Origin of the sequence: Rhizobium beringeri (assembly GCF_004306515.1) — a bacterium.
In the GTDB taxonomy this organism is placed as follows: domain Bacteria; phylum Pseudomonadota; class Alphaproteobacteria; order Rhizobiales; family Rhizobiaceae; genus Rhizobium; species Rhizobium beringeri.
Genome location: NZ_SILG01000002.1, coordinates 573291 through 630128, shown reverse-complemented (window position 1 = coordinate 630128; position 56838 = coordinate 573291). Strand labels below are relative to the sequence as shown.

The following is a 56838-nucleotide window of genomic DNA, read 5'->3' as shown; positions in this document are numbered from 1 at the left end:
GTCGCGCTCACCGGACCCCGTTTCCTGCTGGGCAAGACCTTCTCGGACAGCCGCGATAGCCTGAAGCTGGAAGTCAACGCAGGCGACACAGCGTTCGCCGAACTCGCCGCACGTGGCCACGTGCTATCGCCCATCGACCGGCTAAGTCCGCTTTCCGGACAAGCCGGCATCATCGTGCGGCAGGTGGATGGTTCGCTTGTGGGCGCCCATGATCCGCGTGGTGACGGGGTCGCACTACTCGTTGCGGGTAGTTGATGGCCCAAGTGGCGGGATTGGCGTAGCGTGGAACTTAAATCCGCACGATTTGGTGACGGCGAAGGCAGACTTATGAGCCCCGACGCCCAAAGTGCGTCGGAGGGCATCCGATCTCTCGCGCAAACGCCGACTAAAGGCGCTCGAAGACTGAAATCCGACAGCAAAAGCGATCTCACCGACACTCTTGTCTCCATTTTGGAGTTCGTCCTTTGCTAGGGCCATGCGCCAATGTAGCAGGTATTCAATCGGCCCCGTCCCAACAACCTTGCGAAACCTCGTTGCAAAACTGGATCGCGAAACCCTGCGCCTGTTCCTCGAGAGTTCACCGGGAGGGGTGGGCTGGTTCACCGCGCTGGCGGACCCCAGACTTGCGCAATCCATAAAGGCTATGCATTCAGATCCTTCGCACGCCTGGACACTGGAAGAGCTCGCGCGTATGGCAGGGATGTTCCGCACGACCTTCGCCCAGTACTTCCGAAGGCGCGTCAGTGAAACGCCGATCTCCTACCTTGCCAGCTGGAGAATGATATCGGCAGGAGCGAAATTGATACAGGGCAAGGAAACAATGGCCGAAATTTCGATGTCGCTGGGAGATTCGTCTGAGCACGCCTTTAGCACGGCGTTCAAGCGGATCATGGGACAGTCACCCCGCCGATATGGCCGAAGTCAAAAACAGAATGTGAACAGTGATCAGTGACCTGCGACGTCTGCTTTTGGCGCATAGTTGCCAAGCCTAGCAAGGCTGCCGGTCCACCACACCGAATTGAGAACTCTTTGTCCAGGCGCAAGTGGCACACCCCTTACCGTTGTCCATACCGAAGACATAGGTAACAGATCGTACCTAATACACGGGTGACAGTCTCGCGCCGGCCCTCACGCCGGCTTCCAAATTCATCGGCTTCGGCATCAGGTGGAAGTATTGAACGAAAGAATCTCCCACTTTCAGACTGCTGACGGCCGGAGGGCATCGCCCGCAGCCCGTCCGCTGATGTCGCTGGTCTCCTGAGAGAATGCCTTCGGAAATCATCCCCTATGTGCACGGGAATCTGGGTGCTCAATGAAAGCAGGCAGAGGGTGATTGCTCAGGCGTAAGGCGTGCCCGCCAGTGCCGCGTTCAGACCGGTGGTTCCCTTATCGACAGCGGCGAGAAAGACGGCTTTTGCTTCCGCCGTATCTTGCCCCTGTCGAAAGGTCCGGTGAGCCTGGATGAAGCCCACGGTCCACGTCGCCAGCAGCAGACCGGCTGCCAGGTGGGCGTCGGGATCATCAGGTTTTCGCCCGACGCATTCGGCTAGCGCCGCCGTGACGACGTGGGCGATCTCGTCGCGTATCGCCCTCGCCCGAGCCTTGAGGGTGTCGCTGGCCTCGATCGTCTCGAAGAAGCCTTGGCTCCCAGCAGAAAATCTGACGTAGGGGCTCTCCTCCGCAACCAGCCGATGGGCGAGCAGGCGTAACGTCTCGATCGGAGAGACGCTGGGATCGCGCTGCCGCAAAGCTTCGCGCAGCATCTCTCGACCCTCCTCGTCTCGATCGAAGAACATGTCCTCCTTGCGGGGAAAGTGATTGAACACCGTCATCCGACCGACATCGGCGGCTGCCGCGATTTCATCGACCGTCACCTGATCGAAGCCCCGCTCCAGGAAGAGGCGCGTGGCGGCAGTGGAGATGCCTTGTCGGGTGGCGAGGCGCTTACGGGATCGCCGGTCCAGTGGCATTGAGTCCGATGGCATTGGCATGTTGCTCTCGATTGCGCATCTATTTATGTACTGAGTACATATTGATATCCAGTATATGGAATGTGAGATGGAAAAACAAGTTGATGTTGTTGTTGTGGGCGCAGGACCGGTCGGACTCCTGACCGCCATCGAGCTGACTTTATCAGGCGTGCGCGTCCTCGTGCTGGAGCGACTAGTTGCCGCGAGTATGGCCATCAAGGCAATGTCGCTCGGGCCGCTTGGAAGCGAGGCATTGCAGCGTCGCGGGATGGCTGCGGCCATCGCCGCCGCGGAGGCGCGGAGCCTTGCGGCGATGAAGCAGTTCGCCGAGCAGACTGGAGCGGACCTGCGTGGCCGGTCGTCCAAATTCAGCGGTCATTTCGCTGGCCTGCCTCTTATCCGAAAGGACGCGCAGAAAGAGCCGGAACGGCGTGCTCACGCAGTGGATCAACCTAGCCTCGAAGCCATGCTGGCCGATCGCGCACGCGCGCTTGGGATCGAGGTGCGCCGCGCCTGTGACGTCACCAGCTTCGTCCAGCAGGTGGACGGCGTCGAGGTGGAGTGGGCGTCTCCGACGGGTGCGGGCCATCTCCGCTGCTCCTACCTCGTCGGTTGCGACGGCGGGCGCAGCCTGATCCGCAAGATGGCCGGCTTTGAGTTCCCCGGCACGGCTCCAAGCTTGACGTTCTACCAGGTCGTCGCCGAGATCGATCATCCCGAACGCCTGCTGCCGATTGGCTGGAATCGCACGTCGGGTGGCGTATTCTCCTACGGACCCTTCCCCGGTCGACTGTTCATGCTCGACTTCAGCGGTCCGCCTGAAGATCGGCAGTCTCCGGTCACAGCTGAGGAGATCGAAGCCGTACTGTGCCGCATCAGCGGCAAGGACGTCCATGTGAAGGCGCTCGAAAGCGGGAGCCGATGGACCGACAACACCCGGCTTGCCGATAGCTACTGCCGCGGCAGGGTGCTGCTTGCCGGCGATGCGGCGCATGTGCATTCGCCGTTTGGTGGCCAGGGCATGAGCCTCGGGCTGGTGGATGCTGCAAATCTCGGCTGGAAGCTCGCGGCGGTCATTCGCGGCGACATGCCGGAAAGCCTGCTCGACACCTACACGGCCGAGCGGCGACCCATCGCCGAAGCCGTTCTGGCCAACACCCGTGCGCAGGTCGCCATCCTCCGGCCCGATCCACAGGCGGGTGCGATGCGGGACATCGTGGCGAACCTCATGCAATTCGACAACGTCAACCGGTTCATCGGCGAGATGATGAGCGGCCTTTCCACCCGTTACGATCTCGGCTCGGAGCGGGACGAGGTCGGGCGGCTGATCGGCGACGGGCCCATCGGCGACGGCGATACCGCCGTCTCGCTCTATGATCTGATGCAGGATGGCATGGGCGTTCTTCTCGACGCCTCACCTGAGGGGGCGGCATCCAGGCTCGTTGCAGCCAGCACGCAGAAGATACGTTGCGTCGCCGTCGATCGAGGCCCCTCGATGCTGATCCGCCCCGATGCCTGCATTGCCTGGGAGGGTGAGGAGAACAGCACGGACGGATTGGAGGAAGCGCTCGGTGGCTGGTTCACGCCAAAACGGGATGGCAGATCTATGGTGCGATCCGGACAGTGATCATTTCTGCCGCAGTTCATCGACGAGGGGGGACTGGTCGTCGCGCCGTTTCCGCGGGCGGCGCTGTTTCTTGCCGGAAAGGCCTTCACGCGGTATCGCCGGGCCGGTGGCTCTCGGACGGGTGTGTTGCCGGATTTCTTCATCGGCGCGCATGCTGCGGTTCAGCAGGTTCCGCTATTGACGAGAGACGTTGGTCGGTACCGGCCATACTTCCCAACTGTCGTGTTGATCTCACCGGCTCAGTGATTTCACCGCAGGGGAGGGGCAAGATACAGCCCTTGCATCTTGGCCGGCCCTGAACTTTCAAGAAAAGGGTCGATGGTTCAAATATCATCAAGGCGACCATTTAGACGCCATTCGATCATGGTCAGAAGTGCGAGGTGCTCATTGGACGATCCGGGGACACTCATGCCGATGACCTCGGCACAAGCCGCCCCGGCATGACAACCATTTCGGCATCGCGCTTTCCGGTGATCATTGCGACAATGGCGTCGACCATCTCGCCGGCGGGCTGTTCGTAGCTCGTCAGTCCATAGGCGGGGGCGCCGCCGAGCTCGATATTGTCGAAGCCGACGACTGCCAGGTCTTGCGGGACTTCGAGACCGAATTCGCTCCGGGCGACATCCATCGCTCCCAGTGCCAAAATGTCATTTTCACACATCAGCACGTCGACGCGCGATCCGGGCGCGGTAGTGCTCAAATAGGTACGCGCCGCCTCGGCGCCGGCCTGCGCGCTGTATCTCTCCGCAGCCAATTCTGTCACGCCTTCGATACCTTTCGCTCGCCAGAAGCTTGCATAATGATGGCGCCTGCCAAGCGCCGTCGACAGAGTCCTAGCTCCCGCCATAAAACCGGGACGGCGATATCCTTTGTCGAACAGGTAATCTACGATTTCGCTGAGAGCGAGTTCGGCATTGCAGGCGATGGCGGGAACGCCGGGAATTTGGCTGTCTCTCGCAAGGACGAACATCGGCGGGAAACCTGGACCAAGGCGTCGATCACCCAGTGTTTCCTCGCGAAAGGCGGTACCGAACAGGATCACCGCATCGAACTGCCGCTGGTCTGCATTGATCAAGGCGTGAACGTGATCGAAATGGCGGTTGATGTTGATCAATACGGTCAGCAGACCCTCCGCCTGCAGGCGCTCGGTCAACATCTCCAGAACCGGAAGCTTATGCGGATTGGCGAAGTCATCGACGAAGACGGCCACCTGATGCGTGGTGTTCGTCGCAAGACTGCGGGCAAGCAGGTTAGGCGAATAGTTCAGGGTCTCGGCCGCCTGAAGCACCTTTTGTCGGCTTGCTTCCGTAATCGACGCACCTGGTGTGAACGCACGAATGACGGTCCATTTCGACACGCCGGCGGCTTCCGCCACCTCTTTCGCCGTCGCCCGTTTGCGCATGACTGCCTCCTCTTGAATGGAATGAATATTCCACAAAAAAATAAAAATGGAATGGATGCTTGATTTTTGTCGACAATAAAGTAGGTTTATCGCGTTTGCTACCGGGTGCAAACGGAGTTGCAACCGGTAGCATTGGGAGGGTTCGCGTAGTGCGGACCATTTTTTGGGAGGGTAAAATGAAATTCGGTTTGAAATCGCTTCTCGCGGGCGCGGCCGTTGCTGCTGGGCTCATGTGCTCTTCGGCAATCGCCAATGCCGCTGACATTCGCATCGTCGCCGTCACCCACGGCCAGGCCAATGATCCTTTCTGGTCCGTCGTCAAGAACGGCGTCAACGCAGCGGCGAAGGACATGGGTATTAGCGTCGATTATCGCGCTCCGGAAACTTTCGACATGGTGTCGATGGGGCAGCTCATCGATGCTGCCGTCAATCAGAAGCCCGATGGACTCATCGTCTCCATTCCAGACGCCTCTGCACTCGGTCCATCCATCAAGAAGGCTGTCGCCGCCGGGATCCCGGTTATCTCAATCAATTCCGGCTCCGACGTTTCAAAGGAACTGGGAGCGCTGCTGCATGTCGGCCAGGACGAATATACCGCCGGCAAAGCGGCCGGTGGGAAACTGCATGAGCTGGGCGGCAAGGAAGGCCTGTGCGTGAACCAGGAGGTCGGCAATGTTTCGCTCGATCTGCGCTGCAAGGGCTTTGCCGACGGTTTCGGCGGCAAGGTCACGGTTCTACCCGTCAGCAACGATCCGGCTGATGTCCGCGCGAAGGTCAAGGCAGCGCTGAGTTCCAATACGGGTGTCGATACTGTGATGGCGCTTGGAGCCGGCACTGCCGGCGAGCCTTCGCTCGCGGCCGTCGAGGATGTCGGAATGACCGGCAAGATCAAGGTGGCGACATTCGACCTTTCAGCTGATTTCCTGAAGGCCGTGGCCGACGGTAAGGCTGCCTTCGCGATCGATCAGCAGCAGTTCCTGCAGGGCTATCTGCCGATCGTATTCTTGGCCAACTATGCCAAATACGGGCTTATCCCGGGGGGTAATGTTCCATCCGGCCCGAACCTTATCACCAAGGAAAAGGCCGCTCAAGTCGTGGATCTTTCCGCCAAGGGCATTCGCTAACCGGAATTGCCGAAAGGCATTCTCCCAGAATCTCCTCCCCCTTGATGGGGGAGGGGGTTTGGCTGACTGACCGCGCTGCCCAGCAGCGCCAACGCTACCCTAAATTATGATCCGTGGGAGGAGTTATGGCTTCGCTTGAGCAGAGAACGGCGGCTGCGCCGAAGGCCGATGAGCGCGTCAAACAAGTAAGTTTTCTGACGCATATGATGCGGCGGCCTGAGCTTGGTGCCGTGGCTGGCCTTGTTCTCGTCATCGTCTTTTTCTTTCTCACCGCCGACCGTACCATGTTCTCGCTTTCCGGTCTGATGACCATCATGGCGCCGGCGTCGCAATTGGGGATTCTGGCTATTGCGGCGGCCCTTCTGATGATCGGCGGCGAGTTTGATCTTTCGATCGGCTCGATGGTGGCCTTTGCGGGACTGATTTTCGGCGTCATCCTGACGAATTTCGGCCAGCCGCTTTCGGTTGCCATCGTCATGACGATGCTCTTCGCCGCGTTCATGGGGGCGATCAATGGGCAGATCGTCATTCACACGCGCCTTCCGTCCTTCATCGTGACCCTGGCATTCCTCTTCATTTTGCGTGGCCTGACGCTCGTCGGCCTGAAATGGGCGACAGGCGGCTCAACGCAGCTTCGCGGTATCGGCGACCGTGTCAAGGACAGTCCGCTGCTTGGCTTTTTTTCCGGCGATGCGCTGAAGGGCGCATTTGTCTGGCTCGCGGATCACGATCTGATCGACAAGTTCCCCAACGGCATGCCGAAGGTCACGGGCGTCCCGGTCTCCGTATTGTGGTTTGTGGCGCTTGCGCTGGCTGCGACCTGGGTCCTCCTGCGCACCCGCATGGGCAACTGGATCTTTGCCGCCGGTGGCGATCCCAATGCGGCGAGAAACTCCGGCGTGCCCGTTCACAGAGTCAAGACCGGCCTGTTTGCGCTGACGGCATGCGCGGCAGCTCTGGTCGCCATCATCACTGTGCTCGATGCCGGGTCCACGGATGCGAGGCGCGGTTTTCAAAAGGAATTCGAGGCGATCATCGCCGCCGTCATCGGCGGGTGTCTGCTGACCGGCGGCTATGGTTCGGCGATTGGCGCCTTCTTCGGCGCGATCATCTTCGGCTCGGTCTCGATCGGCCTGACCTACACCAAATTCGATTCCGACTGGTTTCAGGTCTTCCTGGGTTCGATGCTGCTGCTGGCCGTTCTTTTCAACAATTTCATCCGCCGCAAGGTTACCGGGGAGCGCTGATCATGTCTGATGTCAACAATCGAAGGCCGATCATCGAAGTGACCGATATCATCAAGCACTACGGCTCCGTGATCGCTCTCAATGGCGTGTCGATGCAAGTGTCGGCCGGAGAAGTGCTTTGTCTCCTTGGAGACAATGGCGCGGGCAAATCCACCTTGATCAAGATGCTCTCCGGCGTTGTCCGCCCAAGTGGCGGTGCCTTCCTGGTCGAAGGCAAGCCGGTCAATTTCCGCAGTCCGCGCGATGCGCTCGATGCTGGCATCGCGACCGTCTATCAGGATCTCGCCATGATCCCGCTGATGTCGATCACCCGCAATTTCTTCATGGGACGAGAGCCCCGCAAGGGCTTCTTCCCCTTCCGTCACATCGACCTTACACACTGCAACAATGTCACGCGTGAGGAGATGCACAAGATCGGCATCGATATCCGCGATCCCAATCAGGCAGTGGGCACTCTGTCTGGGGGCGAACGCCAATGCGTTGCGATTGCGCGTGCGGTCTACTTCGGCGCCAAGATCCTCATTCTCGATGAGCCGACTTCGGCGCTCGGCGTGGCGCAAACCTCGATGGTGCTGAAATACATCCACCAAGTTCGACAGAGCGGTCTGGGCGTCATTTTCATCACCCACAATGTCCGCCATGCCTATGCCGTCGCGGACCGTTTCACCATCCTCAATCGCGGCCAGACGCTTGGCACCTTTGGTAAGGCGGACATCGCGATGGATGAGCTTCAGAACCTCATGGCTGGCGGCAAGGAGCTGCAGCAACTGTCCGAAGAGCTCGGCGGTACGATCTAGTCGGCTTGCTTCCGAGGCGGCGATCGGTTGCTTTTCAAAAGCAGTCGCCGCCTTCCACTCAATTATCAAACATGGAATCCGGTCATGAACGACGGCTCGTCGAATGCCTCATCCCCCTTCACGCTCGCGGTCTGCGCTGAAATGGTCTTCAAGTCGCTTCCTGTCCTCGACAGGCTCAAGCGCATCACCGAACTTGGCTTTCACGCCGAGATCTGGGACTGGACGAAACATGACATCGCCGCCCTGGCGAAATCTGGAGCAGTCTTCTCGTCGATGACGGGCTATGTGGCCGGCACACTTGCCGATGACGAGGGCGCAGATGAATTGCTAAGAACTGCGAAGCAATCAATCCCGATTGCTAGGGAGCTCAATTGCCCGCGTCTCAACCTGCATGGGACCGGTCTCGACGGCCAGGGCCTGCCGGTGGTTAAGGCCGAGAAGGTGACAGGCGCCATGTGGCTCAAGGCGCACGACACGCTTAGCCGCATCGCCGACCTCGGCGAGAAAGAGGGCGTCACTTTCGTGCTCGAAAATCTCAATGAAGCAGTCGATCACCCCAAGACACCGTTTGCCAAGGCCGAAGATACGCTTGCGCTTGTTTCGTCGGTAAACCGACCGGCGCTGAAGCTCAATCTCGACCTCTATCACGCTCAGATCGGCGAAGGAAACCTGATCGAGCTATGCCGGCGCGCTCTGCCCCATATCGGCGAAATCCAGGTGGCGGATGTTCCGGGCCGCATGGAGCCCGGTACCGGAGAGATCAACTACAAGGCAATTGCTTGTGCACTCAAGGATATGGGCTATCGCGGCACGATAGGCATGGAGGCCTGGGCTTCCGGCGACGATGAGACGGCGCTTGCCCGTTTCCGCGACGCCTTCACGGTTTGAAGATTTCGATAGTCAACACTTACACGTCATGGAGAGACATCAATGATCAGGTTTGGAGTGATCGGCGCCGGCCGGATAGGCAAGGTGCATGCCGCGACCATTGCGGCAAACCCGAAGGCGAAGCTCGTCTATGTGGCGGATGCCTTCAAGGCATCGGCAGAGGCGCTTGCCGCGCAGACGGGCGCCGAGGTTGCCGATGCGGAGGATGCCATCACGTCCTCAAACGTCGATGCGATCCTGATTGCGACACCGACCCCCAGCCACGCCGATCTCATCGAGGCGGCCGCAAAGGCCGGCAAGGCTATTCTCTGCGAAAAGCCGGTGTCCCTGTCGGTCGAGCGCATCAATGCCTGCCTCGACATCGTCGAGAAGAACAAGTCGACTTTGATGATCGGCTTCAATCGCCGGTTTGACCCGAACTTCGCCAGCGTGGAAGCGCGCCTGCGCCGCGGGGATATCGGCGAAATCGAGATCGTGACGATCACCAGCCGAGATCCCGCGCCGCCGCCGGCTGATTACGTCAAATCCTCCGGCGGCCTGTTCCGCGACATGATGATTCATGACTTTGATATGGCCCGCTTCCTCATGGGGGAAGAATTCGTCGTCGTGAATGCACTTGGATCTTCGCTCGTCGACAAGGCGATCGGGGCCGAGGGCGATGTGGATACTGCAGCCGTGCAGATGCAGACGGCTTCCGGGCGTATTGCCGTTATCACCAATTCGCGCCGGGCGACTTATGGCTACGACCAGCGCATCGAAGTCCACGGAGCTGCCGGCATGCTTGCGGCGAGGAATATCCATGCAACCAGCGTCGAGCTTTCCAATGCGAATGGCGTTAGCGGCGATCCCGTCCAATATTTCTTCCTCGAACGCTACGCGCAGGCCTACGCCAACGAGATCAATGCCTTCGTTGATGCGATCGACAGCGGCAACCGTTCGCCGAAGCCCGGCGGAGTTGATGGACTCCAGGCTCAGAAACTGGCGGAGGCGGCCACCGTAAGCTGGCAGACAGGCAGGCCGGTGCAGGTCGATTAGCAAGCTTCGACGCGATGCGGCCATGTCCTCACACCGTCGCATCGCCACCGGGGATAACGCGCCGCCTTCCAATATGCATCCGGGTCGCACCGAGATTGCCGGAAGACGGATCTTTGGAAGGTGAAGCGCAATGCTACAGGATAGAGACCATCGTCCTCCCGCGACACTGCAGGAACTGAAGTACCTGATCGCCAAACGGCAGATCGTCTTTCCAAACAGTCTCGAACAGGTCGCGAGGCAGATTATAGAACGGCCGGAAATGATTGTATTCGAAAGTGCCGCTGTGATAGCGCGCAATTGCAAGGTTTCTCAAACGACGGTTCACCGACTTGCACAGCACATCGGGTTTCGAACATTGCGCGAGTTTCGCGCGATGATAAGAGATCATCTTCGCAAGACTTCCGCCAATCATCGCTAAGGGGCTGTCTGGCTATCCCTGTTCGACGAATGGCCGTTCCGCGTGCTGAAAAATCAGCGCTCGCGTTTACGTGGCACTTTGACATCTTCCCGCGCCTGATTGGGATTCTGTTCTTGGAACCGTAGAATTCGGTTCGCCTTTCCCAAGCTTTCACAATGGCCGATGTGGATCCCTCGATCTGCAATGAACGCACTGCCCTCTCGTCGATTGAAGAAGGCTGGCAGCGTCGCCTTGCGGCCGAATGCAGCTCTGAGCGCTCGAAGCGCGAAAAGCAGGACGTGGTCGAGGTTCTGGGGCCGAGCCGCCAGAGTGAGGCGCTGCTGTGCCAGCTCGATGATCTGCCTTATACGGACAAGGGAAAGTTCGTCGAGCAACTGGCGGGAACACCCGAGGGGCGTCGAGCGCTTGCCGAGGCTATTCAAAAATCGGCCACTTTGCCCCAGGCGGATCCCCCGAAGCGGTCGGGGTGGTAAGGCCTGGGATCGACGATCGGCTCATCGCCCGTGACGATATCGGCGATCAGATGACCGGCGCCCGGCCCGATGCCGAAGCCGTGGCCGCTGAAGCCGGCAGCGAGGATGAAACCCGGCAGGGTGGCGATCTCGCCGATCCCCGGCACGCCGTCGGGCGTGCTGTCGATATAGCCTGCCCAGGTCGCGCTGATGGCGGTTTTCTTCAAGGCGGGCAGAAGCTCGAGTGCCCGCGCATGGGTGAGCGCAATGGTGGCCTCATCGACCGTCGGGTCGAGGACGCGCATGCGCTCCATCGGCGTCGGCCTGTCAAGCCGCCAGCGGGCCAGAGATTCGTGACCCGAGCGAAAGCCCTCCAACCCGCCTGGTGCGAGACTGCGCCAGCGCCGGGCGAACATCGGCAGGAACTGCCGCGCGAAGCGGAACTGCTGTAGGGTCGGATCGACGCGGGCGCGGCCGCTGATCGCCAGCGTGTGGCCGCCATCGCGGCGTCGCGTCACCGAAACGGCTGATGTATGCAGCGCATCCGGCAGGCTGCCTGCGCCTGGAGATACGGAGAGGATCGAGGAGCGTATCGAGGCTTGCGGAAACCGAATGCCGAGCTGGCGGCAGAAGGAGGAGGCCCAGGCGCCGCCGGCAAGGATCGCGATTTTCGTGCGGATCGTGCCATGCTCAGTGACGACGCCCGAGAGCCTGCCGCCTTCGATCTCGATGCCGCGGGCAGCACAGGACTGATGCACCGTGCCCCCGAGTTTAAGGATCGCACGTGCAACGGCCGGCGCAGCGCTCGCCGGATCGGCGGTGCCGTCGGTCGGTGAAAACACCCCGCCCTTCCATGAGGCGCCGGTGGCGCGCCCGCGTTCGGTTGCCTCGGCGCTGCTTAGCATGTGCGTTGTGACGCCGACCGAGCGGGCGAAATCGCGCCAACGGGCCCAACCGGACAGTTCCTCGTCGCTATTGCTGAGGTAGAAGAGACCGCAACGACGGAACCCTGTGTCCTCACCGGTCTCAATGGCGAAGCGCTCCCACAAATCGAGGCTCTTCGTCGACATCGGCAATTCGCGCGCGTCGCGGTTCTGCTGGCGACACCAGCCCCAGTTGCGGCTCGATTGCTCGGCGCCGATCAGGCCCTTCTCGACGAGGGCGACCTTCAATCCGCGCCGGGTGAGATAATAGGCCGCGAAAACGCCGACGATGCCGCCGCCGATGACCACGACATCAGCAGTGGAAGGCAGTTCCGGCGTGGTGTCGACGCGATTGAGCGGTGCGGGCATGGGAGAATCTCCGTTTTAACCGTAGTGTAGCGGATCCGACGCCACGGCTTTGCCGGAGATCGGTTGGTGGCAGCAGAAGATTCCGTGTTGGGAGGACGCCAGCAGTCGTTTGTGCTTCGGCCTGTCTCGCAACGTGATCGACAGGCCAACGTCATGTGTTAAGGTTGGTGCCGGGAAACAAGCAGCATAATCTGCTGCGTCATTGAGGGCGTGTGCGATGAAACTCGACCGGATCGACGTAAAAATTCTCTATGAACTGCAGAAGAATGGCCGCGTCACCAATGTGGAACTCGCCGAACTGGTCAATCTGTCGCCGAGCCCCTGCCTGATGCGGGTGAAGAAGCTGCAGTCGGAGGGCTACATCGAAGGCTATTCGGCTCAGATCAACGTCAGCAAACTCGGGCAGACGCTGACCGTGTTCACCGAGATCACCCTGAAGAACCATCGGCAGATCGATTTCGCCCGCTTCCTGGCGGCGATCGAGAAGGTCGACCAGGTGATCGAATGCCATCTGGTTTCGGGCGGCTACGATTATCTGCTGAAATTCGTCACCGCCGGGATCGACGAATACCAGACGATCATGGAGCGGCTGACCGACCTGGACGTCGGCATCGACAAGTATTTCAGCTTCGTCGTCCTGAAATCACCGATCGTCAAAGCCCACATGCCGCTGACCACCTTGTTTCCGCACTAGCCGGCGAGAGGACCGCAGCCGGAGCCCCCGCTCAAACCCAAGATTTCGGGGTTTCAGGCTGACCGCACCCAACTGCATCTCCCCGATCCAATCTGTCCTAAGCAGATGCCGATTCTCCCTGTCGCAGGTTGTTCCCCCTATAATTATAAGCTTCATACTGGTTGGAAGGACTTGCGACAGAATTTCGGGCTTTCTTTCCGAAGCCATGTTCGCTGCCACTTGCAGATCTCTTGCCGTGGAACCCAGGCTTTTCAACGTGACCTGCCCGGGTGCACGCCGGGTCTGGCAAGCGCCTTGCTTTTGGTTTCCAGGAGGGCAGCGCGATAACACCTTGAATCGGCGCTCAGTGCCGGCAATAGGCCCGCACCAGCTCCGGATCCTGCTGGAGCCCGTCGAGCCAGGCCGGATCGAGCGTCGGCACCGATGAGAAGAGCAGTTGCGAATAGGGGTGTTGCGGCGCCTTCACTGTCGAGGACGTGATTTCCTCGACCTTCCGGCCTCCATACATCACGACGATCTCGTCGCAGATCGCCTCAACCACCGAGAGGTCGTGGCTGATGAAGATGTAGGAGAGGCCGAGTTCGCGCTGCAATTCCTTGAGCAGGTCGATGACAGCGGCGGCGACCACCGTGTCGAGTGCCGAGGTAATCTCGTCGCAGAGGATCAGCTTCGGATCGGCGGCGAGCGCCCGGGCGAAGTTGACGCGCTGCTTCTGCCCACCCGAGAGTTCGCCCGGCCGGCGATGGCGCAGGTTGCGGGGCAGGCGCACCATGTCGAGCAGTTGATCGATCCGGGCGTTTCGCGCCTTTCGATCCATGGCGTGGTAAAAGACCAAAGGTCTGTCGAGGATGTCCTCGACCGATTTTGCCGGGTTGAGTGCGGTATCGGCATATTGGAAGACGATCTGCATCTCGCGCAACTCATCGCGCGAACGCTCGCGCGCGTTGCGATGCAGTTCCGTGCCGTCGAAGACGATCTTGCCGACCGAGGCCGGCAGGATGCCGGCGATGGTGCGGGCGAGCGTCGACTTGCCGCAACCGGATTCGCCGATAATGCCGAGATTGCGGCCTTTCTCCACCTTCAGGCTCACATGCTCGACCGCGCGAACGAGTGGCAGGCCATCGGCCTGGCGCTGTCCATAGCCCGCGACCAGATCCTCGATGCTCAGCAGGGGAGCTGTCGCGGGTTCGGCGGGGCCAGTTGCGCCACGCGGTTTCGGTTCGAAGGCTGCGAGCAGCTCCCTGGTATAGGGGTGCTTGGCATTGTTGAGGATCTCGTCCGTGGTGCCGGTTTCCTGGGTCTCTCCGCCTTTCAACACCACGATGCGGTCGGCGATCTGGGCGACGACGGCAAGGTCGTGCGAAACATAAACGCCAGCGATACCACCCTTCTTCATGACCGACTTGAAAGCCCGCAACACCTCGATCTGGGTTGTGACGTCGAGCGCCGTCGTCGGCTCGTCGAAGATGACGAGGGTCGGGTCGCCGATCAGCGCCATGGCGGCAGCCAGACGCTGTAATTGGCCGCCGGAAACCTGGTGCGGATAACGGCTGCCGATCGTCTCGGGTTCCGGCAGCGACAGCGCCCGGAAGAGTTCGACTGCCCGGGCACGCGCCTGGTCCGGCGACATCAGGTGGTGAATACGCGTGACTTCGATCACCTGGTCCATGATCGATGTGGCCGGGTTGAAGGCGGCAGCTGCCGATTGCGGGACATAGGCGACTTCCGTGCCGCGCACCTTGGCGCGCTGCTTCTCGCTGAGCGTGACCATGTCCTTGCCGCCGACCGAAACGCTGCCGCCGGAAATGCGACAGCCCGCACGGGTATGGCCCATCAGGGTCAGGGCGATCGTTGTCTTGCCCGAGCCGCTCTCACCGATCAGCGCGACGATCTCGCCCTCGGCAACATCGAGGCTGACACCCTTGATGATCTCGACGCGCCGGCCGGAATCGGTGGTGGCCTCGACCTTCAGGTCACGGATTTCGATGAAATTGCTCATGACACACTCCGGTCGCGAATTTTCTGCGGCAGGTTGTCGATCAGCAGGTTGACGCTGATCGTCAGGCTGGCGATGGCAAGCGAGGGGAACATCACCGCCGGAGCACCAAACGGCAGGCCGCCGATATTCTCGCGCACCAGCGCACCCCAATCGGCATAGGGCGGCTGGACGCCAAGGCCGAGGAAGGAAAGCCCGGATAGGAGGAGAACGATGAAGACGAAGCGGATGCCGAGATCGGCAAGCACAGGCCCGACGATGTTCGGCAGGATTTCCGAGCGAATGAGATAGAGGGTACTTTCGCCGCGGATGCGCGCGACTGTGATGAAATCCATCGCATTGATGTTGACGGCGAGCGCCCGGGCGAAGCGGTAGGCGCCCGGGATGTAGATCACCGACAGCGTCAGGATCAGAACCGGGACCGAGGAGCCGACGGCAGCGACGACCACCAGGCCGAACAGCTTGCTCGGGATGGAGTTGAGGGCGTCGAGGAAGCGGCTGAGGATCGTGTCCAGCCAGCCGCCGGCCACCGCTGCGATCATGCCAAGCACGACGCCGCTGAAGCATGCGATCGTGACCGCCGCCAGCGAGATACCGACCGTGTAGCGTGCGCCCATCAGAATCCGCGAGAGCATGTCGCGGCCGAGATAATCGGAGCCGAACCAGAGTTCCCGGCTCATCGGGCCGAAATAGTCGAGATCGATGATCTCGCCGACTGGGTAGGGGATGACCCATGGCGCGAAGATCGCGACGAGCGCCCACAAGAGGATCACAGTGAAGCCGATCGCGCCGACGATGTTGAAGCGATAGCCAAACCGGGTTCCGGACAGCCGGCCGGAGGTGGTTTCGGAACTGGTCATGGTCATCGGAGCCTCGGATTGGAAAGGATGGCGATGATATCGGCGATGGTGATCAGCAGCAGATAGCCTAGGCAGAAAATCATCGCGCAGCTCTGGATCAGCGGCAGGTCGCGGGTGGCGACGGCATCCAGCATCAGCTTGGCGATGCCGGGATAGTTGAAAATGGTCTCGACGATGATGACGCCTCCGAGCAGATAGGACAGCGAAAGCGCAACGGCATTGACGATCGGGCCCAGCGCATTGGGTAGAGCATGGCGAAAGACCATGCGGGGCCGGGAGGCGCCCTTGAGCAGCGCCATCTCGACATAGGGTGTGTTGAGCGTCTCGATGACAGCCGCGCGCGTCATGCGGATCATCTGGGCAGAGACGACGAAGGTGAGGGTGATCACCGGCATGGCATAGACGCGCAATATGTCGGTCAGACTGTGGACTTCATTGGCGAAAGACAGCGCCGGCAGCCATTTCAGATAGACGGCGAAGATGAGCGCTGCGGAGGTCGCGACCATGAACTCCGGCACGGAGATGACGCCGATGGTGATCACGGTGACGATCCGGTCGTAGAGCGTGCCACGCAGCATCGCCGCGGTGATCCCGAGCGTCAGCGCGATCGGTACGGAGAAAAGCGCGGTGACGCCGGCAAGTTTCAGCGTGTTGACGAAGCGGCCGGCGATGAGAGCGGCGATCGGCATTTCGTTGGCATAGGACGTGCCGAGGTCGCCTTGCATCAGCCCGACTAACCAGCGCAGGAAACGAAAGAGCGCCGGTTCGTCGAGATGCATGGCCTTGCGCAGGCCTTCGACGGCTTCTGGCGTGGCGGCTTGGCCGAGCAGGATCGTCGCCGTATCTCCAGGCAACAGCGTTGTCGCGAAGAAGACGGCGAAGGAGACGATCACCAGGGTGATCACGGCAACCAACAATCTGCTCAGTACAAGGGATAAGACCTGGCGGTTCACGGGCGTCTTCCCTTTGCGTTCGAGTTGAGTTCCACCAATGCAGATGGAGGAACTGGGGCGCGGCTGCAGCCCCAGTCTGCTTTGCTGTATCAGGCTTCAAGCCAGACATATTCCGCGAAAGCGTATCCCATCTGGCCGCCTAGCGGGTTGGCTTCCAGCCCCTTGAGCTTGGCGGTCGTGGCATCGACGTTCGAGATATAGGCCGGAATGATTGTACCAGCTTCCTGGGCGACCATGCCCTGCATCTCGTTATAGATCGTCTTGCGCTTGTCTTGATCGAGAGAGCCGCGCGCCTCGATCAGCATCTTGTCGAACTTCTCCGACTTGTAGTGGCTTTCGTTCCACGGAGCGTCCGAGGTGTAGAGCAGGGAGAAGAGGATATCGGGGGTCGGCCGGGGGTTGATATTGCCGAAGTGGATCGGCGCCTTGAGCCAGTAATTGTCCCAATAACCGTCGGATGGCACTCGCTGCACGTCGAGCTTCATGCCGATTTCGGCGCCGGCCGCCTGAATGATCATGGCCATGTCGATCGACGAGCTCGCCGCATCGGAAGCGATGACCGGGATGGATTGGCCAAGCACGCCGGCCTTATCGAAGTGGAACTTCGCCTTCTCAGGATCAAAGGCTCGCGCTTTCAGCTCTGCGTCATGATAGAAGTTCGCCGGTGAAACGGGTTGATCGTTGCCGACTTCACCGAGACCGCGTAGCGCCGATTTGACGATCTGTTCGCGGTTGACGAGATACTTCATGCCCTCGATGAAGTCCCGCTTATTGCCGGGCTCCATATCCAGTCGCATGTTGAGATTGGTATAGTTGCCGGACGTCGTCTTAGACAAGGTGAAGCCGTCGCCCTGGGCCTCGACGAGGCGCATAGAGCGCGGATTGATCGTGGCTGCGAGATGGATGTCGCCCGCAAGCAGCGCGTTTACACGGGCATTGTCGTCGCTGATCGCGAAATATTCGAAGGAATCGACGTTCGGGCCGGATTTCCAGTAGTTCTTGTTCTTGATCCCGACCGAGCGAACGCCCGGCTCGAAGACTTCCTTGACAAACGCGCCGGTGCCGTTGGCCTTGGTGAAATCGGTCGTGCCGTCGGAAACGATCATGAAGTGATGCATCGACAGGATGGTCGGCAGGTCGGCATTCGGGCTGGCGAGCGTGATCTCGACGGTCTGTTTGTCGGCCGCCTTGAAGCCGGTCATCTGGGCGGCGATCTTGGCGACCTTCGAGCCGACGGATGGGTCGAGATGGCGCTTCAGCGAGAAAACCACGTCATCGGCGGTCAGCGGCTTGCCGTCATGGAAGGTAACGCCATTCTTCAGCTTGACCGTCCAGGTCTTCGCATCCTTGGACTCGATCGCTTCAGCAAGCTCCATCTGCGGCGTGCCGCTCTTGTCGAGGAAGGTGAGGCGGTTATAGAAGGAGCAGCAACGGACATAGTCGGTGGAGAGCGACGCCTTGGCGGGGTCGAGCGTATCGGCCGTGGAGGATGACCAGCCGGCCGCCTTGAGCGAGCCGCCGGAAACGGGCGTGGCGGCGAGCGCCTTGCCGGCGCGGCCAAGCACGAGCCCGCCGGCTGATATGGCCACGCCGCCCGCAAGCATCATATGCAGCAACTCGCGACGGGTGGCGCCACGACGGATGGCGCTTTCGACCATGGCGTCGTCGGATCTGGTCCAATTGGTGATCTTGTCGTTCATCTCATTCCCCTTTTCTTGTGTGGCGGGCTGCCCGTTGCGGGCAGGCCCGATCTGCTTTCAAAGTCAGGCGCGCGCGGCGGCCACGGCATCGGCAAGGCCGGCCATGGAGGTGAAATGGTAATCGGGTTTGGTGAACTCGGCCGGCTCGATCGTACCGCCGTAACCCTTCTCGGCATGTCGCCGCTCGATCCAGCAATTGGTCAGCCCGAGTTTCCTGGAAATCCCGATATCGTGGTACTGGCTCTGGGCGACATGCAGGATGTCGTCCTTTGAATGTCCTTCCGAAGCGACGTAGTCGAATACCGTCTCGAAGAATGCGGGATCGGGTTTCTCGGTCCCGGTATCATCCGCGGTGAAGGCGGCATAAAACGGATTGCCGAGTTCCTTCTCGAAGAAATCGAATGCCCAGCGGCGGGCGTTGGTCATCGCAACGAGACGGTAATCCTTCGCAAGACTTGCCAGCGCTGCGGCGCTGTCTGCAAAACCCTTCCAGCCCTTGGCCGAATCCCGCAGCCGTTCGCCATATTTTTGATCGGCGGGCAGGCCGAGCTTCGGCGCGATCGAGAGGTAGACGCGCACGAGGTCGTCGGGGAAGAGGTCGGCATCCTCGGAGTAGCGGGCTGCACGGTAAAGGCTAAGCGCCTGCTCGCCGTCGATTTCAGTCCCCGCCTCGGTCGCGATCTCGGCGAGGCAGGTCTTGAGGCCGCCTTCGAAGTCGATGAGCGTGCCGACGACGTCGAAGGTCAGGTATTTGAATTCCGGAAGGCTTTTGCTCACGCGAATTCCCCAGTGTTCCGCTCCGATGGGAGCTCGGCTTCTCGAAGAAGAAAATTCTGTTCCGCTGGCGGGGTCTTTGTCCCGCTCTTGTATGGAAGGCCGGCTTCTGCCGCGGCCTTTCGTTGATTTCAGTGTGTCACCTGCACCGCACCGGATTCGCCGAATAGGCATCATGAGGCGGCACAAAATACCGAATCTGACCGTTTCGCGATATTCTCAGGCCTGCAGCGCCCGACGCACGTCCGGGTCCTCCAGCGTCTCGTCCAGCGTGATGCGGGTGCGCTCGACGATCGCGTCTATCTCCGTTTCGGTGCAGCAGAGCGGCGGAGCATAGCCAAGCACACCATTGCCGAAGGCGCGGATGACGAGGCCGTTCTCCCAGGCGCGATCGAAGATGCGGCGGGAGGGTTCGGCGGATGCCGGCAACGGCGTCTTGTTCACCTTGTCGACCACGAGTTCGACGGCAGCCAGCATGCCGCGGCCGCGTACATCGCCGACGAGCGGATGATCTCTCAGCGACTCCAGGCCCTGCATCAGCCGCGCACCGGCCCTGACGCCGTTTTCGAGAAGGCCGTTTTCATAAAGCTTCAGGACTTCCAGGCCGACCGCTGCGCTGACGGGATGGGCCGAATAGGTGTAGCCATGGCCGACGGCGGCAGCACCCGCGCCCTCGGCGATCGTTTCATAGACATGATCGGCCATGAAGACGGCGCCCATGGGGACGTAGCCGGAGGTCAGGCCCTTGGCGGTCGTCATGAAATCGGGCACGATCTCATCCTCGCTGCAGGCAAAAAGCGGGCCGGTGCGGCCAAAGCCGGTGATCACTTCGTCCGCCACGAAAAGGATGTCGTGTGCGCGGCAGAATTCGCGCATGGCTTTCATCCAGCCTTTCGGCGGCACCAGAACGCCGCCCGAGCCCTGGATCGGCTCGACGTAGAAAGCGGCAACACGTTCCGGCCCGATCGCCTCGACCTTGCTTTTCAGCGCCGCAAGCGAGGCGTCGATGATCGCCTGCGGATTGTCGCCCGCCGGGTTGCGATAGGCGTAATGAGACGGAATTTTATGCTGCCAGTCGAAGGGAAGACCGAAGCCGGCATGGAAGGCAGGCAGCGCGGTCAAACCCGCGCCGACTGTCGAGGAGCCGTGATAGCCCTGTTCGACCGAGATGAACTGATCGCGCTCAGGCTGTCCTCGGGCATTCCAGTAGTAGCGGATGAAGCGGACCGTGCTGTCCACCGCATCGGAGCCACCGAGGGTGAAATAGATATGGTTGAGATCGCCCGGCGCGCGGTCGGCGAGTTCGCCGGCAAGCCGGATCGCGGGCTCCGAGCCGAGGCCGAAATAGGCCGTCGCATAGGGAAGCTCGCGCATCTGCCGGGCCGCCGCCTCGACGATGCTCTCGTGGCCGTAACCGGCATTGACGCACCAGAGGCCGGCGAAGCCGTCGATCAGTTGCTTGCCCGATGCGTCGGTGACCGTCGCGCCCTTGGCCGAGGCGAGCACGCGCACGCCAAGCTTTTCGTGGCCGCGGTAGGAGGCAACCGGATGAATGAGGTGGGCGCGATCGAGTTCGATGAGGGAATTGCTGTACATGGAGATCTCCGGATCAGCCGAGCGCCTGGCTGGCGAGGGCAAAGGTGGTGGCAGTCGGATCGGCGGCGTCGTTGGCCAACGGCTTTTTCATCGTGATCCCACCGCCGACATGGGCGAGCCCGTGTTCGGCGAGCCACGGGGAAAGCCCGGTCTCGGCCGTGGTGTCGACCCTGAGGAACCGCCCGGGTCGCCTGGCGATGAAATGTTCGATGAGTTTCCTGGCCTCGCCGAGGTCGGCGGCCACCACGGGTCCGATCACTTCACCGCGGCCGAAGGGACGCAGACACGCGAAGCCGGAGAGGCGGCCATCGCGACGAATGACGGCGAATTCGCCGATCCTGGTGAAATAAGAGAGCAGCCCTTCGCGGTCGGCGCCGAAGGCAAGGCGGTCGAGTGCCGCGATAGCAGGGAGGTCGGCGTCGGTAGCGGCTTCCGTTTCCGCCGGCGTGGCGATTTCTCCGGCAAGGCCCTGGTGCTGCAGCACGGTTCCCGTCTCGTGGAAGCCAAGCTTTTGGTAGAGCGGCAGGCCTGCCGTCGTCGCCACCAGCCTCAGCGGCCGGTCTCCCGCGGCCAGCAATGCGGCGTCCATCAGTCGGCGGCCGAGGCCACGGCCGCGCATCGACTCGTCGACGATGACCATATTGATCGTCGCACAATCGCCCTTGTACGGCGTGACGAGGACGGTGCCGACGACCTTGCCGTCCTCGACTGCGACCATCCCTTCGCTCAAGGCGAGCGCCAGCTGCCAGTCTTCGGTGCGATGTGGCCAGCCCGCCTGTCTTGAGAGCGCGACGGCGGCTTCCAGATGGTCGGGGCCGAACGGGACGATTTCGATCTGACTTGCTTGCATGGGGGCGTCCTTCATGTCGTGCCCGCCAGTCTGCCGGAGCGCCGGCGGGCAGATCGTCTGAAGGCCATGGTTCAAGCAGTATCTTATGGCTTTGCTGTCACGGGCCGCCGCATCTTATGCTAGAACTAACCGATATCCATCCTATCGAGGTTCTGTCAGTGCATCATCGCCAGCGCTGCGGTAAAGAAATCTTCGCCTCCGAAGTTTCCTGATTTCAACGCCAGAAGCATGTCGCCCTGCGCATTCCCGACCGTGCGCAGCACCGGCACGCCGGGCGCAATCTCCGGGCCGATCAGAAATGCCGGAATGGCAAGCCTGTCGACCGCCGCGCCCGAGGTTTCGCCGCCTGCGACCACAAGGCGCCGCACGCCTCTCCCCACCAGTTCGGCAGCGATGATCGACGTCGCGGTCTCGATCGCGTGGCCGGAGGCCTCTCGTCCATGGAGCGATTGCAGCCGGGCCACGGTTTCAGGCGCAGCGCTCGCTGCGATGACGACGGGACCGGCGGAGATGCGGTCTCCAGCCCAGGAAATCGCCGCGGCGATCTCATCGGGACCGGCAAGCAGCCGCTCCGGGTCGAGCCGCAGGACGGGCATCGACCGTTCGGCGATGTCGAGCTGGTGCAGCGTCGCCTTGGAGCAACTGCCGGCAACGATCGCTGAAAGCCCGCCCACCGGGCGAATGGCGTCCGCCGTCGTTGCAGCGTCGGAGGATATCCGACCGGAGCGGACGAGCGCGCGGGCAAGGCCGAGGCCGAGGCCGGACGCACCGGTGGACACCGGCATTTCCAACGCCACCTCGCCGAGCGTTTCAAGATCGCGTTCGAAAATTGCGTCGGCGATCACAGCAGTGATGCCTGCCGTGCGCAGGGCATCGAGCCTCGCCTTGACGGCGTCGGGTCCGGCCGCGATGGTCGTGAGATCGATCAATCCGACAGCGTTACGCGATTGTCGGGTGAGAACCCGCACGAGATTGGCGTCCTGCATCGGATTGAGGGGGTGGTCCCTGAGCGGGCTTTCGTTCAGCGGCTGTCCGCCGACGAAGAGATGGCCAAGATAGACGGTGCGTCCCGTTTCCGGAAAGGCTGGTGTCACCAGCACGACGCCGCCGCCGGCCGCATCGCTCAAGGCCTCGGTGACCGGACCGATATTGCCGGCATCGGTGGAATCGAAGGTCGAGCAGATCTTGTAAAGTACATGGCCGGCGCCCAGTTGGCGCAGCCATCGCTCGGCGCTCGCCGCGGCCGCGACGGCGTCCGAAGCCGGGACGGAGCGGACCTTCAGGGAAACGACCACGGCGTCGACATCCGGCAGCGCCAGCGCCGGATCAGGGATGCCGACCGTCTGTACCGTGCGCAGACCGTTCTTCGTCAGCGTGTTGGCGAGGTCGGACGCACCCGTATAGTCGTCAGCGATTGATCCGAGCAAAATAGCCATCGTCTAGCTCCGTGCAAAAGGTTTGAACCAGCCAAGACCGTCCAATGTGTGGCCGCGCGGGATGTATTCGCAGCCGACGAAACCGTCATAACCCAGGCGGTCGATTTCGCCGAACAGATAGGCAAAGTTCAGCTCCTCCCCGTCCGGTTCGTTGCGTGACGGCACGCTGGCGATCTGGATATGGCCGGTGATCGACAGCAGACGTCGCAACGCCATAGTGACGTCGCCATGGATGATCTGACGGTGATAGATGTCGAACTGGAGCTTCAGGTTCGGCAGACCGCATTCGGCGATCAGCCGCTCGGCGGCGCCGAAGTCGTTGAGGAAATACCCTGGCATGTTTCGGCCGTTGATCGGCTCGAGCAGGAGATCGATGCCCTTTTCCGCAAGCCGCCCGGCAGCATAGGTGACGGAGCGCCGGTAACAGGAGGCGGCGTCTTCGTCATGAGGGTCGGCGATGCCCGCCATCAAGTGCAATCGTCTGACGCCCGTCGCCGCCGCATAGTCCAGTGCCCGCTCGACATCCGCTTTCAGCGCATCGAACCGCCCGGGAAGAGCCGCGATGCCACGTTTGCCTGCTGCCCAGTCGCCCGGCGGCAGGTTGAACAAGGCCTGCTGCAGATCGTTGCGAGCAAGCCGTTCGGCGATTGCCTCGGGCGTAGCTTCGTAGGGAAAGAGGTATTCGACGGCGGCAAAGCCAGCCTCGGCTGCGGCGTCGAAGCGATCGAGGAACGCCCATTCGTTGAACATCATCGTCAGGTTGGCGGCGAAAACCGGCATGTCTAGCGTTCCTTTTACAGGCTCTGCGGCTCTTTGGTGGAGCTGGGCAATTCAGCGCCGGAAAGCTTGGCGTAGAGCCGCGCGAGCGAGGAATCGTCGTCACGGCCCATGCCCGCCCCGGAGGCGGCCAGATACATCTGCAAGGCGGCTGCCGCGAGCGGTACGGGATAACGCTCGGAGCGGGCCATGTCTTGGACGATACCGAGATCCTTGACGAAAATCTCGATGCTGCTGAGCGGAGTATAGTCTCCGGCCAGCACATGCGGCACGCGGTTTTCGAACATCCAGGAATTGCCGGCCGAAGCGGTGATCACCTCATAGACCTTGTCGAGGTCGAGGCCCTGCTTGGCGGCAAAGGTTATGGCTTCACAGGCGGCCGCGATGTGCACGCCGGCGAGAAGCTGGTTGATCATCTTGAAGGCCGCGCCTTTTCCGGCCTCGTCGCCAAGCTCGTAGACCTTGGCGGCCATGGCGTCGAGACCCGGGCGCGCCGTGTCGAAGGCCTGCCTGGAACCGGATGCCATGATCGTCAGTTCGCCATGCGCCGCCTTGGCCGCGCCGCCCGAAATCGGCGCGTCGAGATAATGCAGGCCGAGAGCTTCCACCCGCTGCGCCAGATCTCGTGCGACGGCGGGATCCATGGTGGCCGAGGAGATGAAGACGGCACCGGGCTTCATCGTACGCGCGACGCCTTGAGGCCCGAACAGCACGGCCTCGGTCTGCGCGCCGTTGACGACCACGGAGACGACGATGTCGGCGTCTTTTGCCGCAGCGGCAGGGGTCGCCGCGCCACGTCCGCCATCGGCGACGAAGCGGTCCACTGCCGCCGGCGTGATGTCATATCCAACGACGTCGAGTCCTGCGCGCTTCATCGACTGGGCCATTCCAAGCCCCATGGAACCAAGACCGATGACGGCTGCGACAACGGCCGAGCCCGAGTTTTCAGCAAGCGGTGACATGAGGAGGTTCTCCAGTCTTGTGAGGAAAGGTCTGCGCTCCTCCGGGTACCATCCCGGAGGGGCTGTGGTTTAGCGATTGACGCTTTTCGCAGGAACCGTCAACACGGCCAGCGAACCAATGACCAACGCAGCCGCCAGCAGATACATGCCGGCGCTGTTGGTGCCGGTGAAGTCTTTGAGATAGCCTACCAGAAATGGCCCGAGAAACCCGGCGAGGTTACCGACCGAGTTGATCCAGGCAATGCCGGCCGCAGCGCCGGTGCCGGCGAGAAAAGCCGTCGGAAGCGACCAGAACAGCGGCGCGCAACTGATGGCGCCAGCAGCAGCCAGCGAGAGGCAGACAATCGAGACGGTCGTGCTCGTCGCCATCGTCGCCGCGACGAAACCACCGGCGGCGATAAGGGCCGGGACGACGAGGTGCCAGCGGCGTTCGCGCAGCCTGTCGGCGGAACGTCCGAGCGCCAGCATGGCAACGAATGTGCAGATATAGGGGATCGCGGAAATCAGGCCGATATTGAGGTTTCCGCTGACGCCCGAGGCCTTGACGATGGTCGGCATCCAGAAATTCAGGCCATATTGCCCGAGCACGAAGCAGAAATAGATCAAGCACATCAGCCAGACGCGACGGTCGGTCAGCGTTGCGCCGATGCTGTGCGGGCTTGCCGTCTTGGCCCGGTTCTCCGCCTCGATATTGGCCGTCAGCACGCCTTTTTCCTCATCGTTCAGCCATTTCGCGCCCTGGATCGTATCATCAAGGTAGAAGAACGTCGCAACGCCGAAAAGAATGGCTGGAATGGCTTCGATCAGGAACATCCACTGCCAGCCGGAAAGTCCGTGTGTGCCGTGAAAGCTGTCCATCAGGAGACCCGAAAGCGGATTGCCGAAAATGGCGGATATCGGGATCGCCGACATGAAGGTGGTGATGATCCTGGCGCGGCGATGGGCCGGATACCATGCGGTCAGATAGAGAATGATGCCGGGGAAAAATCCGGCTTCGGCAACCCCCAGCAGGAAACGCAGGACATAGAAGACGGTTTCCGACGAGGTGAACATGAAGGCGGCGGAAATGATGCCCCAGGTGAGCATGATGCGGGCGATCCAAACCCGTGCGCCAACCTTGTTCATGATGATGTTGCTCGGCACTTCAAACAGAAAATAACCGATGAAGAAAATGCCGGCGCCGATGCCGTAGGCGGCTTCCGAGAGGCCGAGCTCGCTCGACATCTGCAGCTTGGCGAAGCCGACATTGACGCGGTCGAGATAGGCGACCACGTAGCACAGCATCAAAAAGGGTACGATGCGCCAGAATACCTTGCCATAAGCACGGTCTTCGAGCGTCTGGGCGGGATGTGCGCCAACGACTGGCGCCTGCGTCTGCAGCGTCATGATTTTCTCCTCCGATTGTTGCCGCGGTCTCCTGTTGATCCTCCCGCGGCACGCCGAGCCACTTTTTGGCAGCGCTGCCATTTTCATTAATCCATTTTGGCAGCGCTGCCAACACCAAATTGGTAGCGCTGCCAAAAAAACCTTGCTTCTTGGCGGGAGCGGTGAAAAATGGTGGCAACGCGGTGGTCATCGGGCGGGCAGGCCGGGCAACCACCTCAACAGTCGGGTTCAAACGTAACGATGGAATTCAAACATCAACCGACGGTAACGCTTGCCGAGGTCGCGGAAGCGGCCGGTGTTGGCGAGAGCACGGTGTCGCGCGTGCTGCGCAACCACGGTTCGTTTTCCGGCAAGACGCGCGAGCGGGTGATGGCCGCCGTCGAGCGGCTGGGCTATGTGCCGAACCGGATCGCGGGAACGCTGGCCTCCACCGGTTCGCGTCTTGTCGCCTTCGTCATTCCCTCGCTGTCCAACATCGTCTTTCCCGATGTGCTGCGCGGTGCCAGCGCCGTTCTGGAGGAAAACCGGTATCAGGCGGTATTCTCCGTGACCGATTATGATCCGGGCAAGGAGGAAGCGCTCGCCGCCGCGATGCTTGCCTGGCGGCCGGCGGCGGTCATGCTGGCGGGGTTCGAGCACACCGAGGGCACGGTCAAGATGCTGCGCGCCAGCGGGTGCCGGGTCGTCGAGCTGCTCGATCTGGACGGCGATGCTCTCGATATCGCGGTCGGCTTCTCGAACCGCGCGGCCGGGCGGGAGAGCGCTGCCTTCCTGCTCAAGCGGGGTTATCGCCGGATCGGCTATGTCGGTCACGACCTGAAGCGCGATACCCGTGCCGGCAAGCGGTTTTCCAGCTTTTGCGAAACGCTCGATGCGCATGACGCCCCGCTCGTCGCCCGCGAAATTCTCGAAGGCGCCTCGTCCGTGGAAAACGGCAGGTTGGGGCTGGAGCGGCTGCTTGCCCGGACGAGCGATCTCGATGCGGTTTATTTCTCCAACGACGACATGGCGCTGGGCGGCTATTTTCACTGTCTGGCCGAGGGGATCGCGATCCCCTCGAAGCTCGCCATTTTCGGCTATAACGGCCTCGATATCGGCCGGGCAATACCGCAACCCTTGTCGACCATCCGAACGCCGCGCGTGGCGACGGGGCAGATAGCCGCGCAGTTGGTCGTCGCCAACGCGCCGCCGCAGGCCGTCGATCTCGGCTTTGAACTGATCGAAGGGGCAACCGCGTAATATTGGAGGAACTGTCATGTCCGACGCGCGCCTGCGTGAGGAAATCTGCCGATACGGCCGCTCGCTGTTCGAGCGCGGGCTGACGCCCGGTTCGTCGGGCAACATATCGTTGCGGCTGGAGGATGGCGGCTGGCTGGTCACGCCGACCAACGCCTCGCTCGGCTTTCTCGACCCGGCACGGATCTCCAGGCTCGATGCCGAAGGCCGGCTCCTGTCCGGCGACAAGCCGACCAAGGAAATTCCGCTGCACACCGCCCTTTACGATACGCGCGGCAGCGCCCGCGCCATCGTCCATCTTCACTCCACCCACGCAGTGGCGTTGACCATGCTGCCGGAGATCGATCCGCGTGCCGCCCTGCCGCCGATGACGCCATATTATCTCATGCGGGCCGGCGAAACCGCGCTGGTGCCCTATTATCGTCCGGGCGATCCGGCGGTGGCCGATGCCATCCGCGGGCTGGCGGGCAAGTATTCGTCGGTGCTCCTGGCCAATCACGGACCTGTTGTCGCCGGCGACAGCCTGGAGGCGGCGGTCTTTGCGACCGAGGAACTGGAGGAAACGGCGAAGCTCTATCTGCTGTTGCGCAACCTCAATCCCCGTTTCCTCAGTCCGGCGCAGGTGGCCGATCTCGTCAACACCTTCGGCCTCGACCTTCCGTCGCATCACGATCACGATCACGACGGCGATTGAAGGCATCACTCCGCCGGCCGTTGACCGCGGGCAAGTGCGCAACCTTCTGCCAAACCCTGCTTTCGATACGATAGATTCTGCTTCCGATGCAGCCAATTCAGGCGAGCTGTCGGTGAAGCGGTGCCTATGATTGTGACACGTCCCCAGTTCCGATCGCTCAAGGATACGCAGATGACGACGTTCCGTCCGAAATACATCACCTTCGACTGCTACGGCACGCTGACCAACTTTCAAATGGCGGAAGCGGCGCGCGACCTCTACGGCAAAGAGCTCGACGAGCGGCGCATGGCGGAGTTCATCAAGAATTTTGCCGCCTATCGGCTCGACGAGATCCTGGGTGACTGGAAGCCCTATGCCGAGGTCGTGCACAATTCGCTCGAGCGGACATGCAAGCGCAACGGCGTAACATTTCGCGACGAAGCCGCCCGAATGATCTATGAGCGGGTTCCGACCTGGGGGCCGCATTCAGATGTCCCGGCCGGTCTTGCCAAGGTCGCCAAGGAAATCCCCTTGGTCATCCTCTCCAACGCCATGAATTCGCAGATCATGTCGAACGTCGAAAAACTGGGCGCGCCCTTCCATGCGGTCTATACCGCCGAGCAGGCGCAGTCCTATAAGCCACGCTTCAAGGGCTTTGAATATATGCTCGATATGCTGGGCTGCGGGCCGGAAGACGTGCTGCATTGCTCGTCCTCCTTCCGCTACGACCTGATGTCGGCCCACGATCTCGGCATCAAGAACAAGGTTTGGGTCAATCGCGGCCATGAGCCTGCCAACCCTTATTACGGTTATGTCGAAATTCCTGACATCTCGGGCCTGCCTGGCGTCGTCGGGCTCTGACGGAGACACGCGGATGCAGTTCGAATCCTACTGGCACGACACGGCACCGACCTTTGCCGGCGGCGCACAAGGCCCCGTCGAAGGACATTACGACGTTGCCGTCATCGGCGCCGGCTTTACCGGGCTTGCCGCGGCGCGCCAGCTTGCAAAGACCGGCGTCAAGGTCGTCGTGCTGGAGGCCGAACGGGTCGGCTGGGGAGCGTCGGGACGCAATGGCGGCCACCTTAACAACGGGCTTGCCCACAGTTTCCTCTCCGCCAAATCCGCACTCGGCGTGGAGCGAGCCGTCGCCCTCTACAAAGCGTTCGACGATTCCATCGACACGATCGAGGCGATCATCGCCGAAGAGGGAATCGACTGCAATTTCCGCCGCGCCGGCAAGCTGAAGCTCGCTTCCAAGCCGCAGCATTTCGATGCCATTGCCCGCAATTTCGAGGCTGTTCACAGAGAGGTCGATCCGGACACTGCACTTCTGACGGAGAGTGACCTGAAAAGCGAGGTCGGCTCGCCTTTCCATGGCGCCATGCTCTCGAAGAAGAGTGCAATGATGCATATGGGCCGTTATGTCGCCGGGCTCGCCACTGCGGCCGCCCGCCATGGCGCCGTCATCTTTGAAAGGACGGCGGTGACCGCGCACCGGCAGGGCAATGGTCGCCACAGCCTTACGACCGCACGCGGCACCGTCACCGCAGACCACGTGCTGGTCGCGACAGGCGCCTACACGCCGTCACTCTTTAATTATTTCCGCCGCCGGATCGTTTCCGTCGGCAGCTTCCTGATCGCCACCCGTCCGCTGACCGACGCCGAAATCGCCGCTACGATGCCGGGTAACCGCACCTGCGTCACGTCGATGAACATCGGCAATTATTTCCGGCTGTCGCCCGACAAGCGGCTGATCTTCGGCGGTCGCGCCCGGTTTTCCGCCACGTCCGATCAGCGCTCGGACGCAAGGAGCGGCGACATTCTGCGCGCCAGCCTGGCTGAAATCTTCCCGCAGCTTGCCGGCGTTGAAATCGACTATTGCTGGGGCGGGCTGGTCGACATGACCAAGGACCGCTATCCGCGCGCCGGCTATGTCGATGGTGTCTGGTATGCCATGGGCTATTCCGGCCACGGCGCCCAGCTCTCCACCCATCTCGGCATGATCATGGCCGACGCCATCCTGGGGAAGGCCGACCGTAACCCGATCAAGGGTCTCGACTGGCCGGCCGTCCCCGGCCACTTCGGCAAACCGTGGTTCCTGCCGCTGGTCGGGCTTTACTACAAGACGCTCGACCGCTTCCAGTAAAGCATCAGCGACTACGAAAAAGGGCGCCGAGGATGAGTCCACGGCGCCCATTTTCTTTTGCTCTTGCCGCTGGTCAGTTGAGCCCGCCGATATGGAAGCTCTTCATTTCCAGATATTCGTCGATGCCGCATTGGGCGCCTTCACGGCCGAGGCCGGACTGCTTGACGCCGCCAAAGGGGGCGACCTCGGTTGAAATGGCGCCCGTGTTCAGGCCGAGCATCCCGAATTCGAGCGCTTCGGCGACCCGCCAGGAGCGTTTCAGGCTCTCGGTGTAGAAATAGGCCGCAAGGCCGAAGGGCGTGGCGTTGGCGATGCGGATCGCCTCTTCCTCGTTGTCGAAACGGAAAAGTGGGGCAACGGGTCCGAAGGTCTCTTCGCTGGCAAGCTGCATCTCGGTCGTCGCGCCGCCGAGCACCATCGGCACCGCATATTGATCGCCTTCAGGCACTGAACCCGCGGTGGCGAGGATCCTCGCTCCTTTTTCCACCGCATCGTCGACGTGACGCTTGATCTTCTCGATCGCTGCCTTGTTGATCATCGGCCCGATATCCGTGCCGGCATCCGTGCCGGCCCCGACCTTCATGGCCGATACGCGTGCGGAAAGTTTGGCGGCAAAGGCCTCGTAGACGCCGGACTGGACGAGAAGGCGGTTGGCGCAGACGCAGGTCTGCCCGCCATTGCGGAATTTCGATGCGATTGCGCCTTCCACGGCAAGATCGAGATCGGCGTCGTCGAAGACGATGAACGGCGCGTTGCCGCCGAGTTCGAGGCTAAGCCGCTTGACGCTGTCGGCCGCGCCACGCATCAGCAGCGAGCCGACGCGGGTCGAGCCGGTGAAAGAGATCTTGCGGACGGTCTGGTTCGCCATCAGTTCGTCGCCGATGCCGGCCGGCATGCCGGTGACGATATTGATCACGCCCTTCGGGATGCCGGCGCGCTCCGCCAAGACTCCGAGCGCCAGCGCCGAATAAGGGGTGAGGTCGGATGGCTTGATGACGACGGTGCAGCCGGCGGCGAGCGCCGGCCCGACCTTGCGGGTGATCATCGCATTCGGAAAATTCCACGGCGTGATGATCGCCGACACGCCGACGGGCTCCTTCAGAACGACGATCCGCCGGTCGGTCGTCGGTGACGGAATGGTCGTTCCACCGATCCGGCGCGCCTCCTCGGAAAACCATTTGATGAACGAGGCGCCATAGCGGATTTCGCCGCGCGATTCCGTCAGTGGCTTGCCCTGCTCGCGGGTGAGGATCAGCGCCAGATCCTCGATATTGTCGAGCATCAGATCATGCCAGGCCTCCAGCAATGCGCCGCGCTCGGCATTGGTCTTTGCGCGCCATGGACCAAAGGCCTCTTCCGCTGCGGCGATTGCCGCCCTCGTATCGGCTCCGTCCATGTCGGGCACTGTGCCCAGCATATGCTGCGTCGCCGGGTCGATCACCTCGATCGCGCGTCCGGCTGCGGCCCCGCGCCATTCTCCGTCGATTAGCCCTTGCTCACGAAACAGGCCGCTATCCCTTAATCCGTTCATTCTGTTCTCCATTGATCAGCCGAGTGCCGAAAGCACCGATGCGGTGATCGCGTCGGTCTTGTCCTTGCCGGGGATTGCGCCGATGCCGCGTGCCGTCGTCGCCTCGATTGCGGCCATCACCCTTGCGGCGGCAGCCGCTTCTCCCAAATGCTCGAGCATCATCGCGCCCGACCAGATGGCGGCGATCGGATTGGCGATGCCGAGATGAGCGATATCGGGCGCGGAGCCGTGGACCGGTTCGAACATCGATGGCGCCGAACGATCGGGATTGATATTGGCGGAGGCTGCAAAGCCGAGCCCGCCCTGGATGGCAGCGCCGAGGTCGGTCAGGATGTCGCCGAACAGGTTGGAGGCGACCACGACGTCGAGACTGTCGGGCGCCATGACCATGCGGGCGGCCATGGCGTCGATGTGGTAGCTGGTCACCTCGACATCGGAATATTCGGCGGAGAGCCTCTGGGTGATCTCGTCCCAGAAGACCATTGAATATTTCTGCGCGTTGGACTTCGTCACCGAAGCAAGCTTGCCGCGTCGTGTCCGCGCCTGCTCGAAGCCGAAACGGAGGATGCGTTCGACCCCCGTGCGGGTGAAGATCGAGGTCTCCACAGCCACTTCATTATCGGTGCCCTGGTGGACGCGACCACCGGCGCCGGAATATTCGCCCTCGGTGTTTTCGCGAATGCAGAGGATGTCGAAGCCGTCAGCCCTTAACGGCCCCTGCACACCCGGCAGCAGCCGGTGCGGGCGGATATTGGCATATTGTACGAAAGCCTTGCGGATCGGCAGCAAAAGCCCATGCAGCGACACGGAATCCGGCACTTTGCGAGGCCAGCCGACGGCGCCGAGCAGGATGGCATCGAAGGACCGGAGCGTTTCGATGCCGTCGGCGGGCATCATGCTGCCGTTCTCCAGATAGTAGTCGCAGGACCAGGGATAGCTGGTTGCATCCAGAGAAAATCCGTTCAGGCTAGCTGCCTTTTCGAGCACGGCCCAGGCTGCTGCCGTCACGTCGCGGCCGATGCCGTCTCCGGGCAGAAGGGCGATCTTGTAGGTTTTCATCGCAGGTCCTCACAGGCTGATGAGCACACTCTTGCTCTTGCGGTTGGCGAGATAGGCTTCGCGGCCGAGATCCTTGCCGATGCCGGACTGCTTGTAGCCGCCGGTCGGCAGGATATGGTCGCGTGAGCGGCCGTAGCGGTTGACCCAAACGGTGCCGGCCTGAAGGCGGCGGGTCACGCGGATGGCACGCGAGAGATCGCGGGTGAAGAGGCCGGCGGCGAGCCCATAGGCCGGATGGTCGGCGAGCCCCAGCGCTTCCTCCTCGTCCTCGAAGGTCTGCATGGTCAGCACCGGTCCGAAGATTTCTTCCAGAACCGCCGGCGACGTTGCCGTCACCCCGGAAATCAGGGTCGGTGCGTAGAAATAGCCTTCGCGGTCAAGGCGGCGGCCACCTGTGAGGCACTCGGCGCCACCGTCGATGGCGGCGCGGATGATACCGTCCATGCGGGCGATCTGGCGTTCGGAGATGACGGGCGAATAATCGGTTGCTTCATCCCAGGTCGGGCCGGGGCGAATGGCGGCCAGCCTCTCGACAAGTGCGGCCGCGAGCGCGTCCGCCACCTCAGCCTCGACGATCAGGCGCGATCCGCAAACGCAGGCCTGACCGGCGTTGGAGAGAATGCTGCCGGCGATTGCGCCCGCCGCAAGCTTAAGATCGGCATCGGCGAAGACCAGTTGCGGGCTTTTACCGCCGAGTTCCAGCGTCATCGGCTTGACGCCGGTGCGGGCGATGTTCGTCATGATTGCCGCGCCGGCCGCAGTCGAACCGGTGAAGCTGACCTTGGAGATGCCGGCATGTCCGGTGATCGCATTTCCTGTGGTCGGGCCGTCGCCAAGCACGATGTTGACGAGACCGGCCGGCAGGCCGGCGCGCACCGAAAGTTCGGCGAGATAGAGCGTCGAAAACGGCGTCATTTCCGACGGCTTCAACACCACCGCATTGCCTGCCGCCAGCGCCGGACCGAGCTTCCAGCCGGCCATGGACAAGGGGAAATTCCAGGGTGTGATGGCGCCGACGACGCCATAGGGTTCCGTCATGATCATGCCGAAGTTCGCATCGTCGGTCGGGACGAGGTCGCCGCCTTCCTTGTCGGCGAACTCGGCAAAGAAGCGGATCTGCTCGGCGGTGACGGCGATGTCGCCGGCGACGAGATGACCGATGGGCCGTGTCGAGGAGAGCGCCTCGAGCCTGGCGAGGGTCTGCGCCTCGGCTTCGATCAGGTCTGCCCAGCGCTGCAGCGCCACAGTGCGCTCGCGCGGCCGCATGCCGCCCCAATTGCTTGTCTTCAATGCGGTCCTGGCTGTTTCGACGGCGTGATCGACAAGGGCTTCGTCGGCCAGCGGACAGCCGGCATAGGCCTTGCCGTCGGATGGGCGATGCATGTCGATGACAGCCTCGGCCGGAACCAGCCGGCCGCCGATGAAATGCCCGACGGGCAGGGATATCGTGTTCGGATCGAAGCTGAGTGTCATCGCATGTCCTCGGGATGGGGCTGAGGCAAGCCTAACTGGAGAACGCGAGCAGCATGCGTCGACCGGTGATGCCGCAGCGGCGAAAAATTGCGTTTTCGCCGCCGCCGCAGTCAAAACTACGGCGTCACGTCACGGTGACGTAGATCTTGCGCACCGTCTCGATTGTCTTCCAGACGCCAACGAAGCCCGGCTTCATGACGAAGCTGTCGCCGGCCTTGTAGACCACCGGTTCGCCGCCTTCCGGCGTGAGTTCGATCAGGCCGGAAAGGATGTGGCAGAACTCGAACGTCTCGCCCTTGATCGAGCGCGTCTCGCCGGGTGTCGCCTCCCACACGCCGCTATGAACCGTCTCGCCGCGGGCGACGTCCTGCGCCCAGGTCTTGAAGGCCGGATTGCCCGAGATCAGCCGTTCTGGGAGTGGACCGGACTCGCGCGGCGCGAAGGTCGGGTTGGTGTCGATCGTCTTGAGGAGGGACATGATTTTGCTTTCCTAGGTTGAGAACTCAGTAGCCGCGGCTGCGATCGATCAATCCAATCGGATCGAGACCCGCCTGGTGCCGCTTGATGTTGCCGATCACGGCCGCCGCGGCGGTCTCAGCTTGGGTGACGCTCGCAATGTGCGGCGTCAGCAGGATCTTCGGATGGCTCCAGAAGGCGTGGTCCTCAGGCAGCGGTTCCGGATCGGTGACGTCGACGACGGCGCCTGAGAGATGTCCGGCGTCGAGCGCGTCGACGAGCGCCTGATGATCGAGCTGAGCGCCGCGGCCGACATGGACGAGCGCAGCGCCGGCCGGCAGTCCGGCGAAGAGCTCGCCATTCAGGAAACCGCGCGTCTCATCCGTCAGCGGCAGCAGGCAGACAAGAATGTCGGTGGTTGCAATAAGAATATCGAGGCCGTCGCGGCCGCTCAGGCATCGGATGCCGTCGATCTCGCGCGGGCTGCGGCTCCAGCCCGAAAGCGGAAAGCCGAAGGGCTGCAGACGTTCGAGCACCGCGCTTCCAAGCATGCCGAGCCCGAGCACACCGATGCGGCGTTCGGAGGCCTGTACCGGCGCGATCGTCTGCCAGGTCCGGCGCCGCTGCTGGTCGAGATAGGTCGGCAGGTCGCGATGGAGCGCAAGTACGGCCAGCGTCACATATTCCTGCATCATCCTGGTGATGCCGTCCTCGACCATGCGCACGACCTTGACCGATGCCGGCACGGCATCGATGCGGAACTGGTCGATACCCGCGCCGATCGAAAAGAGGATTTCGAGATTGCGGTAGCGCGCGAGATTATCCGGCACCGTCCAGGTGATCAGGTAGCGCACGGCCTCGGCTTCGACTGACTTGGGATCCATGGAGAAAGCAATGTCGGGCAGTTCGCGCGCGAAGGCTTCGGCGAAGATGGCGCCGCGCTTCGCATCGGAATTGAAGAGAAAGGTCATCGCGTCGGCTCCTTGATCTCGATGTCATCAGGCGCAGCGGCGGCCAAGCGCCTCGACCATCGCCTGGCAGGCGAGCAGTTCGCCGGTGAGGATGAATTCGTCCGGCTTGTGGGCGCGGCCGATGTCGCCGGGGCCGCAGATGATCGCATCGATGCCGGCGCGCTGGAAAAGCCCGGCCTCCGTGCCGTAGCTGACCGCGGCGAGCGGCTCGATGCCGGTCAGTTCGCCAAGCAGCGCCGCAAGTGGCGCATCGGCGGCAAGCGAAAGCGCCGGATAGGCGCTGAGTTCGCGCCATTCCACCTGGAAGCCGAGCGGCGACAGCGCCTCGGCCGATGCTCGCAGCGGCGCCAGCAGCGTGATCGGATCGACGCCGGAAATAGCCCGCGCTTCGAACTCTGCCTCGCAACTGTCGGGAATGATGTTGACCGCCTGGCCGCCCTTCAGCGTGCCGACCTGAAGGGAGGAGTAGGGCGGTTCGAAAACATGCTCGAACGGGCCGGAGGCGAGCCGTTCGGCTTCGGCGCGAGCGCGAGCCAGAACATCGGTGATGGCATGGATTGCGTTCAGTCCTTGGTCCGGACGCGAGGAATGGCCGGACCGGCCCCTGACCGTCAGCCGGGCGGCGGCCTTGCCCTTGTGGGCGCGGATCGCCCGCATGCCGCTCGGCTCGCCGATGATCGCGCCAAGCGGGGCTGCACAGAGCTCCGGCAGGCGGGCGATCATGTGCGGCACGCCGCGGCAGCCGGCCTCCTCGTCATAGGAAAAGGCAAGGTGGACGGGCTGGCGAAGTGGCATGGCAGCAAGCGCTGGGACGGCGGCGAGAACGGCGGCCAGGAAGCCCTTCATGTCGGTGGCGCCGCGACCGTAGAGGCGGTCCGCTTCGGCCCGCAGGCGGAACGGATCGCTGGTCCAGCCGCCCTCGGCGGCGGGGACCACGTCCATATGGCCTGAGAGGATATAGCCCGGCGTTTCCCTCGGGCCGATGGTGGCGAAAAGGTTCGACCGGCCTCCCTCCGGGCCGGGAAGCTCCGTGACGACAGCGCCGTGGCTTTGCAGATAGTGCCGGATCCACGCCACGATCTCACCGTTCGGCGTGCCGACGACGGAGGGGAAGCCAACGAGCCTTTCGAGAATTTCAATTGCCTGCATGGCACTCCTCACAGTGCGGGGATCTTCGAGGTGCTTGCAACTGGGCTGACGGAAGGCGACATTCCAGGTTCTCACGGTGAACGGCGACTGAGGCCGGTCGGGCCTAGTCAATGACTTTAGAGAACGGTCCAGGCTTTATTTGCCGAAAGCGCAGCGGATTTGGTCGATTGTTGTGTTTGCGCCGGCCTTACCAGTGAATTGTATCGAACGATCTGTTCTAGTCTGGGCAGAGAAGTTTCCGGACGCCGGCTTGGCCAGAAAAATGCGGCAGGGGGGTGGGAGTGAGTGAACTGACATCCGAATCCAGGTTCGTCGATAGTTTCGAGACGCACATTGCCGGGATCGACAGCGTTGCCCTCGACAAGTTGCATGCGCTGTCGATGACCGTCGCCTGGCCGCATCGTGGCGAAGACTGGCAGTTCTTGCGGGAATTCGGCCAGGGCATCGTGGCGATCGATGAAATCGGCCGCATCCTGGGCTCTGCGATGTGGTTTCCCTACGATGCCCAATTTGCCACGATCGGTATGGTCATCACCTCGCCGCGTCTTCAAACCAATGGCGCCGGGCAATGGCTCATGGGCCACGCGCTGGAGCAGGTCGCCGGGCGCAACCTCGGGCTGAATGCGACGCGTGCAGCGCGACGTCTCTATCGTTCCCTGAACTTTGTTCGCGAGGCGCTCGTCTTTCAATGCCAGGGCGAAGCGATCTCGCCGCCGAATGTGGAGCTGCCGTCCGGTGCGGTGATACGGGCAGTGGAGGCTGGCGATCTGGAAGCGATCGCCGAATTGGACTGCGTGGCCTTCGGCACCGATCGCAAGCTGCTCTTGGCCCGGCTGATGGCAAATTCCAAAGGCATCGTGTTGACCCGCGCCGGCAGGATCGAGGCTTTCTCGCTTTGCCGGCGGTTCGGGCGTGGCCATGTCATCGGTCCTATTGTGGCGCGCAGTGACGCGGACGCAATCGCTGTGGTTCGCCCGCATGCGGCCGAGCATGCAGGAGCGTTCCTGCGCCTCGACACACGCGAGCAGGGCGGGATCTTTTCCGATTTCCTCTCTCGTTGCGGTCTTCCCGTTTACGACATCGTAACGACCATGTCGCTCGGCGGCCCTTGGCTTCCGGTTCCGGGGTATCAGCCGGCGCATGAGCCGAGAACCTATGCGCTCGTCAGCCAGGCACTCGGTTGACACAAGCCTACCTGGCGATCTTGTCGGGTTCTAGAGCGGTTCAGCTTTTAACGGAAGCGTAGAACCGCTCTATCCTTTTGTTTTTACGCAATTCCGGACGGAAAACCGCTGCGCACTTTTCCTGGAATTGCTCTAAGCGCCGGGACAGACCGGTATGTCGATCAGAGTCTGCCGGCGTTCACATTCGGGCCGGAACGAACGATATTGCCAGAGACCTTCCGGGCTTTCCCGTCGGTATACGGTCTCGAGCCAGAACACTGAGTCATCGATCGGCAAGACAGGATGCCACGCATACCATTCCGACCAGATTTTTCCTGCCGGGTCGCTGTCCATGATCGCCACTCGCCTCCTCATCGTCAGCGCAACTCGAACATCCGCGCGGCACTAGAGCCGCTGTCGTTACGAAACCGGATTTCGGCATCGGTCACGATCAGGTCCCGGGATCGATGGTCTCGATTTCCTGGAGTCGAGAGACACCGATCGCGAGGGGTCCGATTTCTGCTTGCTGCGATCCCAGTGTGCCTTCGGTAAATGTTCTATAATACAGAATAACAGTGAAAGAATATTCTTCAATAGAGATCATTTTCTCGTATTGCGCGAAGTCTTCCTTGTCCCCCGTCGGGAGATGTTTCAGGTTGTAAGATGTGGCTCTGTTGACGAATGATTTTCGTCGGTGGATGCAATCGCATCGATTGGGTACCGGCGATAAGCTGCGGTGTTCAATCGCCACTGATCTGTTTGCGTGATGGTTGGATGCTCAGCCGATCGAACGCAGCCCGAGGTAGGCTGCCAGACTGACGGCGGAGAGAGCGATCATCAGCCTGGGTCTCGCATCGTCGAACATGGCTGCCAGCGCAAGGCCGAGCATCAGGATGACGGATTTTGCCCAGAGATTCTGATCGGAGACAGTGAAAGCGATTGCCGCCAGAAAGACGGCGCTTGCGACGATTGTCACAGGAGCAGATTTCTCGGCGAGATCGCCGCCTGGGAAATACGGCATTAGAAAACGGCGCATGCTCAAGCCTGAAGCGACGCTCAGAAGAAGACAGGTCAAGACAAGTTGCAACATAGGGTCGTCGCCGATCGATCCGCAGATAGCCTTGCGGATGCAAACCTCATGCCAGCCTCAAACTCTCAAAACGTCATCCGTCAGAGGCAATGTCGCGGCCTGCATGGCTATTTCCTCGGCGTCGCGACCCTTTTTTCGGCAATCGCTCGTCTGCTTGGGCTCATGTTTTTCATCCGATGCCGAAACCGGCTTGAGCTGAGGCAATGATTTTTATATAGAGAATTATCTATCGTCTTAATTCCGGAAACGAGATCCTTTCATTGGACCTTTCATCGATCGAGATATTCCTCGCCGTTGCCAGCGACCGCAGTGTTACCAAGGCTGCCAAGGCCGTAGGGCGGGTGCCGTCGAATGTGACGACGCGCGTCCAGCAATTGGAGGAGGACCTCGGCGTTTCCCTCTTCAGCCGTGACGGCAAGAAGATGACGTTGACACGCGAGGGCGAGACGTTCCTCGTCTATGCCAACCGGCTTAAGGCGCTTGCGCTCGAAGCGCGCCAGGCCGTGCGGCCTCTCGCCCCATCGGGGACATTGCGGGTCGGCACCATGGAGAGCACGGCAGCAAGCAGGCTGCCGGCGGCGCTGACGCAATTCAATCAGATGTGGCCGGAGGTGTCGCTTCATCTGACGATGGGGGCGTCCCGCGATCTGACCCGCGACGTTCTCTCCAATGTCCTGGATTGCGCGTTGATTGCCCGTCCACCGAAGACGATGCGCGAGGAAGACTCAAGCTTCGATGCCGAACTCAAGGCGCTCGAAACGGAGCCGGTCTTCGTCGAAGACCTGTTGATCGTGTTGCCGTCCGGGCATCCCTCCATCAAATCCGCCGCCGACCTGCGTGTCGGATCACTCGCTGCTCTGGAACCCGGCTGCACCTATCGCAGGATCGCTGAAAACTGGGCGCGCAAATCGAGCGCCCTGCCGACGAGCGAGCTCGGTTCCTACCACGCGATCCTGGCGAGCGTTGCGACCGGCAACACGGCAGGCGTCATGCCGCGATCCGTCCTTGATCTCATGCACTGGCCGACGCCTGTCCAGACCCATCAATTGGGGCCTGTGGATACGCTGCTCGTCTACCGCAGGAATGATCGCCCAAGCGCGTTCAACGCATTCCACGAAGTCCTCAGCGCGACAAAGGGCAGAGATATCAGGCTGGCAACAAACTAGCCTGAACGTCTTCCTCCTTCGCCGCCAGATAATCCTCGCTTAAAATTGGTCTTGTCATGCAGTATCCCGTTTCCCCGAAGGTGGGACCGAGCCGCTTCCGCCGCTTCCGTTTGTTTTCACCTATTCTGGCCGGTGCGACCTTACGAGAGCGATTGATTGGATGTCTCGGCGCCTTGCTGGCCATTGGTCTCACCGGCGTCATCAGCGGCTATCTGTTCGGCCAGGGGCCGCATCTTCCCCTGATCGTCGCGCCGGTGGGGGCGTCCGCGGTGCTTCTTTTCGCGGTGCCTGCAAGCCCGCTGGCGCAGCCATGGTCGATCATCGGCGGCAATACGATTTCCGCCCTGATGGGGATTATTGCCGCATACTTCATTCGCGATCCGATCATCGCGACCGGCGTCGGCGTTTCGCTTGCCATCGGCGCGATGTCCTTCACGCGCTGCCTGCATCCACCAGGCGGAGCCGCCGCACTGACCGCCGTGCTCGGCGGTCCTGTCGTTGCCGGCTGGGGATTTCTCTTTCCCTTCGTGCCCGTTGCTTTGAACTCCTGCATTCTCGTCGGCCTTGGCCTGTTGTTCCACAAGCTCTCCAAGCGAAATTATCCGCACGTTGTTCCGAGACCGGCGGAGAACACCCATCAGACGATCGACCTGCCATCGGCCGTGCGGGTGGGTTTTCGCGAGGAGGATGTCGATGCGGCCCTCGAAGCGCTCGACGAAACCTTCGATATCGACCGGGCAGACCTCGGCCGGCTGTTGCAGCAGGTCGAGCTGCAAGCGGCCATCCGCTCAAACGGCAAGATCAGCTGTGCCGATATCATGTCGCGTGACGTGATCGCCATTGGCGAAGCTTCGGAACCGGATACCGCACGGCATCTTCTCCTGAAGCATAATATCCGCACCTTGCCGGTGAAGGACCCGGAGGGCCGTCTCGTCGGCGCTGTCGGCTTGCGGGAATTGTCGATGAGCACCGAGACCATCGCGCATGCGATCCCGAGGCCGGCGGTGGCCAGACCTTCGGATCCTGCTCTGTCGCTGTTGCCCGTTCTGACGGACGGGCGCACGCATGCCGTCATCATTGTCGACGACGATTACCGGATCCTTGGCCTGATATCGCAAACGGATCTCCTGAGCGCAGTGGCGCGGCTGCTGCCAAAGGAGGATAATACGGTTCCGGCGGTGGCCTGAGCGGTGAGCGTGGAACGTAGCTGGAGAAAAAGTCGGTGCTGATCGAGCGCGATTCAAATGGCGATTTTATCCTGGAATCAGCGGAGCTGGCGAAACGATTCGGCTTGTCGCTGGCCGATCTTCGCCGCCACATGCGCCATGGCTCTGTCGTCAGCTCCGTGGAAATCGGGACTGCTGAACACGAGGGGACGAAACGGGTGTCGCTTCGGCTCGGCAATAGGCTTTGGCGCGCCGTTTTGAACGATGAAAATGAAGTGCAGCAGGAGCAGATGACCGTTCTTCGGGGTAAAACCTCCGGAGGGCATCCGCGCTAAATCGACGCCAGCCGTCGGCCGATTGACCATGCCGGCTGCAAGCCCTTGTTCAGTGCAGTCCGAGATAGGCTTTGCGTACTTCTTGGTTGTCGAGGAGGGCGGCGCTGTCGCCGGAGAGGTGGATACGACCATTGACCATGACATAGGCGCGCTGCGAAAGCTTCAGCGCATGGTTGGCGTTCTGCTCGACGAGAAATATCGTTTTGCCCATCGCAGCAATCTCCCGCAAAACTTCGAAAACGCGCTTGACGATCAGCGGCGCCAAGCCGAGCGACGGTTCATCGAACAGGATCAGCTCCGGCCGCGCCATCATGGCGCGGGCGATGGCAAGCATCTGCTGTTCGCCGCCGGACATGGTGCCGGCGGTCTGATTTCGGCGCTCCTTGAGGCGTGGGAAGAGCTCGAACATGGTGTTCCGGTCTTCTTCGAAGCGGGCCATGCCGATCGGCGTCGTGCCCATCATCATATTCTCTTCGACCGACATCTCCTGGTAGATCTGGCGGCCTTCCGGAACGAGCGCTATGCCGCGCCGGGAAATCCTGCTGGTCGGCATCTGGGAGATGTCTTCGCCACGATGCAGTATTTTGCCGGATGAGGCGCGCGGCGCCCCGAAGATGGAGGAAAGCAGCGTGGTCTTGCCGGCACCGTTTGCGCCGATCAGGCTGACGATCTCACCGGCTGAGATATGGACGTTTACCGCCTTCAGCGCTTCTACCGGGCCGTAATGGGCATGAACGCCGGCGAATTCGAGAAGCGGTACCCGCGTGTCGGACGACTGGCTCATGCTGGTACCTCTTCTTCGCTGACACCGAGATAGGCGGCGACGACGGCCGGATCGTTGGCGACATGCTCAGGTGTGCCGTCGGAGATCACCTCGCCATGATCGAGCACGACGATGTGGTTCGAAATGCGCATGACGAGACCCATGTCGTGCTCGATGACGAGAACCGTCTGCTTGTGATCGGCACAGAGCCGTTGGATGACCTCGGCCAGATCCAGCGTTTCGGAGGGGTTGAGGCCGGCGGCCGGTTCGTCGAGGCATATGAGGCTCGGGCCTGTGCACATGGCGCGGGCGATCTCGACGCGACGCTGCCGGCCGTAGGGCAGTTCGCCGGCCAGGCGGTTGGCGTCGTCGGCAAGCTTCATCTGCCCCAGCCAGTAATAGGCCCGGTCGACAGCCTCTGCCTCGGCCTTGCGGAACGCCCGGGTCCGGAAAACGCCACTGAGGATGTTGTTGCGGGTGGCGAGGTGTTGGGCGATCAGAAGGTTCTCAATGACCGACATTTCCTTGAACAGGCGGATGTTCTGGAACGTCCTGGCAATCCCGGCGCGCGTCACGAGATGCGAGCCGCCGGTCATCGGTTTCGTCACCAATTGGCCGATATCCGTTGGACCATCGCGTCCGTTCAGCATGATGCGGCCTTCGCTGGAGCGATAGAATCCGGTGATGCAGTTGAACATCGTCGTCTTGCCGGCGCCGTTGGGACCGATCAGGGCGGTGACCGCGCCGCGTTCGACCGAGAAGCTGACGTCCCGGTTGGCGACGATGCCGCCGAAACGCATGGTGACATTCTGCACTTCGAGGATGGGGCTCATCGTCCCGCCTCCGCCTTGCCCTCAAAGGACAGTTCGGCGCCGATGCCTTCTTTCATCGAGCTCGGAAAGAATGCCGGGCGCTTGATGCGAACCAGGCCGCGCGGTTTCCAGATCATCATCACCACCATCAGGATACCGAAGACCAGAACGCGGTATTCGGCGAACTCACGCAGAAGTTCCGGAAGAATGGTGAGAACGAGCGCTGCCGAGATGACGCCCGCGGTCGATCCGAGACCGCCAAGGACGACGATCGCCAGGATGAGGGCGGATTCGAAGAAGGTGAAGGATGTCGGGTTCACGAAGCCCTGTTGCGCGGCGAAGAAGACGCCGGCGAGGCCGCCCGTGGAGGCGCCGAGCATGAAGGCCGTGAGCTTTGTGAAGACGTGATTGACGCCGAGCGAACGGCAGGCGATCTCGTCTTCGCGCAGTGCTTCCCACATGCGGCCGAGAGGGATGACGCGCAGCCGCTCCACGGCGTAGATGACGAAGCAGACGACAAGAAACAGCACGAAATAGAGAAACCAGAACCGGTAGTCCGCGCTGTAGGGGATGCCCAGATATTCATGAATGGGAACGCCGCCCTGTTTGGCGGTACGGGTGAATTCGAGGCCGAGGAAGGTGGGTGCCGGAACCGGAGCGCCGTTCGGCCCGCCGGTGAATTCCAGCCAGTTGTTCAGCACCAGACGAATGATCTCGCCGAATCCGAGCGTCACGATGGCAAGATAATCGCCATGCATCTTCAGAACGGGGAAGGCGAGGACCATGCCGAAGAGGCCGGCCAGGAATGGGGCAAGGATGAGCGCGCCCCAGAACCCGATGCCGAGATATTGCGATCCGAGCGCCAGGAGATAGGCGCCCACGGCGTAGAAGGCGACGTAGCCAAGGTCGAGCAGGCCAGCAAGCCCGACGACGATGTTGAGCCCCAGGCCGAGCAGGCAGTATATCAGGGCAAGGATCGCGATACCCAGGAAGTATTTGTCGGCGAAAAACGGCAGACTCAATCCGGCGAGAAACAACAGGGAAAGAACCAGCAGCGGCGACCTTTCCTGGCCGGTCATGACGGTCACACCGGCGCCGTTGCCTGCCATGCGCCGGGTGAGTTTTCGGCCGAGACTGCTCATCTGGAACAGCGAGAGCGCCGATCGGCCTGCCGTGACGACGGCCGCCAGCAACACCGCGCGCATCAGTTCGTTGGTGAACGAAAATCCCTCGAGCACCAGCCCCGAGATCGGGCCGAACAGGATAAGGGAGACCGTAAAAGTGAGGAGCGCTTGCTTGAAGAGCGTGCGAAAGCGGTTGGATTCCATGGCTTCTTATTCCTCCTCAGACTTTCTGGATTTCCGGCCGGCCAAGCAGGCCATACGGTCGGAAAAACAGAAGGGTGATGAGTAATGCGAAGGCGAAGACGTCCTTGTAGTCGGTGCTGACATAGCCGGCGAACAGCGCCTCGGTCAGGCCGAGGACGATACCGCCGAGCACGGCGCCGGGCAGCGAGCCGATCCCGCCGAGAACCGCAGCCGTGAAGGCCTTGATGCCCATGACGAAGCCGATGAAGAAGTTGAAGGAGCCGTAATTGAAGGTGACGAGCGTGCCGCCGACGGCGGCAGTGGCCGCGCCCATGACGAACACCGTCGAAATGATCCGGTCGGTATTGACCCCGAGTATCGCGGAGATCCGGATATTCTGCTGGGTGGCGCGGCATTCGCGGCCGATCCTGGTGTAATTGATCACATAGGTCAGCATGCCCATGGCGATCAGCGATGCGAACAGGATCACCGTCTGCATGTAGGTGATCTGCGCGAAGTGGGTATCGTTACCGATGCGAAACGCCCCCTGGATAAGCGTCGGCACACCCTGGTCGCGCGCGCCCTGGGCGATCTGGACGTAGCTCTGCAGCATCAGCGAGATGCCGATGGCCGATATCAGCGGAGCAAGCTTGGTCGAGCCGCGAAGCGGCCGATAGGCGACGCGCTCGATCACCCAGCCATAGACGGCCGTGATTGCGCAGCTGATCACCAGCACGGATATCAAGGCGAAGGGAACCGACTGAACGCTGAAATAGCCAAGGACGGCAAGCGTGATGGCGGCGATATAGGCCGATACCATATAGACGTCGCCATGGGCGAAGTTGATCATCCGGATGACGCCGTAGACCATGGTGTATCCGACCGCGATCAGGCCGTAGATCGTCCCCAGCGTGATGCCATTGAACAATTGCTGAACCAGGATGTAAAAGTCCATGGTGAACCCCTCTTATGTCTCTCGGGGATGGATAAGCCGGCCGGACCTTGAGGTCCGGCCAACTCGGGCAAAATGCCTTACTTCACCAAGACAGGGGTTCCCTTGTCGTCGAAGTTGTAGAAGACGAACTTGAAGTCCTTGATGTCGCCCTTGGCGTCCCAAGTGATCTTGCCGATGGCGGAATCGACGGTGTTGCTGCGGAGATAGTCGGCCTGGGCCTTCAACTCGTCGCCGGCCTTCAGCGCGGCAATGACGGCCTGCGCATTGGCATAGCCATAGAGGACGTAGTTTGCCGGCGTGATGTTGGCTTTCTTCAACGAATCCTGGACACCCTGCGTGGAGGGATCCGCCAGCGGATCGGGCGTTGCCGAATAATAGACGTTCTTGAGGTTCTGCGCGCCGCCGGCTGCCGCGACCAGTTCCGCCTGGGCGAAAGCGTCGCCGCTGACGATGACCACGTCGACACCTTGCTCCTTCAACTGGCGGATCAGCGGGCCGCCTTCGGGAATGAGGCCGCCAAAGTAAACGGCGTTGGCGCCGGAGCTTTTGATCTTGGTGACGAGCGCATTGAAGTCACGTTCGCCACGGGTCAGGCCTTCGTACATCACAGGCTTGATTCCGCGCGCTTCGATCGTCTTCTTGACGGCGTCCACCAGGCCCTGGCCATAGGTGTCCTTGTCATGGATGAGCGCGATCTTGTCCCGCTTCAACGTATCCAGAATGAAGCTGCCGGCGACGACGGCCTGCTGGTCGTCACGGCCGCAGCCACGAAACAGATTGTCGAAACCGCGATCAGTCACGGTCGGATTGGTCGAGGACGGCGTCATTTCGAGGATACCGGCATCATTGTAGATCTCGGAAGCGGGGATCGTGTTGGACGAGCAGAAATGCCCGATCACCGCCTGGACCTTGTCCTGGTCGACGAAACGATTGGCGACGGCAACGGCTTGCTTGGGTTCGCAGGCGTCGTCACCCTTCACCAGTTCAATCTTCTTGCCATTGATGCCGCCCGACGCATTGACGTCGGTGACGTAGGCGGACACGCCGCTGAACACCTGCTCGCCAAAGGTCGCATTGGCGCCGGTAAAGGGGCCGGCGACGCCGATCTTGATCGTGTCGGCCGCCAAAGCGTTGGAAAACAGCAAGGCGGAGCCGACGGCAGTGGCGCTAAGAAGTGTCGATATGGATTTCATGTGTTTTTCCCTCTGGTTGAAGCTGTTCGATTTTTGGTCGTTCTCGACGCGGTTTAAGTCCGCGTTCATGCTTCGCCTTAAAGGTGAAGCTATTATTTTTGTTAGGTAAATTCTCTTTATCTCAGCCGCTGAGAAGAGCGAGTTTCGAGACTTTCGACCCTTTTCTTAATTGACACTTATATGATAAGTGACATATACGAAGATCGTCAAGCAGAAATGTTGCGGCATCGCTTGCAACAGTGAAGAATGGCAGGATCGATGATCGCGCAAGCGCGGCCTCGAACGTTAAGAAAGCGGGGAACAAGACGGTGAGCAGCACGCCACGAAACTGCCGGGTGGGCGTCGATATCGGCGGCACCTTTACGGATATCGCTCTCGACATCGATGGGACGCTTCACTCGACGAAGATCCTGACGGACTATACGGCGCCGGAGCGAGCGATCCTCAAGGGTGTGAAGGCCGTCGCCGACATGGCGGGCATCGCTCTTTCAGAGATCGGCATCCTCATTCATGGCACGACGCTTGCCACCAACGCGCTCATCGAACGGCGCGGCGCCAAGACCGCCTTCGTGACGACGGAAGGTTTTCGCGACGTGCTCGAGATGCGCACTGAGAACCGTTTCGAGCAGTATGATCTCAATATTTCCCTGCCGCCGGCTCTTATCGCGCGCGCCGACCGCTTCGTCGTGCGTGAGCGTATCGATGCGGCGGGCAAGGTTCTGCTTGATCTAGACCATGCTTCGGTCGCAGCCGTCGTCGAGAAGGTCGCGGCAGGTGGCTATGAAAGTGTCGCGATCGGCTTCATTCATGCCTATGCCAATGGCGCACACGAGATCGCCGTCCGCGACGCGATCCTGAAGCGCCTTCCTGACCTCTCCGTTTCGATCTCGTCGGAGGTTTCTCCGCAGATGCGCGAATTCGAGCGCTTCAACACGGTCTGCGCCAATGCCTACGTCAAGCCGGCGATCAAATCCTATCTCGACCGTCTCGTCGTCTCGCTGAAGGATATCGGAGTCGGCTGCCCGGTCTTCATGATCCACTCCGGCGGTGGGATCGTCTCGGTCGACAGCGCCTCCGAGTTTCCAGTGCGCCTGGTCGAATCCGGTCCGGCCGGCGGCGCGATCTTCGCGGCCGACATCGCCCGCCAATACGGTCTCGATACGGTTCTCTCCTTCGACATGGGCGGCACGACCGCCAAGATCTGCCTGATCGAAAATCAGGTGCCGAAGACGGCCAAGACTTTCGAGGTCGCGCGCACCTATCGATTCCGCAAGGGATCCGGCATGCCGATCTCCATCCCTGTTGTCGAGATGGTCGAAATCGGCGCGGGTGGTGGTTCGATCGCGTCGGTCGACGCAATGCGTCAGATCCGCGTCGGGCCGCATTCGGCAGCCTCCGAGCCGGGCCCGGCCTGTTACCAGCGCGGCGGCAAGAACCCCACCGTCACCGATGCGGACCTGATCCTCGGCAAGCTCGATCCCGCCAATTTCGCCGGCGGCGCGATCCCGCTTTCCGTCGAGGCGAGCCGCCAGGCGATGAGCGACGATATCGGCTCGGTCATCGGCCTCGACCCGGAAGCTTCCGCTTACGGTACGTGCGAAATGGTCGACGAGAACATGGCCAATGCCGGCCGCGTTCACACCGTCGAGAACGGCAAGAACATTTCCGATTTCACCATGATCACCTTCGGTGGCGCCGGACCGCTGCATGCCGCACGCCTCTGCGAAAAGATGGGAATCTCGACCTTCCTCGTTCCGCCGGGCGCCGGCGTTGGTTCCGCGATCGGTTTCCTCAAGGCGCCGTTCGGCTATGAGTCCGTCCGCAGCGCCGTCTTCAACCTGTCGAATTTCGAATATTTAGAGGCCAACCGCCTCCTGCAAGCCATGAAGGCCGAAGCACTCGGCTTTGTCGATGGCGGGCTCGACGCAGGCTCCCCGGTGATCGAGCGCACGCTGTTCATGCGCTATGCCGGGCAGGGCTGGGATATTCCGGTCCCGCTTGCTGACGACAATTTCGACGCCGCGAGCGCCGAGACGATCGCAGCCTTGTTCGAAAGGGAATATGAGCGCTTCTTCGGTCGCGCCATCGAGGGTCTCGATATCGAGATCGTCAGCTGGTCGGTCAAGGCGAGTTCACCGCTCCCACCGGTGGAGCGCATCCCCTCCGTCGCCGAAGGCAATGTCGTGCAGCCGGGTAGGACCCGCCGCATGTTCGAGGCTTCGCAAGGCGCCTATCTCGAAGCCGGCATTCACGAGCGCACCGACCTGAAGTCCGGCGACGTCATCAAGGGCCCCGCCGTCATCGTCGAGCGTGAGACCTCGACCGTTCTCACCTCCTCCTTCAAGGCCATCGTTCAGCACGACGGCTGCCTTCTCGCAACCCGGATCTGAGGATAGTCACATGAACCAATCCATGATCGATATCCATATGCAGGTCATGTGGAACCGGCTGATCTCAGTCGTCGAGGAGCAGGCGCAAACCCTGATCCGCACAGCCTTCTCCACCTCGGTGCGCGAGGCGGGCGATCTGTCGGCCGGCGTCTTCGACCTGGAAGGCCGCATGCTGGCGCAAGCGGTTACAGGCACGCCTGGCCATGTCAACGCCATGGCGGAATCCGTCGCGCATTTCATTCGCGACATCGGGCCGGACAATATCTTTGAAGGCGACGTCTACATCACCAACGATCCGTGGAAGGGAACGGGCCACTTGCACGACATCACCGTCGTCACGCCCTCCTTCCATCACGGCAAGCTGGTCGGTTATTTCGCCTCGACCGCACACGTCGTCGATGTCGGGGGCCGCGGTTTCGGCCCGGATGCCCGCGAAGTTTATGAAGAGGGCATCTTCATCCCGATCATGAAATTCTTCGAGCGCGGCGAGCTGAACCGGACGCTGATCCATATCGTGCGAAACAATGTTCGCGAAAACGATAAGGTCGTCGGCGACTTCTATGCGCTCGCCGCCTGCAACGAAACGGGCCAGCGCCGGCTCGTCGACATGCTGACGGAATTCAATCTTCCTGATCTGTCGACGATCGGCGGCTTCATCCTCAAGCACAGCCGCGAGGCAACGCTGGAGCGGCTGAAGAACCTTCCGCATGGCTCCTGGAACTATAGCCTCGACCTCGACGGCTATGACGAGCCGGTGCATCTCGCCGCCAAGCTGAGCATCGGCCCCGATGGCGTCGTGGTCGATTTCGACGGCACCTCAGGCATGAGCAAGTTCGGCATCAATGTGCCGCTCGTCTATGCCAAGGCCTATGCCTGCTACGGCATCAAATGCGTCGTGGCGCCGGAAATTCCAAACAATGCGGCCTCTCTCGCGCCCTTCGAGGTCGTGGCGCCGGAAGGCTGCATCCTCAATGCCAAGCGGCCGGCGCCGGTCGCCGTCCGCCACGTTCTCGGCCATTTCGTCCCCGATCTCGTGCTGGGTGCGTTGCATCAGGCGCTTCCAGGACAGGTGCCGGCGGAAGGTGCCAGTGCGCTCTGGAACCTGCATATGAGCGTGCGCCCCGTCTCCGATCAGATCGGCGGCAAGGGCGCGGAAATCCTGATGTTCAATTCCGGCGGCACCGGCGCCCGCGCCGCTCTCGATGGCTTGAACGCCACCGCCTTTCCGAGCGGCGTGCACACGATGCCGATCGAGGCGACGGAGAATGTCGGCCCCGTCATCATCTGGCGCAAGGAATTGCGCGAGGGATCAGGGGGTGTCGGCGCGCAGCGCGGCGGTCTCGGCCAGATGATCGAGATCGAAGCGGCCGAGGGCTTCAGCTTCCGCTTCTCCGCCATGTTCGACAGGCTTGGCCACCCCGCACGCGGCCGCGATGGCGGACTGAACGGCACGGCCGGCGCCGTTGCTCTCGACGACGGTACGGTTCTCAAGGGCAAGGGGCTGCAATTCGTACCGGAAGGCCGGCGCCTGGTTCTGTCGCTTCCGGGCGGCGGCGGTTACGGCGATCCGGCACATCGCCCGGCTGATGCGATCGAGCACGATCTGAAGCATGGATACATCACAGAAGAACAGGCTGAAGCCTACGGCAGGAGCCGGACTAAGGGAGGCAGGGCATGAATATGATTGCATTCGAAAGCACACGCGTTGCGACGATCAAGTCCTCACCGTCCATGGCGGTATCGGTCGCCGCCAAGGCGATGCGGGCCAAAGGAGAGCATGTCGTCGACCTGTCGCTCGGCGAGCCCGATTTCGACACACCTGATCATATCGTCCAGGCGGCGATCGAGGCCATGCGCAAGGGGCTTACCCGCTATACCGCGCCGGACGGCCTGGTGGAGCTGCGCGAAGCGATCGTCGCCAAGTTCAAACGCGAGAACGGCCTCGACTACGCCATGGATGAGATCTCCATCGGCAACGGCGCCAAGCAGATACTCTTCAATGCATTCCTCGCCACGCTGGAGCCCGGCGACGAGGTGGTCGTGCCGGCGCCTTACTGGGTCTCCTACACCGACATCGTCATCCTGCATGGCGGCATTCCGAAGATCGTGCCTTGCGGTGTCGAGGATGCCTTCAAGATCACAGCCGAGCGGCTGGAAGCAGCCATCACGCCGAAGACGCGTTGGTTTCTGTTCAATTCTCCGTCCAATCCGACGGGGGCGATCTATACGGCGGACGAACTGAAGGCGCTTGGCGCGGTGCTGGCGCGGCATCCCCACGTGGCGATCATGTCGGATGAGATCTACGAACATATCGTCTGCGGCGACGTGCCCTTCACGTCGTTCGTCGTCGCGTGCCCAGAGCTGAAGGACCGCACGCTCATCATCAACGGCGTGTCCAAGGCCTATGCCATGACAGGATGGCGGCTCGGCTATGCGGCCGGCCCGCGGGAACTGACCCGGGCCCTGAACAAGCTTCAGTCCCAGAGCACGACCTGCCCGTCCTCGATCACCCAGTTTGCGGCCGCCGCAGCGCTCAACGGTCCCCAGGACTTCGTCACGACGGCGGTTGCCGAATACAAGGCGCGCGGCGAACTGGTCGCAAGGGGCTTCAGCGCGATGCCCGGTCTTGATGTGCGGGCTCCGGAAGGGGCCTTCTACCTCTTTCCGAAATGCGCCCACTATATCGGCAAGACGGCGCCCGACGGCGCCAGGATTTCCAACGATACGGAACTGGCCTCCTATCTCCTGAGTGAAGGCAAGGTCGCAACCGTTCCCGGTGCCGCTTTCGGTGTCGAACCCTATATTCGCCTTTCCTTCGCGACATCGCGTGACAATCTTGCCGTTGCCATCGAGCGCACCGCCGATGCATTGGCCAAACTTCGCTAAAGGGAAAATTCGATGACCGATTATCAGCGCATGCTTCTGACCGGCGCGGCCGGCGCTCTGGGAACCCAGCTGCGCAAGTCAGGAACAAGGCTTGGCAAGATCGTCAGGCTGTCTGCACGCAAGCCCTGCGAGAACCTCGAGCCGCACGAGGAGGATTTCCCGGCGGACCTTTCCGACTTCGACGCCGTTTCGAAAGCCGTGGAGGGCTGCGACGCCATCATTCATATGGGCGGTCAGGGGCTGGAAGCCCCCTGGAACACCATCCTCAACGCCAACATCGTCGGCAGCTACAACATCTATGAGGCGGCCCGGCAGCATGGCGTCAAGCGCATCGTCTATGCCAGCTCCGTTCACGCCATCGGCTTTTACGAACGTACCGAGACGATCGACGGCAACGTTCCGACCCGCCCCGACAGTCTCTACGGCGTGTCGAAGACCTTCGTCGAAAACCTCGGACGCTACTATTTCGACAAGTTCGGGATCGAGACCGTGAGCCTGCGCATCGGCTCGTCCTTCCCCGAGCCGACAGACCGGCGCCACCTCATCACCTGGCTTTCCTATCGCGATTGCCGCCAGCTCGTCGAAAAGAGCCTGTCGGCCGAACGCGTCGGCTTCATGGTCGCCTATGGCATGTCCAACAACAGCCGGGCGTTCTGGGACAACCGCACGGCGGCATCGCTTGGATACAAGCCGGAAGACAGCGCCGACGACTACGCGGACAAGGTCTTCGGCAAGACGAAACAGGGCGATCCCAACGATCCGGCGGTGCGCTTCCAGGGCGGCAGCTTTGCCGCCGCCGGCCACTATGAAGACGAGAAGAAGTGAGACGCCCTGATGCAAGCTTCCAAGTCGTCCTATGACGTGGTGATCGTCGGCGGTGCAGTGGTCGGCAGTTCGACGGCATATTTTCTGGCGACCAACCCCGACTTCAACGGATCGGTCCTGGTGATCGAGAAGGACTGGACCTATCAGCGGTCGGCGACGGCACTGTCCTCCAGCTCCATCCGCCACCAGTTCTCGAATGCGATCAATGTCAAAGTCTCGCAGTTCGGGACGGAGTTCATCCGCAACTTCAAGGAAAACGTCGCCGTTGACGACGACACGCCTGAGATTGGTTTTCACGAGGCCGGTTATCTGTTCCTCGCCGAGGATGATCGTGGCGATCAGGTTCTCAGGCGCAACCACGAGACCCAGGTCTCGTGCGGAGCGGAAGTCACGCTGCTCGATCCTGACGGCCTCGGCCGGCGGTTTCCCTGGCTGAACCTCGAAGGATTGACGCTCGGCAGCACCGGCGAGCGGGGCGAGGGCTGGTTCGACAGCGTCGGTCTGCTGCAGGGCTTTCGCAAGAAGGCGCGCTCGCTCGGCGTCGAATACATCGAAGACGAAGTTGTTGCCGTCAACAGAGAGAGAGACCGCATCGTTTCCGTGTCGACGAAGAGCGGCCAGACGATCGCCTGCGGCACGATGGTCAATACATCAGGCACCAATGGCAAGAAAATCGCCCGCATGGCCGGGCTCGACGTCCCCGTGGAGCCGCGCCGACGCTCGCTGTTCGTCGTCGATTGCCGCACGCCCCTGGAAGGAAAGGTGGGCCTGACGATCGATCCTACCGGCGTTTTCTTCCGGCCCGAGGGCAAGTTCTATCTGATGGGCACCTATCCCAAACATGACCCTGAGGTGGATCCGAACGATTTCGACGTCATGCACGACGAATTCGACGAGGAAATCTGGCCGGTCCTGGCGAACCGGGTTCCGGCCTTCGAGGCGATCAAGGTCGTCAATTCCTGGGCCGGCCACTATGACTATTGCACCCTCGATCACAATGTCGTCCTCGGACCGCATACTGAGGTCAGCAATTTCCTCTTCGCAAACGGCTTCTCGGGGCACGGTCTCCAGCAGTCGCCGGCGATGGGACGGGGGCTCTCGGAACTGATTACCTATGGCGGCTTCAAGACCCTTGATCTTTCGCCATTCGGCTACGAGCGGGTAGTAGCGCAGCGCCCCTTCCTCGAAGACGCCGTCATTTAACGAACAGCAGAGGGGCTCCCCGATGAAAAACGAAACATCCAAGCGCAGCGGCGGCCAGGTGCTCGTCGATGCCTTGCGCATCCATGGTGTGGAGCGCGTGTTCGGCGTGCCGGGCGAAAGCTATCTTGCTGCCCTCGACGCCCTTCACGACGTGGAAGACGCCATCGAATTCATCGCCTGCCGGCAGGAAGGCGGCGCCGCCTATATGGCGGAAGCCTACGGCAAGATGACCGGCAAACCCGGCATCTGCTTCGTGACCCGCGGGCCGGGCGCGACGAACGCGTCCGTAGGCGTGCATACCGCTTTCCAGGATTCGACACCGATGATCCTGTTCATCGGGCAGGTGGCGCGCGATCAGATGGAGCGCGAAGCGTTCCAGGAAATCGATTATCGCCGCATGTTCGGCCAGATGGCGAAGTGGGTCATCGAGATCGAGGATGCCGCCCGCATTCCTGAGCTCATCAGCCAGGCATTCCACCGAGCCGTCAACGGCCGGCCCGGGCCGGTGGTCGTCGCTCTTCCGGAAGACATGCTGACCGATATGGTCGATGTTGCCGACACCCCGCCTTACAAGCGGGTCGAGGGTTTTGCCGGCCCGCAGCAATTCGACGAATTGCTCGGCCTTCTCTCCGAGGCAAAGCGCCCGATGGTCATCGTCGGCGGCGGCGGCTGGACGCAGCAGGCCGTTACCGACCTGAAGGCGTTTTCGGAAGCCTTCGGCCTGCCGATCGCCGCTTCCTTCCGCTGCCAGGACCTGTTCGACAATACGCACGAAAACTATGCCGGCGACCTCGGCCTTGCGGCAGGGCCGAAGCTGATCCGCCATGTGAAGGATTGCGACCTGCTGATCTCCATCGGCGCCCGTCTCGGGGAGATGACGACTGGCGCCTATACGCTGATCGACATTCCGGTTCCGAAGCAGTTGCTCGTTCACATCCATCCGGGCGCGGAGGAATTGGGGCGCGTTTATCACGCGCGATTGCCGATCAACGCCAGCGTCGCGGGTTTCCTGTCGCAGGCGGCAAAGCTGAAGCCGGCGGCTGCGCCGGTGTGGAAGGACTGGACCAGAACGGCTCATGCCGACTATCTCGAAAATCTCGAGCATCCCGAGGTGCCGGGTCCCGTGCAGATGGGCGATATCATGGAGTGGCTGCGCGGCCATCTCAAGCCCGATGCCATACTGACCACCGGCGCCGGCAATTATTCCGCCTGGGCGCATCGCTTCTATCAGTATCGCACCTTCCGCACCCAGCTCGGACCGACGAACGGTTCCATGGGCTACGGCGTGCCGGCGGCGATCGCTGCCAAGATCACCGATCCCGCGCGCACGGTCGTTGCCTTCGCCGGCGACGGATGTTTCCTGATGAACGGTCAGGAACTTGCGACCGCCATGCAGTATGACGCTCGCGTCATCTTCCTCGTCATCAACAACGGCATGTATGGCACGATCCGCATGCATCAGGAGCGTGAGTATCCCGGCCGCGTCTCCGGCACCCGCCTGACGAACCCGGACTTTGCCTCGCTGGCGCGATCCTATGGCCTCCACGGTGAGACCGTGGAAAAGACCGAGGACTTCGCCGGCGCCTTCCAACGCTGCGAGGCATGCGGCAAGCCGGGTCTCATCGAAATCCGGATCGACCCGGAAGCGCTGACGCCGAAAATGAGCCTGACGCAAATTCGCGACCAGGCGATCGCACAGGGAAAGTGATCGCAGCAAAAGGCGTCGCCTCAAAAAGCTGGGCGCCGCCTGAGCAGGCCAGCGGAAAGTGAAGTCGCTTGAGGGGCGTGGATAAGGATCATCCCGAACGGCCGGCCAGCGGCGCTGATCCTTGCTTCTTTCGGTCGTGGAATACGGCGAGATCGGAGCGCAGGAGGCGTCGCAGCAAGCGGATCATCCTTTCCTTCCCCTAACTTAATTCTCCGTTTCGCTGCTCGTCGGCTCATTGAGCATCGTGCGGTATCGATGGAGGCTTTCCTCCAGATGGGCGATCAGCGCGGCCTTCGCAGCCTTGGCATCACCCTGGGTGATGGCGGCCAGGATAGCGGCATGTTCCTTGTTGATCTTCTTCAGGTAGGTGCTGTAGCCGCGCGCCGATTGACGATGCTTGAGCACGAGGTCGAAATTGATGCTCTCTATCACCGCTTCCAGAAAACTCGGGAAGTGGGGATTGCGGGTGGCGCGGGCAATCGCAAGATGGAACTCGAAATCGGCGCGTGCCTCGACCTCGGCATCGTCCGTCACCAGATTTTCGAGGTTGTCGTAGGCGCGGGCAATTTCAGCCAGTGCCTCCGGCGTGCGCCTCGACGCGGCAAGGGCAACAGACTGGATCTCGACGCCGAGCCGCAATTCCAGGATCTGCATCGCGGAGCGGATATCCTCGATGCGGCTGATCTCGAAATTGAGGGTCTTTGCGTCCTTGTCGCTCACATAGACGCCGGCACCCTGTCGCGTGGTCACCCGCCCGCCCACCTTGAGAGAGGTGAGCGCCTCGCGAATGACGGTTCGGGATACGCCGAACTCTTCGCACAGCTGGGCACTTGACGGAATTTTCTCGCCGGGAGCATAAAGGCCGGAGTCGATGCGTTCCATCAGCTTCGCAACGACGATTTCCGCGAGATTGCCTCGTTGCGTGATGATTGACACTAGTTTG

The 56838-nt window shown here is 61.6% G+C and carries 53 protein-coding genes and 2 pseudogenes (1 of these 55 cut by a window edge); 26 read left to right on the top strand and 29 right to left on the bottom strand.

Going from position 1 to position 56838, the window contains the following annotated elements:
• Positions 1-255, top strand: the 3' end of a protein-coding gene (locus ELH03_RS26590) for a gamma-glutamyltransferase family protein (RefSeq protein WP_130766963.1). Its footprint begins 1302 nt before the window's first position; only the last 255 of its 1557 coding nucleotides appear in the window; its start codon lies off the left edge, out of view; it ends in the stop codon at positions 253-255.
• On the opposite strand, the gene ELH03_RS26585 is transcribed toward ELH03_RS26590, so the two are convergent.
• Positions 235-636 carry a helix-turn-helix transcriptional regulator gene (locus tag ELH03_RS26585; protein ID WP_245504893.1) on the bottom strand — a complete coding sequence of 134 codons (402 nt, stop codon included), beginning with the start codon at positions 634-636 and terminating at the stop codon, positions 235-237. The two genes, ELH03_RS26590 and ELH03_RS26585, sit on opposite strands and share 21 nt — an antisense overlap.
• On the opposite strand from ELH03_RS26585, the gene ELH03_RS38080 reads away from it, so the two are divergent.
• Positions 521-952: a helix-turn-helix transcriptional regulator gene (locus ELH03_RS38080; protein WP_245461812.1), complete on the top strand. Its 432-nt coding sequence runs from the start codon at positions 521-523 to the stop codon at positions 950-952. The two genes, ELH03_RS26585 and ELH03_RS38080, sit on opposite strands and share 116 nt — an antisense overlap.
• Before the next feature lie 385 nt (positions 953-1337).
• Here ELH03_RS38080 and ELH03_RS26575 read toward each other — a convergent pair whose 3' ends face one another.
• Complete coding sequence (locus ELH03_RS26575) at positions 1338-1985, bottom strand: TetR/AcrR family transcriptional regulator (protein ID WP_128405103.1); 648 nt, start codon at positions 1983-1985, stop codon at positions 1338-1340.
• A 73-nt stretch (positions 1986-2058) separates the two neighbouring features.
• Here ELH03_RS26575 and ELH03_RS26570 point away from each other — a divergent pair, with 73 nt between their 5' ends.
• The gene (locus ELH03_RS26570) at positions 2059-3597 is read left to right on the top strand and encodes an FAD-dependent oxidoreductase (protein ID WP_128405056.1); all 1539 of its coding nucleotides are present in this window, start codon (positions 2059-2061) and stop codon (positions 3595-3597) included.
• A gap of 6 nt (positions 3598-3603) precedes the next feature.
• A pseudogene (locus ELH03_RS38800) lies at positions 3604-3843 on the top strand (type II toxin-antitoxin system VapC family toxin); the annotation flags it as partial.
• Between the two features lie 160 nt (positions 3844-4003).
• Here ELH03_RS38800 and ELH03_RS26560 read toward each other — a convergent pair.
• On the bottom strand, positions 4004-4999 hold the full coding sequence (locus ELH03_RS26560) for a LacI family DNA-binding transcriptional regulator (RefSeq protein ID WP_128405104.1): 996 nt from the start codon (positions 4997-4999) through the stop codon (positions 4004-4006).
• Between the two features lie 176 nt (positions 5000-5175).
• Between ELH03_RS26560 and ELH03_RS26555 the strand changes: the two genes are divergently transcribed.
• The 7 genes and pseudogenes from ELH03_RS26555 to ELH03_RS26525 all read left to right on the top strand — a co-directional run.
• On the top strand, positions 5176-6123 hold the full coding sequence (locus ELH03_RS26555; protein WP_130766932.1) for a sugar ABC transporter substrate-binding protein: 948 nt from the start codon (positions 5176-5178) through the stop codon (positions 6121-6123).
• Between the two features lie 125 nt (positions 6124-6248).
• Positions 6249-7370 carry an ABC transporter permease gene (locus ELH03_RS26550; RefSeq protein WP_128405057.1) on the top strand — a complete coding sequence of 374 codons (1122 nt, stop codon included), beginning with the start codon at positions 6249-6251 and terminating at the stop codon, positions 7368-7370.
• Positions 7371-7372: 2 nt separating this feature from the next.
• Positions 7373-8167 (top strand): ATP-binding cassette domain-containing protein, encoded by a 795-nt coding sequence (locus ELH03_RS26545; RefSeq protein WP_128405058.1) that lies wholly within the window; start codon positions 7373-7375, stop codon positions 8165-8167.
• A gap of 84 nt (positions 8168-8251) precedes the next feature.
• Complete coding sequence (locus ELH03_RS26540) at positions 8252-9055, top strand: TIM barrel protein (protein ID WP_128405059.1); 804 nt, start codon at positions 8252-8254, stop codon at positions 9053-9055.
• A 42-nt stretch (positions 9056-9097) separates the two neighbouring features.
• Positions 9098-10090 (top strand): inositol 2-dehydrogenase, encoded by a 993-nt coding sequence (gene iolG, locus ELH03_RS26535; protein WP_128405060.1) that lies wholly within the window; start codon positions 9098-9100, stop codon positions 10088-10090.
• Positions 10091-10220: 130 nt separating this feature from the next.
• Positions 10221-10508 (top strand): MurR/RpiR family transcriptional regulator, encoded by a 288-nt coding sequence (locus tag ELH03_RS26530; protein WP_105008962.1) that lies wholly within the window; start codon positions 10221-10223, stop codon positions 10506-10508.
• 218 nt (positions 10509-10726) lie between these two features.
• A pseudogene (locus ELH03_RS26525) lies at positions 10727-10924 on the top strand (hypothetical protein); the annotation flags it as partial.
• 2 nt (positions 10925-10926) lie between these two features.
• Here the strand turns inward: ELH03_RS26525 and ELH03_RS26520 are convergent.
• The gene (locus ELH03_RS26520) at positions 10927-12252 is read right to left on the bottom strand and encodes an NAD(P)/FAD-dependent oxidoreductase (protein WP_130659625.1); all 1326 of its coding nucleotides are present in this window, start codon (positions 12250-12252) and stop codon (positions 10927-10929) included.
• A 217-nt stretch (positions 12253-12469) separates the two neighbouring features.
• On the opposite strand from ELH03_RS26520, the gene ELH03_RS26515 reads away from it, so the two are divergent.
• Positions 12470-12946, top strand: a complete 477-nt coding sequence (locus ELH03_RS26515; protein ID WP_027686620.1) for an Lrp/AsnC family transcriptional regulator — start codon at positions 12470-12472, stop codon at positions 12944-12946.
• A 343-nt stretch (positions 12947-13289) separates the two neighbouring features.
• On the opposite strand, the gene ELH03_RS26510 is transcribed toward ELH03_RS26515, so the two are convergent.
• The 11 genes from ELH03_RS26510 to ELH03_RS26460 form a co-directional block, all read right to left on the bottom strand.
• Positions 13290-14945, bottom strand: coding sequence for an ABC transporter ATP-binding protein (locus tag ELH03_RS26510; protein WP_128409745.1), 1656 nt, complete (start codon positions 14943-14945; stop codon positions 13290-13292).
• Positions 14942-15808, bottom strand: coding sequence for an ABC transporter permease (locus tag ELH03_RS26505; protein ID WP_128409744.1), 867 nt, complete (start codon positions 15806-15808; stop codon positions 14942-14944). Before ELH03_RS26505 ends, ELH03_RS26510 begins: the two co-directional genes overlap by 4 nt.
• Positions 15805-16755 (bottom strand): ABC transporter permease, encoded by a 951-nt coding sequence (locus ELH03_RS26500; RefSeq protein ID WP_128409743.1) that lies wholly within the window; start codon positions 16753-16755, stop codon positions 15805-15807. The genes ELH03_RS26505 and ELH03_RS26500 overlap by 4 nt, the downstream gene beginning before the upstream one ends.
• A gap of 89 nt (positions 16756-16844) precedes the next feature.
• Complete coding sequence (locus tag ELH03_RS26495; protein ID WP_130766931.1) at positions 16845-18455, bottom strand: ABC transporter substrate-binding protein; 1611 nt, start codon at positions 18453-18455, stop codon at positions 16845-16847.
• Positions 18456-18518: 63 nt separating this feature from the next.
• The gene (locus ELH03_RS26490; RefSeq protein ID WP_128405066.1) at positions 18519-19232 is read right to left on the bottom strand and encodes an HAD-IA family hydrolase; all 714 of its coding nucleotides are present in this window, start codon (positions 19230-19232) and stop codon (positions 18519-18521) included.
• Positions 19233-19448: 216 nt separating this feature from the next.
• Positions 19449-20825, bottom strand: coding sequence for an aspartate aminotransferase family protein (locus ELH03_RS26485; protein ID WP_033183367.1), 1377 nt, complete (start codon positions 20823-20825; stop codon positions 19449-19451).
• Between the two features lie 13 nt (positions 20826-20838).
• Positions 20839-21675 carry a GNAT family N-acetyltransferase gene (locus ELH03_RS26480; protein WP_128405067.1) on the bottom strand — a complete coding sequence of 279 codons (837 nt, stop codon included), beginning with the start codon at positions 21673-21675 and terminating at the stop codon, positions 20839-20841.
• A gap of 155 nt (positions 21676-21830) precedes the next feature.
• Positions 21831-23111 carry a 3-oxo-tetronate kinase gene (gene otnK, locus ELH03_RS26475; protein ID WP_130766930.1) on the bottom strand — a complete coding sequence of 427 codons (1281 nt, stop codon included), beginning with the start codon at positions 23109-23111 and terminating at the stop codon, positions 21831-21833.
• Between the two features lie 3 nt (positions 23112-23114).
• Entirely contained in the window at positions 23115-23891 is a 777-nt protein-coding gene (gene otnI / locus ELH03_RS26470; protein ID WP_128405069.1) for a 2-oxo-tetronate isomerase, read from the bottom strand.
• A 14-nt stretch (positions 23892-23905) separates the two neighbouring features.
• Complete coding sequence (gene ltnD / locus ELH03_RS26465) at positions 23906-24850, bottom strand: L-threonate dehydrogenase (RefSeq protein ID WP_130766929.1); 945 nt, start codon at positions 24848-24850, stop codon at positions 23906-23908.
• Positions 24851-24919: 69 nt separating this feature from the next.
• Positions 24920-26236, bottom strand: a complete 1317-nt coding sequence (locus tag ELH03_RS26460) for an MFS transporter (protein WP_130766928.1) — start codon at positions 26234-26236, stop codon at positions 24920-24922.
• A gap of 240 nt (positions 26237-26476) precedes the next feature.
• Here ELH03_RS26460 and ELH03_RS26455 point away from each other — a divergent pair, with 240 nt between their 5' ends.
• From ELH03_RS26455 to ELH03_RS26440, 4 genes are all read left to right on the top strand, one after another.
• Positions 26477-27475 (top strand): LacI family DNA-binding transcriptional regulator, encoded by a 999-nt coding sequence (locus ELH03_RS26455; protein WP_128405072.1) that lies wholly within the window; start codon positions 26477-26479, stop codon positions 27473-27475.
• 16 nt (positions 27476-27491) lie between these two features.
• The gene (gene otnC / locus ELH03_RS26450) at positions 27492-28166 is read left to right on the top strand and encodes a 3-oxo-tetronate 4-phosphate decarboxylase (RefSeq protein WP_017956779.1); all 675 of its coding nucleotides are present in this window, start codon (positions 27492-27494) and stop codon (positions 28164-28166) included.
• Positions 28167-28337: 171 nt separating this feature from the next.
• The gene (locus tag ELH03_RS26445; RefSeq protein WP_128405073.1) at positions 28338-29006 is read left to right on the top strand and encodes a haloacid dehalogenase type II; all 669 of its coding nucleotides are present in this window, start codon (positions 28338-28340) and stop codon (positions 29004-29006) included.
• Between the two features lie 13 nt (positions 29007-29019).
• Positions 29020-30294 carry an NAD(P)/FAD-dependent oxidoreductase gene (locus ELH03_RS26440; RefSeq protein ID WP_128405074.1) on the top strand — a complete coding sequence of 425 codons (1275 nt, stop codon included), beginning with the start codon at positions 29020-29022 and terminating at the stop codon, positions 30292-30294.
• Positions 30295-30367: 73 nt separating this feature from the next.
• On the opposite strand, the gene ELH03_RS26435 is transcribed toward ELH03_RS26440, so the two are convergent.
• From ELH03_RS26435 to argE, 6 genes are all read right to left on the bottom strand, one after another.
• A complete protein-coding gene (locus ELH03_RS26435; protein WP_128409735.1) occupies positions 30368-31825 on the bottom strand; it encodes an NAD-dependent succinate-semialdehyde dehydrogenase in 1458 nt (485 codons plus the stop codon).
• 15 nt (positions 31826-31840) lie between these two features.
• Positions 31841-32884 (bottom strand): tartrate dehydrogenase, encoded by a 1044-nt coding sequence (locus ELH03_RS26430; protein ID WP_128405076.1) that lies wholly within the window; start codon positions 32882-32884, stop codon positions 31841-31843.
• A gap of 9 nt (positions 32885-32893) precedes the next feature.
• Positions 32894-34357 carry an aldehyde dehydrogenase family protein gene (locus tag ELH03_RS26425; RefSeq protein ID WP_128405077.1) on the bottom strand — a complete coding sequence of 488 codons (1464 nt, stop codon included), beginning with the start codon at positions 34355-34357 and terminating at the stop codon, positions 32894-32896.
• 124 nt (positions 34358-34481) lie between these two features.
• Positions 34482-34835, bottom strand: a complete 354-nt coding sequence (locus ELH03_RS26420) for a cupin domain-containing protein (RefSeq protein WP_011649389.1) — start codon at positions 34833-34835, stop codon at positions 34482-34484.
• Between the two features lie 25 nt (positions 34836-34860).
• Positions 34861-35784 (bottom strand): 2-hydroxyacid dehydrogenase, encoded by a 924-nt coding sequence (locus tag ELH03_RS26415; RefSeq protein ID WP_128405078.1) that lies wholly within the window; start codon positions 35782-35784, stop codon positions 34861-34863.
• A 27-nt stretch (positions 35785-35811) separates the two neighbouring features.
• A complete protein-coding gene (gene argE, locus ELH03_RS26410) occupies positions 35812-36933 on the bottom strand; it encodes an acetylornithine deacetylase (protein WP_128405079.1) in 1122 nt (373 codons plus the stop codon).
• Positions 36934-37214: 281 nt separating this feature from the next.
• Between argE and ELH03_RS26405 the strand changes: the two genes are divergently transcribed.
• Positions 37215-38117, top strand: a complete 903-nt coding sequence (locus ELH03_RS26405) for a GNAT family N-acetyltransferase (protein ID WP_128409731.1) — start codon at positions 37215-37217, stop codon at positions 38115-38117.
• Positions 38118-38249: 132 nt separating this feature from the next.
• Here ELH03_RS26405 and ELH03_RS38075 read toward each other — a convergent pair whose 3' ends face one another.
• Both ELH03_RS38075 and ELH03_RS26395 read right to left on the bottom strand, forming a co-directional pair.
• Positions 38250-38450, bottom strand: coding sequence for a hypothetical protein (locus ELH03_RS38075; protein ID WP_130766962.1), 201 nt, complete (start codon positions 38448-38450; stop codon positions 38250-38252).
• Positions 38451-38874: 424 nt separating this feature from the next.
• Positions 38875-39186, bottom strand: coding sequence for a hypothetical protein (locus ELH03_RS26395; protein WP_128409730.1), 312 nt, complete (start codon positions 39184-39186; stop codon positions 38875-38877).
• A gap of 260 nt (positions 39187-39446) precedes the next feature.
• On the opposite strand from ELH03_RS26395, the gene ELH03_RS26390 reads away from it, so the two are divergent.
• From ELH03_RS26390 to ELH03_RS26380, 3 genes are read left to right on the top strand one after another with little or no spacing between them, the layout of a single operon-like run.
• Positions 39447-40352 carry a LysR family transcriptional regulator gene (locus tag ELH03_RS26390; protein WP_128409729.1) on the top strand — a complete coding sequence of 302 codons (906 nt, stop codon included), beginning with the start codon at positions 39447-39449 and terminating at the stop codon, positions 40350-40352.
• Positions 40353-40408: 56 nt separating this feature from the next.
• Positions 40409-41539 carry an HPP family protein gene (locus tag ELH03_RS26385; protein WP_130766927.1) on the top strand — a complete coding sequence of 377 codons (1131 nt, stop codon included), beginning with the start codon at positions 40409-40411 and terminating at the stop codon, positions 41537-41539.
• A gap of 35 nt (positions 41540-41574) precedes the next feature.
• Positions 41575-41853 carry a DUF6522 family protein gene (locus ELH03_RS26380; RefSeq protein WP_128405083.1) on the top strand — a complete coding sequence of 93 codons (279 nt, stop codon included), beginning with the start codon at positions 41575-41577 and terminating at the stop codon, positions 41851-41853.
• A gap of 49 nt (positions 41854-41902) precedes the next feature.
• On the opposite strand, the gene ELH03_RS26375 is transcribed toward ELH03_RS26380, so the two are convergent.
• The 5 genes from ELH03_RS26375 to ELH03_RS26355 all read right to left on the bottom strand — a co-directional run bounded on the left by ELH03_RS26375 (position 41903) and on the right by ELH03_RS26355 (position 46883).
• Entirely contained in the window at positions 41903-42637 is a 735-nt protein-coding gene (locus ELH03_RS26375) for an ABC transporter ATP-binding protein (protein ID WP_130766926.1), read from the bottom strand.
• The gene (locus ELH03_RS26370) at positions 42634-43449 is read right to left on the bottom strand and encodes an ABC transporter ATP-binding protein (RefSeq protein WP_130766925.1); all 816 of its coding nucleotides are present in this window, start codon (positions 43447-43449) and stop codon (positions 42634-42636) included. Before ELH03_RS26370 ends, ELH03_RS26375 begins: the two co-directional genes overlap by 4 nt.
• Positions 43446-44756, bottom strand: coding sequence for a high-affinity branched-chain amino acid ABC transporter permease LivM (livM, locus tag ELH03_RS26365; RefSeq protein ID WP_130766924.1), 1311 nt, complete (start codon positions 44754-44756; stop codon positions 43446-43448). Before livM ends, ELH03_RS26370 begins: the two co-directional genes overlap by 4 nt.
• A 16-nt stretch (positions 44757-44772) precedes the next feature.
• Positions 44773-45690, bottom strand: coding sequence for an ABC transporter permease subunit (locus ELH03_RS26360; RefSeq protein WP_130766923.1), 918 nt, complete (start codon positions 45688-45690; stop codon positions 44773-44775).
• Positions 45691-45767: 77 nt separating this feature from the next.
• A complete protein-coding gene (locus ELH03_RS26355) occupies positions 45768-46883 on the bottom strand; it encodes an ABC transporter substrate-binding protein (protein WP_130766922.1) in 1116 nt (371 codons plus the stop codon).
• A gap of 308 nt (positions 46884-47191) precedes the next feature.
• Between ELH03_RS26355 and ELH03_RS26350 the strand changes: the two genes are divergently transcribed.
• From ELH03_RS26350 to ELH03_RS26325, 6 genes are read left to right on the top strand one after another with little or no spacing between them, the layout of a single operon-like run.
• Positions 47192-49273: a hydantoinase/oxoprolinase family protein gene (locus tag ELH03_RS26350; RefSeq protein WP_130766921.1), complete on the top strand. Its 2082-nt coding sequence runs from the start codon at positions 47192-47194 to the stop codon at positions 49271-49273.
• A gap of 10 nt (positions 49274-49283) precedes the next feature.
• On the top strand, positions 49284-50951 hold the full coding sequence (locus tag ELH03_RS26345) for a hydantoinase B/oxoprolinase family protein (RefSeq protein ID WP_130766920.1): 1668 nt from the start codon (positions 49284-49286) through the stop codon (positions 50949-50951).
• Positions 50948-52159: a pyridoxal phosphate-dependent aminotransferase gene (locus ELH03_RS26340; RefSeq protein WP_165420534.1), complete on the top strand. Its 1212-nt coding sequence runs from the start codon at positions 50948-50950 to the stop codon at positions 52157-52159. The genes ELH03_RS26345 and ELH03_RS26340 overlap by 4 nt, the downstream gene beginning before the upstream one ends.
• 12 nt (positions 52160-52171) lie before the next feature.
• Positions 52172-52984 (top strand): NAD-dependent epimerase/dehydratase family protein, encoded by an 813-nt coding sequence (locus tag ELH03_RS26335; RefSeq protein ID WP_130766919.1) that lies wholly within the window; start codon positions 52172-52174, stop codon positions 52982-52984.
• A gap of 9 nt (positions 52985-52993) precedes the next feature.
• A complete protein-coding gene (locus ELH03_RS26330; RefSeq protein ID WP_130766918.1) occupies positions 52994-54187 on the top strand; it encodes an NAD(P)/FAD-dependent oxidoreductase in 1194 nt (397 codons plus the stop codon).
• A 22-nt stretch (positions 54188-54209) separates the two neighbouring features.
• Positions 54210-55895 (top strand): thiamine pyrophosphate-binding protein, encoded by a 1686-nt coding sequence (locus ELH03_RS26325; RefSeq protein ID WP_130806821.1) that lies wholly within the window; start codon positions 54210-54212, stop codon positions 55893-55895.
• A gap of 204 nt (positions 55896-56099) precedes the next feature.
• On the opposite strand, the gene ELH03_RS26320 is transcribed toward ELH03_RS26325, so the two are convergent.
• Positions 56100-56831: a FadR/GntR family transcriptional regulator gene (locus ELH03_RS26320; protein ID WP_130766916.1), complete on the bottom strand. Its 732-nt coding sequence runs from the start codon at positions 56829-56831 to the stop codon at positions 56100-56102.
• Between the last annotated feature and the right edge of the window lie 7 nt (positions 56832-56838).

Coding starts and splice junctions, on each gene's coding strand:
- ELH03_RS26585 (WP_245504893.1), bottom strand. CDS start 636: ATGGATTGCGCAAGTCTGGGGTCCGCCAGCGCGGTGAACCAGCCCACC.
- ELH03_RS26575 (WP_128405103.1), bottom strand. CDS start 1,985: ATGCCATCGGACTCAATGCCACTGGACCGGCGATCCCGTAAGCGCCTC.
- ELH03_RS26570 (WP_128405056.1), top strand. CDS start 2,059: ATGGAAAAACAAGTTGATGTTGTTGTTGTGGGCGCAGGACCGGTCGGA.
- ELH03_RS26560 (WP_128405104.1), bottom strand. CDS start 4,999: ATGCGCAAACGGGCGACGGCGAAAGAGGTGGCGGAAGCCGCCGGCGTG.
- ELH03_RS26555 (WP_130766932.1), top strand. CDS start 5,176: ATGAAATTCGGTTTGAAATCGCTTCTCGCGGGCGCGGCCGTTGCTGCT.
- ELH03_RS26550 (WP_128405057.1), top strand. CDS start 6,249: ATGGCTTCGCTTGAGCAGAGAACGGCGGCTGCGCCGAAGGCCGATGAG.
- ELH03_RS26545 (WP_128405058.1), top strand. CDS start 7,373: ATGTCTGATGTCAACAATCGAAGGCCGATCATCGAAGTGACCGATATC.
- ELH03_RS26540 (WP_128405059.1), top strand. CDS start 8,252: ATGAACGACGGCTCGTCGAATGCCTCATCCCCCTTCACGCTCGCGGTC.
- iolG (WP_128405060.1), top strand. CDS start 9,098: ATGATCAGGTTTGGAGTGATCGGCGCCGGCCGGATAGGCAAGGTGCAT.
- ELH03_RS26530 (WP_105008962.1), top strand. CDS start 10,221: ATGCTACAGGATAGAGACCATCGTCCTCCCGCGACACTGCAGGAACTG.
- ELH03_RS26520 (WP_130659625.1), bottom strand. CDS start 12,252: ATGCCCGCACCGCTCAATCGCGTCGACACCACGCCGGAACTGCCTTCC.
- ELH03_RS26515 (WP_027686620.1), top strand. CDS start 12,470: ATGAAACTCGACCGGATCGACGTAAAAATTCTCTATGAACTGCAGAAG.
- ELH03_RS26510 (WP_128409745.1), bottom strand. CDS start 14,945: ATGAGCAATTTCATCGAAATCCGTGACCTGAAGGTCGAGGCCACCACC.
- ELH03_RS26505 (WP_128409744.1), bottom strand. CDS start 15,808: ATGACCATGACCAGTTCCGAAACCACCTCCGGCCGGCTGTCCGGAACC.
- ELH03_RS26495 (WP_130766931.1), bottom strand. CDS start 18,455: ATGAACGACAAGATCACCAATTGGACCAGATCCGACGACGCCATGGTC.
- ELH03_RS26485 (WP_033183367.1), bottom strand. CDS start 20,825: ATGTACAGCAATTCCCTCATCGAACTCGATCGCGCCCACCTCATTCAT.
- ELH03_RS26480 (WP_128405067.1), bottom strand. CDS start 21,675: ATGCAAGCAAGTCAGATCGAAATCGTCCCGTTCGGCCCCGACCATCTG.
- otnK (WP_130766930.1), bottom strand. CDS start 23,111: ATGGCTATTTTGCTCGGATCAATCGCTGACGACTATACGGGTGCGTCC.
- otnI (WP_128405069.1), bottom strand. CDS start 23,891: ATGCCGGTTTTCGCCGCCAACCTGACGATGATGTTCAACGAATGGGCG.
- ltnD (WP_130766929.1), bottom strand. CDS start 24,850: ATGTCACCGCTTGCTGAAAACTCGGGCTCGGCCGTTGTCGCAGCCGTC.
- ELH03_RS26460 (WP_130766928.1), bottom strand. CDS start 26,236: ATGACGCTGCAGACGCAGGCGCCAGTCGTTGGCGCACATCCCGCCCAG.
- ELH03_RS26455 (WP_128405072.1), top strand. CDS start 26,477: ATGGAATTCAAACATCAACCGACGGTAACGCTTGCCGAGGTCGCGGAA.
- otnC (WP_017956779.1), top strand. CDS start 27,492: ATGTCCGACGCGCGCCTGCGTGAGGAAATCTGCCGATACGGCCGCTCG.
- ELH03_RS26445 (WP_128405073.1), top strand. CDS start 28,338: ATGACGACGTTCCGTCCGAAATACATCACCTTCGACTGCTACGGCACG.
- ELH03_RS26440 (WP_128405074.1), top strand. CDS start 29,020: ATGCAGTTCGAATCCTACTGGCACGACACGGCACCGACCTTTGCCGGC.
- ELH03_RS26435 (WP_128409735.1), bottom strand. CDS start 31,825: ATGAACGGATTAAGGGATAGCGGCCTGTTTCGTGAGCAAGGGCTAATC.
- ELH03_RS26430 (WP_128405076.1), bottom strand. CDS start 32,884: ATGAAAACCTACAAGATCGCCCTTCTGCCCGGAGACGGCATCGGCCGC.
- ELH03_RS26425 (WP_128405077.1), bottom strand. CDS start 34,357: ATGACACTCAGCTTCGATCCGAACACGATATCCCTGCCCGTCGGGCAT.
- ELH03_RS26420 (WP_011649389.1), bottom strand. CDS start 34,835: ATGTCCCTCCTCAAGACGATCGACACCAACCCGACCTTCGCGCCGCGC.
- ELH03_RS26415 (WP_128405078.1), bottom strand. CDS start 35,784: ATGACCTTTCTCTTCAATTCCGATGCGAAGCGCGGCGCCATCTTCGCC.
- argE (WP_128405079.1), bottom strand. CDS start 36,933: ATGCAGGCAATTGAAATTCTCGAAAGGCTCGTTGGCTTCCCCTCCGTC.
- ELH03_RS38075 (WP_130766962.1), bottom strand. CDS start 38,450: ATGGACAGCGACCCGGCAGGAAAAATCTGGTCGGAATGGTATGCGTGG.
- ELH03_RS26395 (WP_128409730.1), bottom strand. CDS start 39,186: ATGTTGCAACTTGTCTTGACCTGTCTTCTTCTGAGCGTCGCTTCAGGC.
- ELH03_RS26385 (WP_130766927.1), top strand. CDS start 40,409: ATGCAGTATCCCGTTTCCCCGAAGGTGGGACCGAGCCGCTTCCGCCGC.
- ELH03_RS26375 (WP_130766926.1), bottom strand. CDS start 42,637: ATGAGCCAGTCGTCCGACACGCGGGTACCGCTTCTCGAATTCGCCGGC.
- ELH03_RS26370 (WP_130766925.1), bottom strand. CDS start 43,449: ATGAGCCCCATCCTCGAAGTGCAGAATGTCACCATGCGTTTCGGCGGC.
- livM (WP_130766924.1), bottom strand. CDS start 44,756: ATGGAATCCAACCGCTTTCGCACGCTCTTCAAGCAAGCGCTCCTCACT.
- ELH03_RS26360 (WP_130766923.1), bottom strand. CDS start 45,690: ATGGACTTTTACATCCTGGTTCAGCAATTGTTCAATGGCATCACGCTG.
- ELH03_RS26355 (WP_130766922.1), bottom strand. CDS start 46,883: ATGAAATCCATATCGACACTTCTTAGCGCCACTGCCGTCGGCTCCGCC.
- ELH03_RS26345 (WP_130766920.1), top strand. CDS start 49,284: ATGAACCAATCCATGATCGATATCCATATGCAGGTCATGTGGAACCGG.
- ELH03_RS26340 (WP_165420534.1), top strand. CDS start 50,948: ATGAATATGATTGCATTCGAAAGCACACGCGTTGCGACGATCAAGTCC.
- ELH03_RS26335 (WP_130766919.1), top strand. CDS start 52,172: ATGACCGATTATCAGCGCATGCTTCTGACCGGCGCGGCCGGCGCTCTG.
- ELH03_RS26330 (WP_130766918.1), top strand. CDS start 52,994: ATGCAAGCTTCCAAGTCGTCCTATGACGTGGTGATCGTCGGCGGTGCA.
- ELH03_RS26325 (WP_130806821.1), top strand. CDS start 54,210: ATGAAAAACGAAACATCCAAGCGCAGCGGCGGCCAGGTGCTCGTCGAT.